Genomic DNA, 57,503 nt, shown 5'->3' with positions numbered 1-57,503 from the left:
AGGTCGCCACCACTCTCGCGCGCCTGCACCCGTTCGCCATCGATATGGCTGCCGCCGCCCAGCATCGCATGGCATAACCGTCCGGTCAGCGGATCGAGTATCCAGCCGGCCAGCGTCGTACCGCCATCGACCAGCGCCACCATTATGCCGAAAGGTGCCTTGCCCGCTGCAAAATTGCCGGTCCCGTCGATCGGGTCGATGATCCAGTTCAGGCCCTGACCGGCCCGGTCCAATATGGCGGGATCGGCGGCGCAGGCTTCCTCACCGATGACGCCGGCTTCGGGCAGGATCGCGGTCAGCCCGTCGGCCAGCCGCAATTCGCTTTCCTTGTCGGCGATGGTGACGAAATCGTTCGCCGCTTTCTCGCTGACTTCGTCGCTGGACAGGTTCTGGTAACGCGGCATGACGATGTCGCGCCCAACCTGCCGCATCAGCGCGACGACGGGTTCATGCAGTTCCAGCATCAGCTGCGATAATCCGCGTTGATGGAGATATAACCATGGGTCAGGTCGCAGGTCCAAACCTGCGCTCGCCCTTCGCCCAGGCCGATGTCGACGCCGATGACGATGTCCTGGCCCTTCAGGTGCGCGGCGACGGGCGCCTCGTCATAACCCTCGACCGCCAAGCCGCCGGTCGCCACCTGCGTCGCGCCGAAGCGGATCGACAGCTTGTCGCGGTCGGCCGGTTCGCCTGCCTTGCCCACGGCCATGACGACGCGGCCCCAATTGGCATCCTCGCCAGCGATCGCGGTCTTGACCAGCGGAGAGTTGGCGATCGACAAAGCGATGCGATGCGCGCTTTCGTCGCTCTCCGCGCCTTCGACGCTGATATCGATGAACTTGCTCGCGCCTTCGCCGTCGCGCACCACCAGATGCGCAAGCTGGCGACATAGGTCGCTCAGCGCCGCATGGAAGGCGTCGGCGCCGGCATCGTCCATGGATGCGAGCGGAACATTGCCTGCCTTGCCGGTGGCGAAGGCCAGCACGGTGTCGCTGGTCGACGTATCGCTATCGACCGTGATGCAGGAGAAGGTCTTGCGATTGGCGGCGGAGAGCATCTGTTGCAGGAGGGCCGGGTCGATCGAAGCGTCGGTGAAGATATAGCCCAGCATCGTCGCCATGTCCGGCGCGATCATGCCCGAGCCTTTGATGATGCCGACCAGTTCGATGCGCTGCTCGCCGATCATGGCGGACACATGGGCGCCCTTGGCGAAGGTGTCGGTCGTGCCGATCGTGGTCGCGGCCTCTTCCCAGCCACAGGGTGTGGCGGTGAAGGCCGCTTCCAGCCCGGCTTCCGCCTTGTCGATCGGCAACGGCACGCCGATCACGCCGGTCGAAGACACGAAAATATCCGATGGCAGGCAGCCAAGATGATTGGCGACCTTGGCCGCGATCGCTTCCACCGCCGCGCGGCCGCGATGGCCGGTGAAGGCATTGGCGTTGCCGGCATTGACCACCAGCGCACGGGCCGAGCCAAGCGGAATGGCGTCACGGCACCATTCGACTTCCGGAGAGGGGCATTTGCTCTGCGTCGTCACCCCGGCGACAGCGGTGCCGGCCTCCAGTTCCACATAGGTCAGGTCGCATCGTGTCCATGCCTTGTACCCGGCGCGCGCGCTGCGCAGCGTCACCCCATCGATGACAGGCAGGATCGGGAAGGCGGCGGGGGCGAGGGGGGAGCGATCGGTCATAGCGGGCGAAATGCGGCAAAATCGGGCGAGGGTCAATCATTGCGCGACAGGGAAAAGCGGCCGGTCCGAAGATAGAGCCGCCCCACACCATCGGGCATCGAAAGCATGCGATAGCCATGGCGACGGGCATAGGCGATCAGGCCGTCATCGGGGCGCATCGGCAATTTGCGGGTGCCGTGTTCGTAGCCGGTCAGGATGGCGGCGGGTGGATCGCGGTCCATGTCGCCCAGCGTCGCCGGGATCATCGCATGCACCTGCCGCGCCAGCACCGGTCCCATCGTCCAGCCGGTGCGGTAGGCGAAGGGACCGGCGGCAAAGCGCGGGTCCAGGTCAAGGCCGCTACCAAGGATCATGTGCGGAGAGAGGGTGGCAATATCACCACCGCCCATGGCGCGCACGCTCGCACCGGCCCAGCGCGCACCGGCATCGGCCTGCAAGACGGGCGAGCCTGCGCGCAGCATCGCCACGACATGGCGGGTTGCCGCCAGCATGCCGGGGATGGCGGCCAGGCAAAGCAGCCCCAGCAACGCCTGTCGCCGGGTGAAGGTCCAGCGCCGCGCATCGTCGAGCAGATAGCCCAGCGCCAGCGCCAACGGTGGCAGCAGCGGCATCACATATTGGACCTGCGACGGAGTCGGCAGCGCCGCGCCGATCAACGCGCCGCCCGTCATCCAGATCGCCAGTCGCCGGCCGGGCGATCGGATGCGGCCCCGCGTCGCGATCCAGTTGGCACAGAGCAGAAGGAGCGCAACGAGCGCCGGCCCTTTCCACAGATATTTGAGCAGGTCGGTCAGCTTTTCCAGCGTGCCGAGTTCGTCGAACGCCCCGTTGGCGGCGTACCAGGCATGGGGCGCAGTCGCCCCATAGGTCAGCACGCCATAGAAGAAGGCATCCGGTGCCGCCGCCCAGGCGACCAGCATCGGCGCCATGCCCGCGCAAGCCCCCAATGCCAGAAAACAGGCCGCCTTGAAGCCGCAGCGCCCCCCCGTCAGCAGCACGAATAGTCCGGTCATCAGGCCCAGCGGCGCGAAATTCAGCTTGGTGGCGATGGCAAGGCCGAACAGCGCACCCGCCGCAAACCAATATCGGCGCGTGCAATGGCGCAGCGCGAGCAAGCTGACCAGCAGCCCCATTGCGGACAGCAAGGTCGGCAGCATATCATTGCGCACCACAGCGCCGGTGAACTGAAAGGCGGCGGTGGTCGCCACCAGCAACGTTGCGATGGCCGCACCGTCGCGTGATACGCCCGCGATACGCTGCGCCGTCCAGAGAGCAGCCAGCGTAGAAATTGCCGTCACCGCTGTCGCCAGCCGCATCGCCAGCACCATATGATCGGGGAACAGCCAGGCCAGCGGCGCGAAGGCCCAACTGTGCAAAGGCGGCTGAAGATAGAGAAAGTCGCGGAAGATCAGCAGCCGACTGCTGAAATAGGCGCCGGCGACATATTGGCTTTCGTCATGGTCGAATGGAGTCGCGATCGCCGTGAGACCGAACCATAGAATCAGGGCCATCGCCACCAGGATAGCGACCGGCAGGGCACGACTGCGCGCCGGGACCAGGACGAACGAACGATACAATTTTGCGACCCTTGCTCTTGCCCTGCCGTTGTGGCGCAGCGTGCGCGACGTGCAAAGCCCCCCGCGCCCTGATGACGCCACCGCCCGACGAAAACCGCCTGCCGCACGATCATGACATCGATACGACAGGTCGGGTTCAGCCGCACTCTGATTGACTAAAGGATGTGCCGTGCCTAAATCGCGGCGCATATCTGCGTGCGTCTCTCGCAAGGAGGCGGAACGTCCCCCTATTGTCAGGAATTTGCATGTTCGGCGCACTCGCCAAGTCCATCTTCGGATCGTCCAACGAACGTTATGTGAAGTCGCTGGGCAAGATCGTCGACCAGATCGCCTCTTTCGAAGGCGCGGTGCAGGCGATGAATGATGAGGAACTGGTCGCCCAGACCAGCCGGTTCCGCGAACGGCTGGCCAATGGCGAGACGCTGGACGCGCTGCTGCCCGAAGCCTTCGCCACGGTCCGTGAAGCGGCCGTCCGCGTTCTGGGCATGCGCCATTTCGATGTGCAGATGGTCGGCGGTATCGTTCTGCATCGCGGCGAAATCGCCGAAATGCGCACGGGTGAAGGCAAGACGCTGGTCGCGACACTCGCCACCTATCTCAACGCGCTGGAGGGGAAGGGCGTTCACGTCGTCACCGTGAACGATTACCTCGCCAGCCGCGACTGCGAATGGATGGGCCAGGTCTATCGCTTCCTGGGACTGACCACCGGCGTCATCGTGCCCAACATCAGCGAAGATCAGCGGCGCGACGCCTATGCCGCCGACATCACCTATGCGACGAACAACGAACTCGGCTTCGACTATCTGCGCGACAATATGAAATATGACCGCGCGTCGATGGTCCAGCGCCCGTTCAACTATGCGATCGTCGACGAAGTCGACTCGATCCTGATCGACGAAGCGCGCACGCCGCTCATCATCTCCGGCCCGACCGACGACAAGTCGGAACTTTACGTCGCCGTGGACGCGATCGTGAAGCAGATCGTCGAGGCCGACTATGAGAAGGACGAAAAGCAGCGCACCGTCACGCTGACCGAAGACGGCACCGAGAAGATCGAGCGGCTGCTGGAGGATGCCGGCCTGTTGCAGGGCGCGAACCTCTATGATTTCGAAAATACCGCCGTCGTCCATCATGTGAACCAGGCGTTGCGCGCGGTCGTGATGTTCCGCCGCGACATCGACTATATCGTCAAGGACGGCAAGGTCGTCATCATCGACGAGTTCACAGGCCGCATGATGGATGGCCGCCGCTGGTCCGATGGCCTGCATCAGGCGGTGGAAGCCAAGGAAGGCGTCCAGATCGAGCCGGAAAACCAGACGCTCGCGTCGATCACTTTCCAGAATTATTTCCGCATGTATCCCAAGCTGGGCGGCATGACCGGTACGGCCGCGACCGAAGCGGCGGAATTCTTCGAAATCTACAAGATGAACGTCGTCACCATCCCGACCAACCGGGCAGTGCAGCGCATCGACGAAGAAGACAGCTTCTACAAAAACCTGGATGACAAGTTCCGTGGCATCGCCAAGACCATCAAGGTCCATGCGGAGCAGGGCCAGCCGGTTCTGGTCGGCACCGTGTCGATCGAAAAGTCGGAAATGCTGTCGGAATTCCTTACGCAGGAAGGCGTGCCGCACGCGGTGCTGAACGCCCGTTTCCATGACAGCGAAGCGCATATCGTTGCGCAGGCGGGCCGCAAGGGCGCGGTGACGATCGCCACCAACATGGCTGGTCGCGGCACCGACATCAAATTGGGCGGCAACCTGGAAATGCGCGTCGAAGACGAGCTGCGCGACGTGCCGGAAGGCCCGGAGCGCGACGCTGCAATCGCCCGGATCGAAGCCGAGATCGAGGTCGAGAAGCAGGAAGTGCTGGCCGCCGGCGGCTTGTTCGTGCTGGCCACCGAGCGGCATGAAAGCCGCCGCATCGACAACCAGCTGCGCGGTCGTTCGGGCCGTCAGGGCGACCCCGGCCTGTCGCGCTTCTACCTCAGCCTCGACGACGATCTGATGCGCATCTTCGGCCCGGACACGATGTTCGCCAAGATGATCCGGTCGAACCTGGAAGATGGCGAGGCATTGCCGCCTTCCAAATGGCTGAGCAAGGCGATCGAGACGGCGCAGCGCAAGGTCGAGGCCCGCAACTATGATATCCGCAAGCAGGTCGTCGAATATGATGACGTGATGAACGACCAGCGCAAGGTCATCTATGAACAGCGCAGCGACATCATGGACAGCGACACCGTCGATGACGTCGTGATCGACATGCGCCATGAGACGGTGAACGATCTGGTCGGCGCATCCTGCCCGCCGGGCACCTATCCCGAACAGTGGGATATGGAGCGCCTCAAAGTTCGTACCGCCGAAATTCTTGGGCTTGAGCCTGATTTCGACGCCTGGCTGGCCGAGGATTCGGTAGACCCCGAAATGATCGAGGAACGGCTGTCGGCGCTGGCCGACGAAGCCGTCGCGGAAAAGACCAAGGAGGTCGAGGCGTCCGACTGGCACATGATCGAAAAGTCGATCCTGCTTCAGAGCCTGGACCATCATTGGAAGGAGCATCTGTCGACGCTCGACGCCCTGCGTCAGGTCGTGCATCTGCGCGCTTATGCGCAAAAGACACCGATCAACGAATATAAGCAGGAAGCCTTCGCTTTGTTCGAGCGGATGCTGGAAAATATCCGCGAGGATGTGACCGGCTCCATCGCACGCGTGCAGTTCCGCATGGAACAGCCGCCGCTGGAAGATTATGGCCTGCCGGTTCTGCCGGACTTCATCACCACCCATATCGACCCCTTCTCGGGCGAAGATAATAGCGCGGATATCGACGCCGGCAGCTTCGGCGGCGTCACTACCACCATTCCGCGCGCGCCCGTGGGCAACGTTCCGGCCGGCGAATATGCCAATCTGGACATCAGCCGCAACGCGCCATGCCCATGCGGTTCGGGCCAGAAATACAAGCATTGCCACGGCGCTCTGGCGTGATCTGATAAGGGAGGGCCGGGCGTAATGTTCGGCCCTTTTCCGTTCAATCCGCTGTTAACCAAGCCCTTTCATTCTTCCGCAATCTTCTGGATCGACTTTGGTCTAATCCCGGGGGGCAACCGGGAGAGAGGTTATGGACAGCATGATCTATCGCGCGCGCGCCGAACGCCGCCGCGAAAGCCGCTACGACGCAGAGGTCGAGGCGACGTTGAACTGGGACGGCATCAGCCAGACCGTCACCATTCGCAATATTTCCATCTATGGCGCGCTGCTCACCGGCAACTGGCTGCCACCGATCGGCGAATGGGTGACGCTGATCACCGAAGGGCTGGAAGTGTGCGGCACCGTCATCTGGGATGGTCCGGATCGCTGCGGCCTGCTGCTCAGCCATCCGGTCGATCCGCTGGCGATCATCGCGGAAGCCAGCATTCACAAGATGGAACTGCCGCCCGTCATCCTGCATGGCACCGGCCCCAGCAGCTACGCCTGACGCCTTTCTCAAGAGAGGGGTGGCGGACAGGGTGGGATTCGAACCCACGGTGAGCGTAAACCCACGGCGGTTTTCAAGACCGCTGCCTTAAACCACTCGGCCACCTGTCCGTTGGGGGCTTCCTAGCGTGCCGTGCGCGGTTGCCAAGCGAAAATCGCAACGACCACGGTTCGTCGCCTTAACCGACCGGACTTCGCAATAAAGGATTCACCTGCCGCCCTGCCTGTGCAACAACAAGGGGATGAGGGATTCTTTGCGTTCGTCCGTCCTGTCCTTGTTGCTCGGTCTGACTGCCATTACCGGTGGCAGCGTCGCGATTGCCCCTGCGCAAGCCCAGGATAGTGCCGATTTCCGTGCCTATCTGGAGAGCCTGCGGCCCAAGGCGCGGGCCATGGGCATCCGCGATGCGACGCTGGACAGCGTCTTCCCCACGCTGACGATCAATCCGCGCGTCGTGCAACTGGACCAGAGTCAGCCGGGCGGCGGCGCCTATTCGCCCATCCCCAATTTCGAACCCTATCGCCGGCAGCATGTCGACGCCGCGCGCATCAGCCGGGGTCGGGTCGCCTATCAGGCGAACCGGTCGCGCCTTGCCCGGATCGAGGCGGAAACGGGCGTGCCGGAGGAGATCATGGTCGCCATCTACGGCCATGAAACCAATTATGGCAGCTATACCGGCGATTTCGATCTGATCCGGTCGCTCGCGACGCTGGCGCATGAAGGCCGCCGCCGTGCCTTGTTCGAGCCGGAATTGCTGGCGACGCTCAAGATGCTGGACAATGGCGTGCCGCGTAGTCGCCTGGTGGGTAGCTGGGCCGGCGCGACCGGTTATCCGCAATTCCTGCCGTCCGTCTATCTGCGCATCGCCAAGGATGGCGATGGCGACGGGAAGGCCGATATCTGGACCAGCGAAGCCGACGCGCTCGCCTCCATCGCCAATTATTTCGTGCAGTCGGGATGGCGCAAGGGTCAGCCATGGGGCGTGGCCGTCAGCGTGCCGGCCAGTTTCAACCGCGCGTCGGTGGCGGCCAAGACCGATCCGGCCCGTTGCCCGCGCGTGTTCAACCGGCATAGTCGCTGGCTGACGATGGCGGAGTGGCGCAAGCTGGGCCTCTTCCCCAATAGCGGCGTCTGGCCGGCCGATGGCGTCATGGCGACGCTGCTGGAACCCGATGGTCCTGGCAAGACCGCCTATCTGCTGACCAGCAATTATCGGGCGATCCTGGATTATAATTGCTCCAATTTCTATGCCTTGTCGGTGGGATTGCTGGCGGATGCTGTCAAACAATAAGGGGCTGTTCGTCCCGGCCATGATGCTGGCGCTGGCTGGCGGTGGCGCGATCGCCGCGCAGCCGCAAAGTTCTGGGGCGCCCACTTCCATGGCCAGCGACACGCCGGTGCCTTTGGGCGCGCCCTATGCGGTGGGCGGCGTCAGCTACACACCGGCCGATCCTGTTTCCTATGACGAGGTCGGCTATGCCGGCGAAAGCACGGATGGCAGCCAAAGTGGCGCGACCGCCAATGGCGAAGCGTTCATGCCCGCCGCCATCACGGCCGCGCACAAAACCTTGCCGCTCCCCAGCTATGTCGAGGTGACGGCACTGGATAGCGGGCGAACGATTTTGGTGCGGCTCAATGATCGCGGACCGATGCGGGGCGACCAGTTGATCGCGCTGTCGCCCGGCGCGGCATCGCAACTGGGCGTGAGCGGGCAGGCCATGGTTCCAGTGCGCGTGCGCCGGGTCAACCCGCCAGAGCAAGAGCGCGCGGCGCTACGCGGGCAGGGGCGGGCAGCCGAACGGCTGGAAACGCCGGCTGCGTTGTTGCGGGTGCTGCGGAACAAATTGCCGGCCGTTTCGCACGCCGCCGCCACGCCGGCGCGAGCAGCAGCAGCGACGAAGGCCAAGCCTGCGCCAGCCGCCACCCGGCCGGTTGCGGCGCCAAGGCCCGGCGCCGATTTCGATCAGGCGCCACCGCCGCCGCGTATCGCGACTCAACAGGCAAAACCAGCGCCCAAGCCGGTTCAGGCTACAGCGCCCGCAGCGCCGACGCGCACCGGTGGCTATATCGTTCAGGTCGGCGCCTTCTCGTCCCAGGCGCGCGCCGAAACCGTGGCGAAGAGCATCGGCGCCCGTGCCGAAGCAGGCGCCGGCCTGTGGCGCGTGCGCCTTGGCCCCTATCCCACGCAACAGGCTGCGCAGGCTGCTGTGCGCTCCGCCGCAGCCAAAGGCTTTGAGAATGCCCGCATCATGGCTAATGACGCACGATAGAGATCGCGCCCGTACAGCGATTCCATCATAATCGAAGGCAGTTTTCCGATGAAGAAAAGCGTTGCAGTCCTCCTTGCCGCCGGGCTGCTGGCCCAGCCGCTGATCGCGGCCGCGCCGCCCTATACCAGCGAAGCGCCGATCGCTTATATGAAGGATCTGTCGTCGGGCGCCGTGCTGTACGACAAGGGCGGCGAAACCCGCATGCCGCCGGCTTCGCTGGCAAAGATGATGACGGCGCATGTCGCCTTCCGCCTGATCCAGAAGGGTGAGTTGAAGCTCGATACGAAATTCACGGTCCGCCCGGAAACCTGGAAGCAGTGGCATGGCCCGCAGGCCGGATCGACTATGTTTCTGTCGGTCGGCGAGCAGGTGTCGGTCGAAAATCTGCTGCATGGCATCGTCACCCTGTCGGGCAATGACGCCTGCGTCGTTCTGGCGGAGGGGATTGCCGGCACGGAACAGGCGTTCGTCGCTGCGATGAACGAGGAAGCCAAGCGGCTTGGCCTGAAGAACAGCCATTTCGGCACCAGCAACGGCTGGCCGGACGAGGGCGTGACCTATGTGACTGCCGAGGATCTGGCCAAGCTGGCCGAGGCCACGATCGTCGAGACGCCCGACCTCTACAAGCGTTTCTACGCCACCCGCTCCTTCACATGGGGCAAGACGATGGGCGGATCGGACATCGCACAGGCGAACCGCAACCCCATTTTGGGCAAGATCGCCGGTGCCGACGGCCTGAAGACCGGCCATACCGAGGAAGCAGGCTTTGGCTTCACCGGGTCGGCCGAGCAGGATGGTCGCCGTCTGGTGATCGTTACCGCCGGCTCCACCAGCTTCAACGGCCGCGCTACCGAAGCCGTGCGCTTCATGGACTGGGGCTTCAAGGCGTGGAAGGCGCAGCCCTTGTTCAAGAAGGGCCAAACGGTCGAAACGGCCGCGGTCCAGATGGGCAGCGCGACGAGCGTGGCGCTGGTCGCGCCGCAAAATTTGGCCGTCACCCTGCCGCGCACGGCGTCCGCCAATGTGCAGGTGAAGGTGGTCTATACCGGCCCGATCAAGGCGCCGATCGCCAAGGGCCAGCAGATCGCCCAACTGATCGTCCAGACGCCCGACACGCCGCCGCAGATCATGCCGCTGGTCGCGGGTGAAGATGTTGCCGAAGCGGGCATTTTCGGCCGTCTGTGGAATGGCCTGAAGTCGCTGTTCGCTTGACCGCAGGGCGTTTCATATCGCTGGAGGGCGGTGAAGGGGCGGGCAAGTCCACGCAACTTCGCGCTCTGGCGGCGGCACTGCGCGTGCGCGGGCTGGAGGTTGTCGAGACGCGCGAACCGGGCGGGAGCGAGGGGGCGGAGGCGATCCGCGCCCTGCTGCTGACCGGTGGCGCCGATCGGTGGAGCCCGCGCGCCGAGGCGTTGCTGTTTGCGGCAGCGCGGGCGGATCATATCGAAAAGACGATCCGGCCGGCGCTGGAACGTGGGGCCTGGGTGCTATCCGACCGTTTCCTCGATTCCAGCCGCGCCTATCAGGGGCAGGGCGACCTGACCGACGCCGACATTTTGGTGCTGCATAGGATCGGCAGCGCGGGCTTCCTGCCGGATCGCACCCTTTTGTTGACGCTGCCCGAAGCGGAAGCGAGCGGCCGAGCACGGGCGCGCGATGGCGATACGACCGACCGGATCGGCGGGCGGGCAAGCGACTTCCATTTGGCGGTTGCCGATGCCTTCACCCGCTTCGCACAGGAAGAAAGCGACCGCGTCCATGGCGTCGATGCCTCCGGCCCGGCCGAGGTCGTGACAGTGCGCTTGCTGGACGCGATCGAAGACCTGCTGCCATGACCATATTGCTGGGGCATGAGGCCCAGACGCGCACGTTGACCATGGCTGCGCGCAGCGGGCGGATGCACCATGGCTGGATCCTCGCTGGCCCCAAGGGCATTGGCAAGGCTAGCTTTGCGCGCGCCCTGGCAATGCGATTGCTGGCCGATGCCGCCGGCCCGCCGATCGAGGAAGAGGGGCTGTTCGTTCCCCAAAGCCATCCGATCCGCCGCCTGATCGAGGCCAGCGCCCATCCCGACTATGCCGAACTCGCGCCATTGGAGAAGGAAACCGGCACCGCCCGCAATATCAGCGTGGATCAGATACGCGGTCTTGCGCGGCTGACCCAATCGGCCCCATCGCTGTCGCAGCGCCGCGTGGTGGTCGTCGATAGCGCCGACGATCTGGAGCGGGGCGCGGCCAATGCGCTGCTCAAGACGCTGGAGGAGCCGCCGACGGACATGATCTTCCTGCTGGTCAGCCATGCGCCGGGGCGGTTGTTGCCGACGATCCGGTCGCGGTGTCGCACGCTGCGCTTCGATCCGCTGGATGCTGCGCCGATGCGCGCGGTGCTGAAGGCGACGGACGAGACGCTGTCACCTCAGGAAATCGATGCGCTGGTACGCGCGGGCGATGGATCGCCAGGGCAAGCACTGCGCTATGCAGGCCTCAACCTGTCGGAGATCGAACAGGCGCTGAGCAGCCTGGCGACGCAGGGCGATCCGGGGAATCGTCAACGATTGGCGTTGGCCAGGGCGCTGGCGCTCAAGGCGGCCAAGCCGCGCTATGAGGCGTTTCTGGAGCGCGCGCCCGCCTTCATCGCGCAGGCGGCGCGGACGAAACAGGGGCCTGCACTGGGCCAGGCGCTCGATCATTGGGAAAAGGCGCGGCATCTGGCCGGTGGCGCGGTGATCCTGTCGCTCGATCCGGCGGCGGTCGTGTTCGAACTGGCCGGCCATGTCGCGGCGCTGGCGCCTTCGCACGCATAAAGCGACTTTGCGCCGCCCATAACAGCCGCTAGGGATGGCGCCATGTCCAAGCCCTTCACCATCACCACCGCCATTTCCTATCCCAACGGCCGTCCGCATATCGGCCACGCCTATGAGGTGATCGCCACCGACGCGGTCGCCCGGTTCCAGCGGATGATGGGCCGCGACGTCTTTTTCCAGACCGGCACCGACGAACATGGGCTGAAAATGGCCCAGACCGCGCGCAACCGGGGGATCGAGCCGCGCGAACTGGCCGATGAGATGGCCGGCTATTTCAAGCAGATGAACGAGAGGCTGAATATCAGCCATGATCGTTTCATCCGCACCAGCGAGCCCGATCATCATACCGCCAGCCAGGCGATCTGGCAGGCAATGGAAACCAATGGCGACCTGTATCTGGGCCGCTACGAAGGTTGGTATTCGGTCCGCGACGAAGCCTTTTACGACGAAAAGGAAATCGTCGAGGGGGAAGGGGGCGCGAAGCTCTCTCCTCAGGGTACGCCGGTCGAATGGACGGTCGAGGAAAGCTGGTTCTTCCGCCTGTCGGCCTATCAGGACCGGTTGCTGGCGCTCTATGAAAGCCAGCCGGACTTCATCCAGCCCGATAGCCGCCGCAATGAAATCATGCGGTTCGTCGAAGGCGGCCTCTCCGACCTCAGCGTCTCGCGCACCAGCTTCGACTGGGGCGTGAAGGTGCCGGGTAGTGAAGGCCATGTCATGTATGTGTGGGTCGATGCGCTCACCAATTATCTGACCGGCTGCGGCTATCCCGACGATGCAGAGCGGATGGCGCGTTACTGGGCCGAGGGTGGCGATATCACGCACATCATCGGCAAGGATATCGTACGTTTTCATACGGTGTACTGGCCGGCCTTCCTGATGAGCGCGAAGCTGCCCTTGCCCAAGCAGGTCTTCGGTCACGGCTTCCTGCTGAACCGGGGCGAGAAGATGTCGAAGTCGGTCGGCAATGTCGCCGATCCGATGGAATTGGCCGATCGCTTCGGCGTCGATCAACTGCGTTATTTCCTGCTTTCCGAGGTCACGTTCGGCAATGACGGCAGCTATAGCGCGGAGGCGATCGTCGCCCGGTCGAACAGCGATCTGGCCAACAGTTTCGGCAATCTGGCGCAGCGGACATTGAGCTTCATCGCCAAGAATCTGGAAGGGCGGTTGCCCGAACCGGCGCCGCAGGATGTCGACAGCGAATTGCTCAAGAGCATCGCGGACGCCGCGCAGACCTTTCAGACTGCCATGACTGATCTGGCGCCTTCGGTCGCGATCGAGGCGTGGATGCGCGCCGTCTTCGCCTGTAACGCCTATATCGACGCGCAGGCGCCATGGGCATTGCGGAAGACCGATCTGGCGCGGATGGAGGCGGTTCTGGCCACGCTCTATGAAGCGATCGCCAGCCTGGCCATCATGATCCAGCCGGTCATTCCAGCCAGCGCCGCCGCGCTGTTGGACCAGATGGGCATTGATGGAGAGAAGCGCGGCTATGACGTTATCAGCAGCAAATTCTACGCCGATCTGCGCGCGTCGGGCTTCATCCTCGGCGCGCCCAAGCCACTCTTCCCGCGCCTGGAACTGACCGAGGCGGAAGGCTGATCCCATGCTGATCGACAGCCATTGCCACTTGAATTACAAAGGTTTGATCGAGAATCAGGCCAATGTGCTGGAACGGTCGCGGGCAGCGGGCGTAGACCTGATGCTCAACATCGCCACGCGCGAAAGCGAGTGGGATGCGGTGCTGGATACCGCCGTGCGCGAACCGGATGTCTGGGCGACGGTCGGAATCCATCCGCATGAGGCGGACGAGCATCCCCATGTCGATACCGCCAAACTGGTCGAGCGCGCCGCGCATCCGCGTGTCGTGGGCATCGGCGAAACCGGCCTCGACTATTATTACGAACATAGCGACCGCGAACGGCAGCAGAAAAGCTTCCGGTCCCATATCGCCGCTTGCCGCGAAACCGGCCTGCCGATGATCGTCCATACCCGCGATGCGGAGGAGGATACGCTCCGCATCATGCGGGAGGAGATGGAGACGGGGCCTTATGGCGGCGTCATCCATTGCTTCACCGCCAGCGGCGCCTTTGCCGATGCCGCGATGGATCTGGGCTTCTACATCAGCATTTCGGGCATCGTGACCTTCAAGAGCGCGAAGGATTTGCAGGAAACGGCGGCGCGGCTGCCGCTTGATCGGCTGCTGGTGGAAACGGACTCGCCCTTCCTGGCGCCGGTCCCGCATCGCGGCAAGTCGTGCGAGCCGGCCTATGTCGCGGACACCGCCAAATTCCTGGCCAATCTGCGCGGCGAGAGTATCGAGCAACTGGCGGCGGCGACCTCGGCCAATTTCCGCACCCTCTTCTCGAAGGTCGCATGAGCCTGAAGCTGACGATCCTGGGCAGCGGCACCTCTTCGGGTGTGCCCCGGATCGGCAATGACTGGGGCGATTGCGACCCCAAAGAGCCGAAAAACCGGCGGACGCGGGTATCGATTTTGGTCGAAAGCCCCACGACCCGTATCCTGGTCGATACGTCGCCGGACATGCGCGCGCAATTGCTGGCGGCGGACGTGATCCAGATCGACGCGATCTTGTGGACGCACGACCATGCCGACCATAGCCATGGCATCGACGACGTTCGTCAGCTTTTCCATCATCGCCGCACCCCCGTGCCCGGCTATGCGCGGGCGCAGACGATGAAGTTGCTGGGCCAGCGCTTCGCTTATGCGTTCGAGGGGCGCAATGGCTATCATCCCACGATCGACGCCCATGTCCTGCCCGACGGGTTGCGCATCGGCGACATCGACATCGCCTGCGTCGATCAGCCCCATGGCGAGATCTACTCCACCGGCTTCCGCTTCACGCATGGTGGCCGATCGATCGGCTATGCCACGGATTTCCACGCGCTGACGCCGGATATGCTGGCGCTCTATGATGGGCTGGACGTGTGGGTGGTGGACGCATTGCGGGAAAAGCCGCACCCGACCCATCCGCATCTGGCGCTGACACTGGACGGCATCGCCGCGACCCGGCCCGATCGCGCCATCCTGACCCATATGGACCAGAGCATGGATTATGCCACACTGCGTCGTACCCTCCCCAAGGGCGTGGAGCCGGGATATGACGGACTGGTGATCGCGTTGGACACGAAAGAGCAGGGGGCCTGAATGGACGGCACGGATCAGGCGGCATCGACCATCTGGTATGTGCTGGCGATCATATTGGTCGGGTCTGCGTTGATCGGGAGGCAGATGGCCTGGGGCAGCCTGCTGCGCATGGCGTTGCTGTGGGTCGCGATCTTTGCCGGTCTGCTGGGCCTGTTCAAATTCGGGCAGAGCCAGGGTTTTCTGACCGGGCGCTGGGCGGAGGAGGGGAGTGCCGTCACCCCGGACGAGGCGCCCGCCGCTTTGCCGCGCGCGCAGGCCGAAGGGCAGGCATTGCGCATCCCCGTCGCGCCGGACGGCCATTATTGGGTGGAGGCGACGATCAACGGCACCCCCGCGCGCTTCCTGATCGACAGCGGCGCTACCATCACCGCCCTGTCCGAAAATACCGCGCGGGCCGCCGGCCTCAACTATGATGTCGGCGAACCCAATGTCATCATGACTACCGCCAATGGAAAGGTGGAGGCGAAGCGATCCAGCATCGCCACCCTGGCCATCGGTCCCATTTCGGCGAGCGACCTGCCCGTCGTCGTCTCACCCGCTTTCGGAGAGGTCAACGTCATCGGCATGAACATGCTTTCGCGGCTGAAAAGCTGGGGTGTCCAGGATGGCGCCATGGTGCTTAAACCATGAGCGCGGCGACGGAGCAGGGGGCGCCGACCCAGGCGCAGCGGCTGAAGGCCATTATCGGCGGGTCCACCGGCAATCTGGTGGAATGGTATGACTGGTACGCCTATGCCGCCTTCACCCTCTATTTCGCGCCGCATTTCTTCCCGAGCGAGGATCGCACCGCGCAATTGCTGAGCGCGGCGGGCATCTTCGCCGTCGGTTTCCTGATGCGGCCGATCGGGGCGTGGCTGATGGGCGTCTATGCTGATCGCCATGGGCGCAAGAGCGGGCTGACGCTGTCGGTGGCGCTGATGTGCGCGGGGTCGCTGCTGATCGCGGTGACGCCGGGCTATGAAACGATCGGGGTTGCGGCGCCGCTGCTGCTGGTGCTGGCGCGGCTGATGCAGGGGCTGTCGATCGGTGGCGAATATGGCGCGAGCGCGACCTATCTGTCCGAAATGGCGGGCAAGAACCGGCGCGGTTTCTTCTCCAGCTTTCAATATGTGACTTTGATCGCCGGGCAGTTGGTGGCGATCTGCGTCCTGCTGCTGTTGCAGGCGACGCTGAGCGAGGCGCAACTGGACGCCTGGGGATGGCGGATACCCTTCTTCATCGGCGGGTTGCTGGCGGTCATCGTCTTCTGGCTGCGGCGCGGGCTGGCGGAGACACAGAGCTTTGCAGTAGCCAAGGCGCAGGGTGCGCCGAAATCGGGCTTTGTCGAGTTGATCACCAACCATCCGCGCGAGACGCTGACGGTGATGCTGCTGACGGCCGGCGGCACAATCGCTTTCTATGCCTACAGCATCTACATGCAGAAATTCCTGGTGAACACCAGCGGGCTGAGCCGTGAGGTCGCGTCGCAGATCAATGCGGCGACGCTGTTTCTGTTCATGCTGCTCCAGCCGGTCGCGGGTGCGCTGTCCGACCGGATCGGGCGCAAGCCGTTGATGATCGGCTTCGGCGTGATGGGTGTGCTTTGCACCTATCCGATCTTCACGACTTTGGCCGTGACTAAAGACCCGATCGTTGCCGGGCTGCTGGTGATGGCCGGACTGGTCATCGTGACAGGTTACACGTCGATCAATGCCGTGGTGAAGGCGGAGTTGTTTCCCGCGCATATCCGTGCGCTGGGCGTGGCGCTGCCTTATGCGCTGGCCAATACATTGTTCGGCGGAACGGCAGAGTTCGTGGCTTTGTGGTTCAAGCAGGCCGGCATTGAACAGGCTTTCTACATCTATGTCACGGTGATGATCGCCATATCGCTGACCGTCTATGTGCGGATGCGCGACACCGAGAAACATAGCCAGATCCAGGAGGATTGATCGCCTGACGGGATGGCATGAGACAGCGAGTTGGACAGCGGTAATGCTGTGGAGATGTGGTGGCGTTTAACATAATCCTTATTATCGAACTTTCATAAGGTCGGGCCTGACTTCCATATCGAAGTCGCTCGCTTGTTATGGGCTGGCCACTGCGCCATGCCCGCCTTATCGCCAACCGGCCAATTTCAACAAAGATCGGGTTCCCATGTCCAAAGCCAGTCCCGCCGATATCATGCCGCTCGCCGACGTCATGGCGCGGTTGCGCGATCCCGATACCGGCTGCCAATGGGATATCGAACAGGATTTCGCGTCGATCGTGCCTTATACGATAGAGGAAGCCTATGAGGTCGCCGATGCGGTCGAGCGGCAGGATATGGACGCGCTGCGCGACGAATTGGGCGACCTGTTGCTTCAGGTCGCCTTTCACAGCCGCATGGCAGAACAGGCCGGCCATTTTGCGTTGCAGGATGTGATCGACGCCATCACGCAGAAGATGATCCGGCGGCACCCCCATGTCTTTGGCGACGGCGCAAGGCGCGAGGACGGCCATGCCCAGTGGGAAACCATAAAGGCGGCAGAGCGTGCCGAAAAAGATCCCGATCCCAGCGCTCTGGCGGGTGTGGCGATCGCCCTGCCCGCATTGCTGCGCGCCGAAAAATTGCAGAAACGTGCTGCGCGTACCGGCTTCGATTGGCCTGAAACGGACCGCGTGATCGACAAGGTTGTCGAAGAACTGGAAGAGGTGCGTGATGCGACCACGCCGGACGAACGCGAAGAGGAAGTCGGTGACCTGCTATTTGCCGTGGTTAACCTCGCACGCCATCTGAAGATCGATCCGGAAACCGCTCTTCGCAAGGCGAATGGGAAATTCGATCGGCGCTTTCGATCGATGGAGGATATGGCTGGCGATGCCTTCGCCGGCCTGTCGCTCGATGAGCAGGAAGCGCTGTGGCAGCGGGCGAAGCGGCAGGAAAAAGCAGCTGCCGTTAAAGAGTGACCGGGTATAGCGGCTTGCCCGTCGCTGCAAATGTCGTGATATTTGCTATTGTCGTGTCGGCTATGGCCGTGAGCGCGTCACTTGTGAAAAAGGCTTGGTGGCCGGTGATGAGCACATTGGGAAAGGTAAGCAGGCGGGCGAATTGATCGTCCTGGATGGGTTTATCCGACAGGTCGGCGAAGAACAGCCCTTCCTCCTCTTCATAGACATCCAGCCCGACATAGCCGAGCCGCCCATGTTTCAGCCCAACGATCAGCGCATGGGTATCCACCACAGCACCCCGGCTGGTGTTGATTAACATCGCACCCGGCTTCATCCGCCCGATGGCGTCCACACCGACCAAATGATGCGTTTCGGGCGTGAGCGGGCAGTGGAGCGAAATTATATCCGACCGTTCGAGCAGTTCGGACCAAGAGACATAGGTTCCGCCAATGGATCTCAGCGCCGCTACATCGGGAAAGGGATCGTGCGCGATCACCGTGCAATCGAAACCGCGCATGATGCGGGCGACATTCAGGCCAATCTTCCCGGTCCCGACGATGCCGACTGTGCGACCGCGCAGATCGAAGCCCAGCAGGCCATCAAGCGCGAAATTGCCCTCACGCACGCGCGCATAGGCCTTATGGATCTTGCGGTTGAGCGTCAAAATCATCGCCACGGTATGTTCGGCGATGGCGTCGGGCGAATAGGCCGGGACGCGTCCGACCGCCAAGCCAAGGTCCGCCGCCGCGCGTAGATCGACATGGTTGAACCCCGCGCTGCGCAGCGCCAACAGACGTACGCCATCCTCAGCCAGTATCTCCAGCGTGGAGCGATCGAGCCGGTCGTTCACGAAGACGCAGACGGCTTCATGCCCGGCCGCGAGTGGCGCGGACCGGACATCCAGTTGCGGCTCCAAATAGAGGAAGTCATGGGCGTGTCCGGCCGCTGCATTGGCCTGATCGAAGAAGCGGCGATCGAAAGGATGCGTACTGAAAACAGCAACTTTCATGGCACGTCTCCCAGTTCAGGAGAGCAGGCTAACAACGATCAGGGAATAAGAGAAGCCGTACTTATCCTAGACGCCGCTTCGCTTCGAATAACGGGCGAAGGCGGCGTCGGACAGGCGTACGTCGACCCGGCTTTCTTCACCTTCGACGCTGCTCGACAGCACTTCGCCATGTTCGTGCAGCCAGGCCACGGTCGCGCCATCCGATACGGGGATGCGCAGGCCATAGACTTTCGCGCCGCGCGTCATGCGGTCGCTGATCGCGCGCTGGAGGTCATCCACCCCTTCCCCGGTCAGCGCCGAGAGAATGACGACATCGTCGCGGCGGGCGGCGGTTTCCCGCGTTAGGGCAGCATCCTCTTCGCTCAGCAGGTCTAGCTTGTTCCATGCCTCCAGGATCGGCGGCGGTTCCGGCTCCCCCTCCCCGCGATCCAGCGCCGCTTCACCAGCGACGCCCAGTTCGCCGAGGACATCCAACACATCGTCGCGCTGCGCCTCGCTATCGGGGTGGGCGACATCCCGGACATGGACGATGAGGTCGGCCGACAGCACTTCCTCCAGCGTCGCGCGGAAAGCGGCGATCAACTGGGTCGGCAGGTCGGACACGAAACCGACCGTGTCGGACAGGATCGCCTTGTCCAGCCCCGGCAACGCAATTTGGCGCATGGTGGGGTCCAGCGTAGCGAAAAGCAGGTCTTCCGCCATGACCGTGGCGCCGGTCATGCGGTTGAAAAGTGTGGATTTGCCGGCATTGGTGTAGCCGACCAGTGCAATCACCGGCCAGGGCGCGCGTTGGCGTCGGGCACGGTGAAGGCCACGGGTGCGCGTGACCTGATCCAGTTCGCGGCGGATCTTTGCCATGCGGTCACGGATCATGCGCCTGTCCGCCTCGATCTGGGTTTCGCCCGGACCACCGAGGAAGCCGAAGCCCCCGCGTTGCCGCTCAAGATGGGTCCAACTGCGCACCAGACGCCCCGCCTGATAATCGAGATGGGCGAGTTCGACCTGCAAGCGGCCTTCATTGGTGGCCGCACGCTCGCCGAAAATTTCGAGGATCAGGCCGGTCCGGTCGATGACCTTGGCCTCACACGCCTTTTCCAAATTGCTTTGCTGTACCGGCGACAGGCTGTTGTCGACGATGATGAGTTCAGCCTCTTCCTGCCGCGCCAGGGTGGCGATCTGGTCCACCTGCCCGCTGCCAAACAGGGTCGCCGGCTTGCGGTCGCGGACGCGGAAGGCCTGCGCCGCGCGCACGTCGATGCCGATGGCCAGGGCCAGACCGCGTGCTTCCTCCAGCCGGGCATCGCTGTCCCGGCGGTCTGCATTATGGGTTTCGGCATGAACGACGACGGCGCGCGCGCCGCGCGCCACTTCGTCATCGGAGTCGCGGTTGAATATAGCCATGCAGGTTTAGAGCATCTTGCAGCGGCCCGGTCCACCGCTGGGCGGACCGGGCGCCGGATAGACGATCAGTCGTCCTGTTCATTCTCGCCAGTGAGGTCGAGCGCATGGAGCGGCTGGACCGTCGAAATGGCGTGCTTGTAAACGAGCTGCACCATGCCGTCACGTTCCAGCAGCATGCAGAACAAGTCGAAGGCGGCGATTTCGCCCTGAAGCATGACGCCGTTCACCAGGAACATCGTCACCGGGCTGCCCGACTTGCGGACGGCCGACAGGAAGATTTCCTGAAGCAGCTTGGACTTGCCATTGCCATCGCTGGCCTTGCGCAGGTCCGTCAGGTCCATCGACGCCGCCGGCATGACGGTGGAAATGGCATGCTTGTAGACCAGCTGCGATTGGCCATCGCGGCGCAGCAGCACGGAGAAATTGTCGAACCAGGTGATGATGCCCTGCAGCTTCACGCCCTTGACCAGGAACATGGTCACCGGTGTCTTGCTCTTGCGCAGGCTGTTGAGGAAAATATCCTGAAGGTTGTTTACCTTGTCGGCCATGGTCGTCGCCAGTCCTTTTCTTGGCGGGACGTTACCCGCTCTCGCATCCTAAGCAGGATGTCTTGCTTGCCCCCGCCTGTCGGGAGCGCGTGCGATCCTATCGCAATTGCGAAGGGGCGTCCATGGCCGAGATGCGCTTTGGCAAAAGTTCGGCAATCGTTTGGATACCCCTTCCCGGATTCGCTCAATCCTTGCCTTCGGTAATGCCCAGCAGCTTGAGTTTGCGATGCAGCGCGGAACGCTCCATGCCGATGAAGGTCGCGGTGCGCGAGATATTGCCGGAAAATCGGCGAATCTGGATACGCAGATATTCGCGCTCGAAACTTTCGCGCGCTTCCCGCAGGGGCGCGCCCATGATGGCGGACTGGCCCATCCCCTCCCCACCGCCGCCGCTGGTGAGTTCGGCGGGCAGCATGTCCAGTTCGATCCGGCCGATCCGGTCGCCCGGCGCCAGGATCATCGTGCGTTCGATCACGTTGCGGAGCTGACGCACATTGCCCGGCCACTCATTGGCCTGCAATGCCGCCATGGCGTCACTGGCGATTTCGGGCGGCGGCACCCGCCGTTCGGCAGCGAAGCGGGCGAGATAATGTTCGACCAGCGGCGGAATATCGTCGCGCCGTTCCGACAGCGGCGGAATGGCCAGCGGCACGACGTTGAGGCGATAGAAGAGATCTTCGCGGAAACGGCGCTCCTCAATCTCGCTCGCCAGATTGAGCGCGGTCGAGGAGATGACGCGGACGTCCACCTTCACCTGCCGCTGGCCGCCGACGCGGGTGAAGCTCTGGTCGGTCAGGACGCGAAGGATCTTGCCCTGCGTCGTGATCGGCATGTCGGCGATTTCATCGAGATAGAGCGTGCCGCCATGCGACTGCTCCAGAAAGCCGGGGCGCACGAGGCCGCTGGGGTCTTCGACGCCGAACAGTTCCTCTTCGACCCGGTCCGGGTCCATGCGCGCGGCGGCGACGATGATGAAGGGCGAATCAGCGCGGCCGCTCCAGCTGTGGAGCATCCGCGCGGCGACTTCCTTGCCGACGCCGGCGGGGCCGGAGATGAGGACCCGGCTGCCGGTGCCGGCGACCTTCTTGATCGTGGCACGCACGCCGTTGATCGACGCCGATGTGCCGGTCAGTTCGTCATCCTGGCCGAAGCGCGCGCGCAGCACCTGATTTTCGCGCCGCAGCCGCTCCGTCTCCGTCGCGCGGGCGACAAGGTGGAGCAGGCGATCGGCCTCGAACGGCTTTTCGATGAAGTCGGCCGCGCCCTTGCGGATCGCGGCGACGGCAGTGTCGATATTGCCATGGCCTGAAATCATCAGGACAGGGACGGTGGGATCGCGGCGCTTGATCTCATCAAGCAGTTCCAGGCCGTCCATGCGGGAGCCCTGCAACCAGACGTCGAGCAGGACCAGCGACGGGCGCCGGTTGTCCAGCGCCTCGATCGCGCTGTCGCTGTTGGCCGCGGTCCGCGTCGTGAACCCTTCATCTTCCAGTACGCCCGCGACCAGATCGCGAATGTCCTCTTCATCGTCGACAATCAGAATATCAAGTGCCATTGGCCGTCACTTTTCCTTTTGGCAGGGCTATAATTTGCCCTTCTTCCATTTTTTCGAGCGCCCCTGCGGCGAAGCGCAATGTCACGCATGCGCCTCCCCCCTGTGCATCGTCGAAGCGGATCTCGCCCAGATGCTCTTCGACAATCTTCTTGACGATGGCGAGGCCAAGGCCGGTGCCCTTGGTCCGCGTCGTCATATAAGGTTCCAATATCCGGTCGCGTTCGGGCGGCAGCCCGATCCCGTCGTCCCGGACCGTGATAATGATGTCGTCGCCCGATTGACCAAGCGCCATGCGCACATGTCCATGCGGGCCGCCATCTTCAGAAACTGGTTTTTGTTCAATCGATTCCACGGCATTCTTGACGATGTTCGTCAAGGCCTGGCCCAACTGACGTCGGTCGCATACCAAGTCCAGATCGGGCAGGTCCGCCTCATATTCGAAGCGGATATCGGGATGCGCGACCTCATGCAGGAACAGGGCGTGGCGCGCGATGTCGCCGACCGCTTCGCGCCGGAACACCGGCTTGGGCATGCGGGCGAAGGAGGAGAATTCATCCACGATGCGGCGCAGATCGCCCACCTGCCGCACGATCGTGCCGGTCAGGCGCGTGAAGGTCGCTTTGTCGCTCGTCACCTCTTCGGCATAGCGACGTTGCAGACGCTCGGCGGCCAGTTGGATCGGGGTCAGCGGGTTCTTGATCTCATGCGCGATGCGGCGGGCGACGTCGGACCAGGCGGCACGGCGCTGATCCGACAGTTGCTGCGTGATATCGTCGAAGGTCAGGATATGGCGCGAGGCGTCCTGCGAGCGCTTCACCGCCAGCGTGCGCAGGTCGCCATGGGCGCGCACCTGCACGATGCCGGCACTTTCCTCCAACGCGATGAATTCGGCCAGTTCGGCCGACACCTTGAGCAGCGGGCGGCCGACCGGATCGTCGCCCTCCTCCACCAGGATCGCGGCGGCCGAGCTGTTGAGCAGCTGCACCACGCCGTCGAAATCGACGGACAGCACGCCGGCGCTGACGCCAGACAGGATCGCCTCGATAAAGGCGCGGCGTTCGTCCAGCTGGCTGTTGGCGGCGACCAAGGCGCCGGTCTGCGCCTCCAGCCTTTGCGTCATGCGGTTGAAGGCAGCGGCCAGCGTGCCGATTTCGTCACGCGATTTGGGACCGGTGACGCGCGCCGACAGATCACCCGCCGTGATCCGCCGCGCGGCCGTCACCAGTTCGTTGACCGGCCGCACCATCCAGTCCGCCACCGCCAGCGCGATATAGACGGCGATGCCGACCAGCAGCAGCGACCCCACGAACAGAGCGATGTTGAACCTCAGTTGGAGCGCGCGGGATTGCGCGGCGAACAGGTCGTAATCCGACAAAACCTTCTGCGCGCGCGCGACGTTGGAGAAGGAGGAACTGTCAGCGTTGCGGGATGCGTAGAGATAGACCTTCGAACCGGGATAGAGCAGGGTCACCGCGTCGATCTGATTATTGCGGGTCTGGACGACGATCGTCTCCCCCTGCCCCAGTCGCTTGACCACTTCGGGCGTCAGCTTGTCGGCGGCGGGGCGGTTTTCCGGATCGACCGTGGCCGCCGTTCGCGCGATACCGTCCTTGCCCAGCTCGATGATCGCCGCGCGGCTCAGCTTGCGGCCGACCACCTGATAGAGAAGATATTCGGCGAAGCGCGGGCTGTTCACCTGCGAATCCGTCAATTCCTTGCGCAGGTCGCTCGACATGGTGACCGTCTCGTCGCCCACTTCGCGCAAATTTTGTTCATAATAGCCGCGCGCCAGGTCGCTGGCATTTTGCAGCATGCTGCGCGCGCTGTCCGAAAACCAGAATTGCACGCCATATTGGAACAGCAAAGACGCGAAGATCACCACCAGCAGCATCGGCACGCTGGCCACGATCGAGAAGATGGCGACCAAGCGGACGTGCAACTGACCGTCGCTGCCGATGGCGGATTGCGCCGCGCGCCGCTTGGCCACGCGCCGCCCCAGCAGCATCAGCAGCGCGATCGCCGGCACCAGATTGGCCACCAGCAGCAAGGCGACGATGGGCGGGGTGAGCAGCGTATAGGATTGGCCGCTGCCCGACAGGATATAATAGGTCAGGCCCGCCATGCCCAGGAACAGGGCCAGGGCCAGGGTGAAGCCCTCCACCAAAGAGGCCAGACGCCCGTGGCGCAGGAAGGCCGGCAATTGCCTCCGCCATGCCGATGCCCGCTTGGGCAATGTCGTCGCGCCACTCATCGTGGCTTTGTTACAACAAGGACCGTGCCCGTTCAAACACAGTATTTGATTAAAACCCTGTCGCTGGTCGAGGAAGACCGTCGGTTCGTCCCGGCAAAGGATTGAGAGCGGGCTTCAATCCGATCAATCGTTGAGGCGCAGCTGCATGGGATCCAGCCCATAGTCGGTCAGCTTCTTGCGCAAGGTGTTGCGATTGATGCCCAGCAAGCCCGCCGCGCGGATCTGGTTGCCATCGACGCTCGCCAGCGCTTCCTGAAGCAGGATCGGTTCGACCACGGCCAGCAGATCGTCATGCAGGGCACGGTTGGGCTGGGCAAGGCCAATGCCGAGCTGGCGCCTCGCCCATTCGCGCACGGCATGGGCCAGTTGATCGGCGGGCGCGGCATAGTCCGCCGGCACCGCGTCGAGCGGCAGCATATGCCGCAAAATCTCGGCCGTGATGACGTTTTCGCGGCTCAGCACCGACAGCCGCTGCATCAGATTTTGGAGTTCTCGCACATTGCCGGGCCAGTGATAGGCCATCAGCAATTGGGCGGCATCGTCGGCCAGCGTCTTGCGCGGCAAGCCCTCCAACGCGGCGCGCTCCATGAAATGGCGAGCGAGCAGAATGACATCCTCGCGCCGCTCGCGCAGGGCCGGAAGCGCGATGGGCACGACATTCAGGCGATAATAAAGATCCTGCCGGAAGCGCCCATCCTCGATCAACAGGGGCAGATCCTTGTTGGTCGCGGCGATGATGCGGACATTGACCCGCACCGGCTTCGACCCGCCCACCGTCGTGACCTCGCCCGATTGCAGTACGCGCAGCAGACGCGTCTGCGCTTCCATCGGCATGTCGCCGATTTCGTCGAGAAACAGCGTTCCGCCCTGCGCCTGCTCGAATTTGCCGGCGGTGCGGGCATGGGCGCCGGTAAAGGCGCCCTTTTCATAGCCGAACAGCTCCGCTTCGATCAGTTCGCGCGGAATCGCCGCCATGTTGATCGCGATGAAGGGCTTGGTGCGGCGCTGGCCCAGGCTGTGGATCGCTTCGGCCACCAGTTCCTTGCCCGTCCCCGATTCGCCCAAGACCAGAATGGACAGGTCGTTGGACAGGACGCGGGCGATGGTGCGATAGACTTCCTGCATCGCCGGCGATCGACCGACGAGCGGCAGGCCGTCATGCGGCAGGCCCGGCTCACCCTCCGGTTCCTCCGAGCCTTGGCGCGTACCGAGCGCGTCGGACACGGCGCGCGTCAGTTCGTTGAGGTCGAAGGGCTTGGGCAGATATTCGAACGCGCCCTTCTCGGTCGCGCGGATCGCGGTGTTGAGCGTGTTCTGCGCCGACAGGATGATGACGTTGAGGTCGGGGCGGTCCGCGATGATATCCGCCACGCCGTCCAGGCCGTCGCCATCAGGCAGCATCACGTCGGTGATGAGGATGTCGGGCACAAAACTGTCCATCAGCGCGCTGCGTTCGCGGATGGACGCAGCGGTCTTCACCTTATGCCCCTGCCGCCGCAGCGCTTCGCCCACAACTACGCAAATGGCGGGATCGTCGTCGACGACCAATATGGTGCCGGTCGCCGCCATCAGCCCATGCTCATCGGCAGGAGGATGCGGAAGGTGGATTCGCCCGCTTCGGTATCGCGCGAATATTGCACGAAGCCGCTCATATCGCGGACCAGCTTGTCCACCAGAGCGAGGCCCAACCCCTGCCCGTCCCGCTTGCCGGTGATGAAGGGATTGAAGAGATGGTCAAGAATATGTTCGGGCACGCCAGGTCCATTGTCGATGACGAGGATTTCGATCGGCAGCACGGCGCTGCCCTTGCCACCCCCAACCACGACGGACACGCCGTGGCGGAAAGCGGTTTCCACCCTGATTCGGGGATTATCCGTATATTCCAACGCTTCCGCTGCATTCTTCAGCAGGTTTATCATCACCTGCACCAATGCATCATCGTTGATGTTGGCAAATGGCAAGGATGGATCATAATGTTTTATGATCTTTATATTTTTTGCAAACCCCGCTGCAGCGATCCCGGCCGCGCGGTCGATCAGCGGATAGATGTTCCCGCCATGACATTCCAGGGTCCGGTCGGTCGTGAAATCCTGCATCCGGTCGATCAGGGCGGCGATCCGGTCCACCTCGTTACAGATCAGCTGCGTCAGAGCGGCGTCGCGCCCGCCATGACTGGATTCCAGAAGTTGCGCGGCGCCACGAATGCCCGACAGCGGGTTCTTGATCTCATGCGCCAGGATCGCTGCCGCGCCCATGGCGGAGCGCGCGCCGCCCGCCGATCCGCGATGGCCGATCTTGCGAGCCTGGCTCTGGGCATGGAGCGACACGACCCGCCAGCCATCATGATCGACGATCGGGGAGATCATCAGGTCCACCTCCATTTCGGCGGTGCGGCCGGCATGGACCTTTATGTCATAGGCGGCGATCGGCTTGTTGCTGTGCCAGATATCGAAGCGGGCGCCAGCCTCCGCGATGCGGATGGTGCGCGCCACGTCGCTACCGATGATGGCCGATCGCGCCATGTTCAGCAGGGTTTCGGCCCGCACATTGGCTTCGGATATGCCGTTGTCCGGCCGGACGAGCAGGGTCGCGACCGGCAAAGCCGTCATCTGTTCGGTCAGCGAAGGTCCGTCCTGCGCCATGCGGAGTGGCGGGACGGACGTCAGCAGGTTGGTCATGCAGCCTTGCGCAAAGCAGCGGCACGCAGCGCTTGCGCATCGAGGCCGCTGGCGATCAGCGGTTCGTAGAAACGGGCCAGCATGTCGAGCACCACATCGGCATCGGGTTGCTGGTTCACGGCGTTGCGGAACTCGGCGGAACCGGTCAGCCCCTTGGTGTACCAGCCGATATGCTTGCGCGCCATATTGACACCGGTGTAGGTGTCATAATGTTCGAGCATTGCGTGATAATGCCCGATGATAGCGTGATATTGTTCTTCGAGCGATGGATCGGGAAGGCGGGTGCCGTCAGCCAGCCAGGCCATGACCTGACCGATCAGCCAAGGCCGGCCATAAGCGCCGCGACCGATCATCACGCCATCCGCGCCGCTCTGCTCCAGGGCGGTGTCGGCATCCTCGATCGAACAGATGTCACCATTGACGATCACAGGCAGTTTCACCGCATCCTTGACCGAACGAACGAAGGCCCAGTCGGCCGACCCCTTGTACATCTGGTTACGGGTGCGGCCATGGACGGTGATGAGCTTGGCGCCCAGATCCTCGGCGATATGGGCGAGTTCCGGGGCGTTGAGGCTGCTATGGTCCCAGCCCATGCGCATTTTCACGGTGACGGGCACATCGACCGCCTCCACCGTCGCCTTGATCAGCGAGGCGGCGAGCGGCAGGTCGCGCATCAGCGCGCTGCCCGCGTCGCCATTGACGACCTTCTTCACCGGGCAACCCATATTGATGTCGATGATCGCCGCGCCGCGATCCGCGTTCAGCTTGGCAGCCTCGGCCATTTCCCTGGGCGAGCAGCCGGCCAGTTGCATCGACACCGGCTCTTCCAAGGGGTGCCAGGCGGCCTTTTGCAAGGATTGCCGCGTTTCGCGGATCATCGCGGCGGACGCGATCATTTCCGTCACGTTGAGGCCGCAGCCATAGCGGCGCACCAGCGTGCGGAAGGGCATGTCGGTGACGCCGGTCATCGGCGCCAGCACGACGGGCATGTCGATGGACACAGGGCCGATGGAAATAGGAGCGAGTTTGCGCATGATCTGTTTCGAAATACTGCCTAAAAAACAGGCAGCCCTTAGCGGAAAATGGGTCGGGCGGCAAGCGACTCCCCCTTTCGGCCGGTTCCCCTTTCGATCCGTCCCGCGACCCGCTATGCGCCGTGGGATGACATCACAACGCAAGATCGTCGCGCTGATCGTCGCAGCCGGCCAGGGCAGCCGGGCGGGCGGCGACATTCCCAAACAGTTTCGCATGGTGGCCGGCAAGGCCGTGCTGGCCCATGCCTATGATGCGCTGGCGACGCATGGCGGCGGCGATGCGGTCCATATCATGCTGGGCGATGGGCAGGAGGATCAGGCGCGCGCGCTGCTGGGTGATCGGGCCGCGACGTTCGTCACCGGAGCGGACAGCCGCCGCGGGTCGGTGCGCGCGGGGCTGGAAGCGATCGCGGGGGCGGGTGGCGCGGATATCGTCCTGATCCATGATGCCGCCCGACCCTTCCTGCCTGGCGCGGTCATCGATCGACTGCTTGCCGCGCTAGACGATGCGACGGGCGCCATCCCCGCTTTGCCCGTTGCCGATACGCTGGTGCGTGGCGACGGCGCGATCATGGGCGATACGGTGGACCGCGCCGCTCTGCACCGCGTGCAGACGCCGCAGGCTTTCCATTTCGACGCCATCTTGGCGGCGCATCGCGCATGGGATGACGCGCGCGAGGCGACCGATGACGCGCAGATATTGAGGGCCTGGGGCCATGACGTCATTTTGGTGCAAGGCGACGAAAGGCTTGAAAAATTGACCTATCCGCAAGACTTCGCCCGCGCCGAGGCGGCCCATGCCACGCCGCGCCATACCCGCGTCGGCATGGGCTATGACGTCCACCGACTCGCCCCCAACGAAGAATTGTGGCTCGGCGGCATTTTGGTCCCGCATGATCGGGGGCTGGCTGGGCATAGCGATGCCGACGTCGCGCTCCATGCTATCGTCGATGCGATGCTCGGCGCGCTGGCGGAGGGCGATATCGGCAGCCATTTCCCGCCGTCAGACCCGCAATGGAGCGGCGCCGCGTCCGACCGTTTCTTGGCCTATGCGCGGGATCGGGTTGCGGTGCGCGACGGCATCATCGGCCATATCGACCTGACCATTATCTGCGAGGCGCCCAAGATCGGCCCGCATCGCGACGCCATGCGCGCGCGGATCGCAGAGATATTGGAAGTGCCGATCGACCGGGTCAGCGTGAAGGCGACGACGACCGAGCGGCTGGGCTTTGCCGGCCGGCGCGAAGGCATCGCCGCGCAAGCGGTTGCCACCCTGTCCCTTCCCGCGCTATCCTGACCCCATGCCAGATACGATCCTGCCGGCCCAGTTGGTCGAACTCGCCGAAAAGGTCATCATCGCCAACCGTCGCGCCGGGCGCACGATCGCGGTTGCGGAAAGCTGCACCGGGGGCCTGGTGTCCGCCGCGCTCACCGAAATCGCGGGATCATCCGACGTGTTCGACGCCGGTTTCATCACCTATTCCAACGACATGAAGGCGGAACTTCTGAAAGTTTCGCATGATGTGCTGGACACGTTCGGCGCCGTTTCCATCGCCACCGCATGGGCCATGGCGCAGGGCGCACTCAAGAAAAGCCACGCCCATGTCGCGGTCGCCATCACCGGCATCGCCGGGCCGGGCGGCGGCACCGAACAAAAGCCGGTCGGCACCGTCGTCTTCGCCCGCGCAGAACGCGGTGCCAGCCCCGACAAGGTCGTGGCCGACATGCATCATTTCGAAAATAATGGCCGGGGCGGCGTCCGCCTTCAGGCAGCGCTGTGCGCGCTGGAACTGCTGTTACCCGACTCGCCTGCGTAAAGCTGCGCGGCGCGGGTTTCGAACGCGCCGATCATCTTGCGCAATGCCTTGTCGAAAAACTGGCCGGCCAGCATTTCGAACAGCCGGTTCTTGAATTCGAACTCGACCTCGAAATCGACCAGCACTCCGCCCTGCCCGTCGTCGCGGAACGCCCACTCATTGTGCAGATGCTTGAGCGGACCGTCGAGATAATCCACCCGGACATGATCCGGACGATGCTTGTGGACGCGAGAGGTGAAGCTTTCCTTCACCCCTTTGAAGCCCACGATCATGTCCGCAACCATTTCCGTCTCGCTGTCGGATCGGACGCGGATCGCGCTGATCCAGGGCAGGAATTCCGGATAGGCCTCTACATTCGACACCAAGTCGAACATCTGCGTCGGCGTATAGGGAAGGTGGCGCGTTTCCTGATGCTTGGGCATGGAATGATCAGGCCTTGGCCAGTGCCGCCTTGGCGAGCTTCGCTTCGCGCGCGGCCTTCATTTCGGCGAAATCCTTGCCGGCATGATAGCTGGAACGCGTGAGCGGACTGGACGCCACCTGAAGGAAGCCCTTGGCCCGCGCGATCGCCGCATAGGCATTGAACGCTGCGGGGGTGACGAATTCCATCACCTTGGCATGTTTGGGCGTGGGCTGAAGATATTGCCCCATGGTCAGGAAATCGATATCGGCCGAGCGCATATCGTCCATCACCTGATGCACTTCCAGACGCTCTTCGCCCAGGCCCAGCATGATGCCAGATTTGGTGAAGATGGACGGATCAAGCCGCTTGACCGACTCCAGCAGGCGCAGCGACGCATAATAGCGCGCGCCGGGGCGGATGGTCGGGTAGAGGCGCGGCACCGTCTCCAGATTATGGTTGTAGACGTCCGGGCGGGCGGTGACGATCATTTCGACCGCGCGCTCATGCTTGTTGCGGAAGTCGGGCGTCAGGATCTCGATCGTCGTGTTCGGCGTCGTGCGGCGCAACGCCTCGATCACCTTCACGAATTGCGAGGCACCGCCGTCGGGCAGGTCGTCGCGATCGACCGAGGTGATGACGATATGTTCCAGGCCCATTTCGGCGCAGGCATCGGCCAAATTCTGCGGCTCATTGGGATCGACCTTGCGCGGCATGCCGGTCTTCACGTTGCAGAAGGCGCAGGCGCGCGTGCAGACATCGCCCAGGATCATCACCGTGGCGTGCTTCTTCGTCCAGCATTCGCCGATATTGGGACAGGCCGCTTCCTCGCACACCGTCGCGAGCTTCTTGTCGCGCATCAACTGGCGGGTTTCGTTATAGCCTTTGCTGGTCGGCGCCTTGACGCGGATCCAGTCGGGCTTGCGAACGCGCTCAGGATTATTAGCAGACTGAGCGGACACGGGGATCGGGCTGATGTCGTTCATGTGCCCCAGATAGCGATGCCGGGCCGCTCTTGCCAGTCCTGTCTTTGTGCGGCACATCTGCGCCCATGACCGACTTTGCTGACATGATCACCGGCTATCGCCGCTTCCGCACCACCGGCTGGAGCCAGCAGCGCGAACGATGGGACGAACTGAGCGAAGGGCAAAGCCCCAAGGTGATGGTGATCGCCTGTTCGGACAGCCGAGTCGATCCGGCGCAGATTTTCGATACCAGCCCCGGCGAGATTTTCGTCGTGCGCAACGTGGCCGCTCTGGTGCCGCCGTTTGAAACCAATCCCGGCTGGCATGGCGTGTCGGCGGCACTGGAATTTGCGGTGCAGGTGCTGAAAGTCGGCGAAATCGTCGTCATGGGCCACGGCAAATGCGGTGGTTGCAAGGCGGCGCTCAGCCAGGATCTGAAGGATGCGCCTCCGGGCGAGGGCGGCTTCATCCATAACTGGATCGAATTGCTGGACGACGCTCGCGACGTGGTGGTGGAGCAATATGGCGAGCAGCGCGACCGCAACGTGGAACGCGCCATGGAGCAGGAAGGCGTGAAGGTCAGCCTGAAGAATCTGCGCAGCTTCCCCTGTGTCCGCGCCAAGGAGAAGAGCGGCGAATTGAAGCTGGTCGGCAGCTTCTTCGCCATATCCGACGGCCAACTGCATATATTGAACGAAGAAAGCGGCGCCTTCGCGCCCGCCTGAAAGGATAGCATAGCATGGCCACAGGGCAGGAAGGCCGCGGCAATATCGCCCTGCTGATCGACGCGGATAATGCGTCGGCGGCACATTTCGATTCGGTCATGACCGTGCTGGCGGAACTGGGCACGGTGAATATCCGCCGCGCCTATGGCAATTGGAGCAAGGCGACGCTCAAGACATGGGCGGCTCTGTCGGTCGCCCATGCGATCGAACCGCAGCAGCAGTTCGACCTGACCAAGGGCAAGAACGCCACCGACATGAAGATGACGATCGACGCCATGGACCTGATGGCGTCGGGCCGGGTCGATGGTTTCGGCCTGATGTCCAGCGATAGCGACTTTACGCCGCTGGCGACTCGCATCCGCCAGCAGGGCATCCCCGTCTATGGCTTCGGATCGGCCAACACGCCCGAAGGTTTCCGCCGGGCCTGTACCCGCTTCCTCAATGTCGCAGCGCTCAAGCCTGCCGAAATACCGGTGGCCGCCAAGGCGCCGGTCAGGAAAGCGACACCCGCCAGCGTCGCACCGGCCAAGGCAGCGCCGGCAAAGGCTGCCGCCGCGCCGGTCGCGCCCCCACCGGCTCCTGCGCCGCCCCCTGCCAAGGCGGTCGACGCCGAGGTCGTTCGCTTGCTGATCGACGCCTATGACGAAGCGAAGCGGGACGAGCGCGGCTTCGTGGCATTGGGTCCGGTGGGACAGCGCGTGGGCAACCGCTCCAGCTTCGACGTGCGCAACTATGGTTTCAAGCGGCTGTCCGACTTGGTCGGCGCGATCCCCAACTTCATCACCGAAGTGCGCGAGGGCGGCCAGACCTGGATCAAGCGGGTCAAGTGACGCCATGATCGCCCGGCATCTGATGATCCATGGCCGGGTGCAGGGCGTCTGGTATCGGGCCTGGACCGTGGAAACGGCTCGCGGCCTGGGGCTGACGGGATGGGTCCGCAACCGGACGGACGGCAGCGTCGAAGCCGTGATCGAAGGTGAAGACGCTTCGGTCGCGCAATTTATGGCGCTGGCCCAAGACGGCCCGCCGGCGGCAGACGTGGCGCGGATCGAAGCGACCGACATGGCGGTGACGCCCTTCGCGGCATTCGAGAAACGCCCGACCGCCTGAGCGCGATAGCTTTTCCCCAGCCCCTTCCACCCGCGCTTTACGCCGCCCTGCGGATCGTGCAGCCTCCTGCGTCTTGCATGGGTGAAGGGGACAGGCCTTGCGGGCAGGGATGGCGGCGATCGTCGGTATAACATGGTTGTTGGCAACCGGCGTAGTGGCCGGTCAGCCGGCATGGCGCTGGCCGCACCTGCCCGCCGGCATCGCCGCACCGACTGTCCCGGTCGATAACGGCATGAGCGCGGCCAAGGTCGCGCTGGGCCGTCGCCTTTTCTACGATCGGGCTTTGTCGCGGGACGGCAGCATGGCCTGTGCCGATTGCCACCAGCAATCGCACGGCTTCAGCGATGGCCAGCCGACCCATGTCGGCGTAACCGGCGACATGGGCGTGCGCAATGTACCCGGCCTGGCCAACCTCGCCTGGCGCAGCGGCTTTACCTGGACAGAAGCAGGCATCACGTCGCTGGAGGCGCAGGCGATGGTGCCCATGACCGGCACCAAGCCGGTCGAAATGGGCATGGCGGGACATGAAGCGCAACTGACCCAGCGATTGAATGCAGATCCCTGTTATCGCCTGCTATTCCTGCGGGCCTTTCCCAAGGCGCCGGATGGCGCGAATTATGCCAGGGTTACGCAAGCGCTGGGCGCTTTTCAGCGCACGATGATTTCGTTCGGCAGTCCGCATGACCGGGGCATGCTGACGCCTCTTGCGCAGAAGGGTGCGGCGCAGTTTGCAGTGGCAGGATGCGCAACCTGCCATAGCGGCCCGGACTTGACCGACGGGCAGGTTCATTATGTCGGCACGGCCGCCTTGGGTGAAGCGGACGGCAGCCTGTATGGCGGCAAGCCGCTGCCGCCCGGTTTCGAGCCGCCACCAGAACAGTTTCGTACGCCATCGCTCCGCAATGTCGCGATGACAGGCCCCTGGCTCCATGATGGCCAAAGCCCGAGCATGGACGCTGCGATCCGCCGTCATGCCGCCGCCCAACTGGCTGGCGTCGACATGAGCGCCCTACTGGCCTTCCTCGATTCGCTGACCGATCCTGACTTTCTGACCAACAAGGATCTTGGTCCGCCACCGGCCGGCTGCCCGGTGAACGTCGGATAAAAAAAAAGGGCCGATCCGTGCGGACCAGCCCTGAAAGTTTTTAGGAGAGGATGCCTGAAAGGCCCGCTCTCTATGAAATGTTAGCGCCACCATCGCAATTGCGAAAAATTCAGGTGCGATTGCAAAAACTGCAATCGCACCTGCGGCGACGGATTAACGGGTGAGCTTCTTGTAGGCCAGCGCGGTCGGGCGATCGGCCGCATCGCCCAGGCGACGGCGCTTATCTTCCTCATAGGCTTCGAAATTGCCTTCGAACCATTCGACATGGCTGTTGCCTTCGAACGCCAGAATGTGGGTGGCAAGGCGATCGAGGAAGAAGCGGTCATGGCTGATGACCACGGCGCAGCCAGCGAAATTTTCGATGGCTTCTTCCAGCGCGCCCAGCGTTTCGACGTCGAGATCGTTGGTCGGTTCGTCGAGCAGCAACACGTTGCCACCCTTTTTCAGCATCTTGGCGATGTGGACGCGGTTGCGCTCACCACCCGACAGCTTGCCGACATTCTTCTGCTGGTCCTGCCCCTTGAAGTTGAAGGCGCCGACATAGGCACGGGTCGACATGTCGTGGCCGTTGACCTTCACATAATCCAGGCCGTCCGACACTTCTTCCCAGACATTCTTGGTGTCGTCCAGATGGTCGCGGCTCTGATCGACGAAGCCCAGTCGCACGGTGGTGCCCATGTCGATCTCGCCCGAATCGGGCGTTTCCTGACCGGTGATCAGCTTGAACAGGGTCGATTTACCCGCACCGTTCGGCCCGATGACACCCACGATGCCACCCGGCGGCAACAGGAAGGACAGATCCTCGAACAGCAGCTTGTCGCCGAATGCCTTGGTGATGTTCTTGAATTCGATCACCTTGCCGCCCAGGCGCTCAGGCACCTGAATGACGATCTGGGCCTTGCCGGGCGAACGGTTGTTCTGCCCTGCGACCAGTTCCTCGAACTTCTTGATACGCGCCTTGGACTTGGTCTGGCGGCCCTTGGTGCCGGCCCGGATCCATTCCAGCTCGTCGTTGATCGCCTTCTGGCGGCCGGTCGCTTCGCGATCTTCCTGTTCCAGACGCTTGGCCTTCTTCTCCAGATAGGTGGAGTAGTTGCCTTCATAGGGGAAATATTTTCCGCGATCGAGTTCCAGGATCCAGCCCACGACATTGTCGAGGAAGTAGCGATCATGGGTGATCATCAGGACCGACCCGGCATATTCCTTCAGGTGATTTTCCAGCCAAGTGACGCTTTCGGCATCCAGATGGTTGGTCGGTTCGTCGAGCAGCAGGATGTCGGGCTTCTGGATCAGCAGGCGCGTGAGCGCGATACGGCGCTTTTCACCGCCCGACAGGCTTTCCACCGACCAGTCGGACGGCGGGCAGCGCAATGCTTCCATCGCGATTTCCAACTGGTTGTCGAGCGTCCAGCCATCGACCGCGTCGATCTGTTCCTGGAGCGTGCCCATTTCCTCCATCAGCGCGTCGAAATCGACGTCTTCCGGCGGATCGGCCATGATCATGCTGATCTCGTTGAAACGGTCCATCTTGTCCGCGATCTCGCGGGCGCCGTCCTTCACATTTTCCAGCACCGACTTGTTGGGATCGAGCTGCGGCTCCTGCGGCAGATAGCCGACCGTGATATTCTCGCCCGGCCAGGCTTCACCGCTGAAATCGGTGTCGATGCCGGCCATGATCTTGATCAGGGTCGACTTACCCGCACCGTTCGGGCCGACGATACCGATCTTGGACCCGCGGTAGAATTGCAGGTTGATATTGCTCAACACCGGCTTGGCCGCGCCGGGGAAGGTCTTCGTCATGCTCTTCATGACATAGGCATATTGCGAGGATGCGGACATAGGTGCGCGCTGCTCCGAAATCAGGACGGGAAAGTCGGTTTGAAAATCTGCGCCGAGTTAGCGGACGCGGAACATATTGGCAAATGAGGGATGCCCCGTTACGCCTTCACCCATGCAGAAAATCCGATCGGGCCCGCTCGCCGCCCTCCTCCTTGGCAGCATCTTCACCCCGGTTCTGGCCCATGCGGCCGATGGCAGCGCGATTCGCGAAGCGGCGCTCAAGGACGATGTCGCCTGGGACATTACCGAAGGGCTGACCACGGAAGTCGGCCCCCGCCCCGCCGGCACCGCGCAAGAAGCGCTCGCCCGCGACTGGTCTGTGGCCAAGCTCAAGGCACTGGGCTTTTCCAATGTCCGCGCCGAATCCTATAAGATGCCGGTGTGGCAGCGCGTGCGCGACGAAGCGCATATCGTCAGCCCCTTCCCGCAAAATCTGGTCGTGGCAGCGCTGGGCAATAGCGGTTCCACCCCCGAAGCGGGAATCGAAGGCGAGATCGTCTATTTCCCGACCATCGCCGACCTGCTGGCGGCGCCCGACGGCAGCCTGAAGGGCAAGATCGCCTTTGTCAGTCATGAGATGAAGGCGGCGCAGGACGGTTCGGGCTATGGCTATTTTGGTGCGGCCCGCCGCCAGGGACCGAGTGTGGCGGCCAAGAAGGGCGCGATCGCCATTCTCGTCAAGTCGATCGGCACCGACCATCACCGCATCGCCCATACCGGCGTGCAGATGTGGGCCGAAGGCGTGACGCCGATCCCTGCCGTGGCGCTGAGCGTGCCCGATGCCGAGCAGCTGGCCCGTATCGCCGCGCGCGGCAAGCCGGTGCGCCTGCATCTGACCGCCGTGTCGAAGCGATTGAAGGACCAGCCTTCGGGCAATGTCATCGCCGAAATCCCCGGCACCGATCCCAAGGCCGGACTGGTCGTCGCCGCCTGCCACCTCGACAGTTGGGATCAGGGCACCGGCGCGATCGACGACGCATCGGGCTGCGGCATCATCGCCGCTGCCGCGTTGCAGGTGGCGAAGGCGGGCCAGCCGCGCCGCACCATCCGCGTTCTGTTTGCCGGTGCCGAAGAAGTGGGCGGCGATGGTGGCCGCGCTTATTTCGCCGCTCATGGCAAGGAGCCGCATGCGCTGGTGGCGGAATCGGATTTCGGCGCGGACAAGGTGTGGCGGGTCGATTTCACCCTGCCGACCGGCCATGACGCCCTCACCGCGCGCATTGCGCAGGGCTTGGCCCCGCTTGGCATCGTGCCGAGCAAGGACAAGGCCCATGGCGGATCGGACATCGAACCGCTGGTCACGGCCGGCGTCCCGGTGATCGACCTGCAACAGGACGGCACCCGCTATTTCGACATTCACCACACGCCGGACGATACGCTGGACAAGGTGGATCCCGCGCAGTTGCGTCAGAATGTCGCGGCATGGGCCGTCACGCTCGATAGCGTCGCCAACGCGCCAGAATCCATGGGCGTTAACTGAACTTTTATAGTAGAGAACGCCCTGCCGCGTGATTCCATCGTCTCACCGGCGCAGAAAAGCATTGATTTGTGCAACGCACACGTTAATGCGGGTCGCTCGCGTAGGGTCACATTTGTAACGTGCCAGACGCGGCATAATGCTATGGGAGCCGTACACAATGAAGAAGATCGCTGTTGTTTTCGCTTCGGCCAGCCTGATGGCCCTCGCTGCTTGCGGTGAGAAGCCGGCCAACGAAACCGCGAACGCTTCGAACGCCGTTGTTGAAAACGTTGTCGAAAACGCCGCTAACGCTGCCGACAACGCTGCGAACGCCGCCAATGTTGCTGCGAACGCCGCCAACGTTGCTGAGAACGCCGCGAACGCTGCGCACTAATCTTCGCGTTAGCGAGATTTCCGAAGGGCGGGCCTTTATGGCCCGCCCTTTTTGTTTGTGCGCGCAGCATGGATCGCCGACCAGCCGCCGCATAGGCATCGCCCGACAGTGAGCGGGCGTCGCGTACCAAGCCGGTGGCGCGGGCCGCTACGATGGTATCAAGAGAATGGATCGGGATGACATGCCCTTCCACCGCCCGACAAGCGCCGCATAAGCGGGCGCTTCAGGACAGGCCAGATCGGTGGAAAAGGATGAGTGGTCGGGGAGACAGGATTCGAACCTGCGACATCCTGCTCCCAAAGCAGGCGCGCTACCAGACTGCGCTACTCCCCGACGAGGGGCGGCCTTGCCGGGAAAATTGCGCTTCGTCAATCGCGATTGGGCAATCAGTGAAAGAAAAGCCACAAAAGCAGAATGATTGGAATGGGCACGCCCAGCAACCACAACAATATGCCCTTGCCCATGTCAGTCTCTCCTTACTGTATAAGGATCAAACCCTTGAATGGGCAGGGATGTTCCGCCGCGTAGACAGCGGCCATGAAGGTGCCTGCGTCCCTGACCCGGTGAGGTCCGCAGATCGGGATATATCCTGTTTGCGCATGGCGCCCGTCACCGCAAGCGGTCGGCTTGGCCAAGTTGCGGATCTATCCGTTCAGGATGCAAATCGGGGCGGGAAGCTGCCCATGCCCCCTCGCTCCAAAATGCACGGTCGATGCGGACATCCTCACAGCGGCGCGCACCGCAACGGGTAAGCCACTCATCTGCCTGTCATGCGCTGGATAGACGCCGGGCGTCACTCCGCCGCAATCACGCCCTCATGTTCCGCCTCGAACAAGGCGCTCAGTACGCGGCGGGCCTGGTTGACCGCACCATCGCTGGCTATGCCGACAAAGGCGCGCTCCGGCTCGTCATCAATCCGCGCCTGCTGCGCTTGCAACGTTTCCTCATCCTCCGTGATCGTGTCGAAAAACTGGTCGAACAACACGTCCGGCACACCGCTTTCCTTGGGCGCGGTGGTGCAGATGGTCCACAGATAGTGGCTCGTCGTCTCGGTTTCCGGGGTGATGAAATGATTGTTCGCCAGCATGAAGCCATGGTCGCGCTTGCCCTCATAGGCGCCCGTACCCGCATCGCAGCCACCGGCGTTGACGCGGCAGGTCATGCCGATACCGGGGTTGAAGCGCACTTCCTGCCAGCGATCTACCCGCCCCTTGAAGCCGCCCGCATCGACATAGGATTTGGGCGGGATGCTGTTGGGCATCTTGCGCAGCAGCGTAACCTTGCGCCCGTCAAACTCGACCTTGGTATCCGCGCCATAATGCTGCTCGGGATTGCCGCCGATCGTGCGCGCATGGATATAGGGGACATGGGTCAGGTCCATGATATTGTCGATGATCAGCTGCCAATTGGCCTTCACCGGGAAATTATAGGGCCGCCACGTCCATTTGGGATCGTCATGCTCGGGATTGTCGACGATGATCGACGGATCGGCCAGCGCGGGTTCGCCCATCCAGATCCAGATCAGATGATCCTTCTCGACCACCGGATAATAGCGCACATTGGCGGCCGGCGGGATGCGGGTCTGGTTGGGAATGCGGGTGCAGGCGCCCCGCTTGTCGAACTCGACACCATGATAGCAGCAGCGGATGATTTCGCCTTCGACATGACCGGCAGACAGCGGCATGGCGCGGTGGCTGCACCGATCCTCCAGCGCGGCGACCTCACCGGTTTCGGTGCGGAACAGGACGACGGGTTTGTTCAGATATTTGCGGCCCAGCGTCTTGCCGGGGGCAATGTCGGCGGCGAAGGCGGCCACATACCAGGCGTTATAAATGAACATCCGACTCTCCTTACCCTGGCCGATAGCGTTGCCGGCCTCATTTGCTGTTGTGCCGTAAATATGCCGCGCGCACCGGCCCAGCCAATCGCTATGCGATAATGCCATAAGATTAGCGGGATGAGCGATAAGATTAGCGGACCGATCACCCGCTTTCCCAATGTCAGCGCAGGTACAACCCGCCATTCATGTCCAGCGTCGCGCCCACGAAAAAGCCACCCCGGTCCGATGCCAGCAGCGCCGCCGCCGCCGCAATCTCGCTGACCGCCATGAAGCGGCCGACCGGCACCTCGCCCTCCACCCGTGCAATCTGTTCGGCGGACAGACGCGCCTTGGCGGTGTCGATCGGGCCGGGCGCGATGGCGTTCACGGTGACACCGGTCCCGGCCAGATAGCGGGCGAAATATTTGGTCAGCATGATCGCCCCCGCCTTGGACGCGGCATAATGGGGCGAGGCGACCGTCCCGCCATTCTGCCCGGCCAGCGATGTGATGTTGACGATGCGGCCATAGCCATGGTCGCGCATATGTTCGGAAAAAATCTGGCAGCTCAGGAACACGCTGCGCATGTTGATCTGGACGATCGCGTCGAATTCTTCGGGGGTGATATCCTGCGTCGGGGTGCGTTTGGCGAACCCGGCATTGTTGACGACGATATCGACCTTGCCCCATTCCGCCACGATCCGGTCGCGCGCGGCAAGAAACTGCGCTTTCTCCCGCACGTCGAGCGGCAGGGCGATGGCGCTCGCGCCGCTTGGGTCCAGCGAATCCGCCACCTGCTGCGCCACGGCCAGATCGACGTCGCTGACCGCCACCTTGCCGCCGCCGGCATGGATTTCCCGCGCGATCGCCTCCCCCACGCCTCGCCCGCCGCCGGTGATGAGCGCCGTCCGCCCAGCGAAGGAGAAGCTGCCGTTAGCAGGCAAATCGAAATGTTCGGCCATGATCCGTCCTGATACTGAAAAGAAAAAGGGGGAGGCTGCACCCTCCCCCCGTAACGCCTTTGGGCTTACGGCCTGATGGAGAGGGTCAGGCCATAGGTGCGCGGCGTGTTGGTGAAGATCTTCCAATAGGTGGTGCCGTTACCCGGCACCGCCAGGAAGGCGGTGATGTCGTCGGCATTGACGATCTGATAGTTGTTGGTGAGGTTCTTGCCCCAGACGCCCAATGTCCAGCGGCCATCGGCGGACTCATAATTGAGTCGCGCATTCAGCGTCCGCCCCTTGGTATCGTTGTGCAGATTTTCGTACAGGCGCAGCGTGTTGGCATCGTCCGTCGAAATACGGCTGGAATAGTTGAAGTCGGCCTGCGGTATCAGCTTGGCGCCATTGCCCATCGCCAGGTCGTAGCTGGCGCCGAGCGTGAAGCTGTCGCGCGGCGCGAATTTGGCCGGATTGCCCGAATAGTCGAGATTGACCAGCGGATCGCGCAGATCGGTATAGGTACCGATCAGATGCGTGTAGTTGCCGGTCAGGCGCAGCCCGTCGATCGGCCGGACCACGGATTCGACCTCCCACCCCTTCATTTCCAGCGTGCCGTTGTAGGTATGGGCGATCCCGCCCGCGCCCGAGAAGTTCTGGAGATTCTTGGTCTTCTGCTTGAACAGCGCGACGTTGAAATCGAGCATGTTGTTGAACAGCCGCGTCTTGGCCCCGATTTCGTAATTCTGCGCCTTTTCCGGCTCCAACGGAATGGTCGGGTTGCGATAGGCATTGTCGACGAACCCGCCGGACTTGAAGCCCTTCGCCCAGGTCGCATAGAGATTCACATTGTCGATCGGCTCATATTTCAGCGTCACGCGCGGGGTGAAGGCGTTCCAGGTCTTGCCGCCCGACGCCAGCACTTCGCCGGGAAAGCCGAAGCCGGGGATCGTCCCCGCATCGGTGGTCGAGAAGGCATGATAGTCGATCTTCTTGCGGTCCGATGTGTAGCGACCGCCGGCCACCAGCGAGAGCCGATCGGTGACCTCGAACGTGCCTTCGCCGAACACCGCAAAACTGCGGACATTGCCGTCCTGAACGCGGGTGATGTTGGTGATGTTGGGGTTCCGGCGGACGGATGCCGGCACGGCCGATCCGGGCAACGGGCTGTAATTGAAGATGTTGGTGGTCGATACGTCGGCCGACAGATAATAGGCGCCCACCACATAGGAGAAGCGACCCGGCGCGGAGGCGAAACGCACTTCCTGCGTGAAGCTCCTGTTCTTCACCACCTGCCGGCGGTCGAACACCGGCACCTGCGTGGCGACCGGCACGTCGTCGTTGGTCGCGTGGCTGTCATTCAGGCGATAGCCGGTGATCGCGGTCAGCGTGCCGCCCAGCACGTCCAGATCGCCGCGCAGATAACCGCCGCGCAACCGCTGGCGATAGGGCGAGCGGGAGAAATCATTGTTCGTCCATTTGCCATCGTCAAAGTCGCCGAAGGTCGCCGGAATGCGCTGCACCCCGCCAATGCCCAGGCCGATCGCACCGCCATTGCCTTCGGTATAGCTATAGTCGCCCGACAGGACGATCTTGAGCGTGTCGGTCGGCTGGTACAGCAGCTTGCCGCGCATGGCGACGCCGTCGGTCTTGCCATAGCTGCCCTTCTGGTTGGGCGTGTCGATCAGGCCGTTGGACGTTTCCGTGCTGAACGATGCGCGAAACGCCAGCTTGTCGTCCACCAGCATGCCATTCACCATGCCTTCGGTGCGGACATAGGCGCCATTGCCCGCCGTCACCTGGCCGTACCAGTCTTCCTTCATTTCGGGATTGTTGGTGATGACCGCGATCGCGCCACCCACCACGTTGCGGCCGAACAATGTGCCCTGCGGCCCGCGCAGCACTTCCACGCGCTGAATGTCGTAGAAGTTGGCGTTCAGGTCGTTGTTGAACACATAATAGACGTCGTCCATGAAATAGGCGACCGGCGTGTCCAGCGTGGCCGTGCGGAACGTCGACACATTGCCGCGGATCGCGACGATCGACAACGACTTGTCGGACGTGTTGACGGTGATGCCCGGCATCTGCTGCGTCAGGGCGGTGGGGCTGAATACCTGAGTCTTGCGCAAATCTTCGCCGCCAAAGGCCGCGATCGAGAAAGGCACTTCCCGCACCGTCGATTCGCGACGCTGCGCCGTTACGATAATGTCCCCGCTGACCGATTGCTGCGGCGCACCTTCCTGCGGCGCGGTGGCATCCGCCTGCGCCATGGCCGGCGCGCTGACGCCGATCATCAGGGCGCCCAGAACGGCGCCGATGGCGGTGGAGGTGTGGATTTTGAACGGCATGAAAAGCGTCTCCCCTGGGATGTGAGCGGCTTGCCTGCCGCCTTGGTAGAGGGGTGAAGCAGCAAATTTCTTCGCCGCACAATAGCTTCGTCCCGATTTTTGAATGGTACGACCATATTCCGATTGGGGTCGTCGTTCGCCAACGTCTAGCGAGGAGATAGCAGATGCAACGAACGGCGGCGGCATTGGCGGGTTTCCCGCGAAGGACCGACCGTCCAACAGGGTAGTGTAGGAAGAGCCTGAACCATGCAGTCCAGTGATAGCGCAGACCTGACCAAAGTTGGTCCCGGAACCGTGATGGGCAATTTCATGCGGCAATATTGGTTGCCCGCTTGCCTGTCTTCCGAAGTGCAGAGCGATGGCGATCCGGTCCGCCTGATGATCCTGTGCGAAAAGCTGATCGCCTTCCGCGACAGTTCGGGTCGCGTCGGCATCATGGACCATCGCTGCCCGCATCGCTGCGCGTCGCTCTTCATCGGCCGCAACGAGCAGAACGGCATCCGCTGCGTCTATCATGGCTGGAAGTTCGACGTGGACGGCAAATGCGTCGACATGCCCTCCGTCCCCGCCCGCATGGATTTCAAGGAAAAGGTCCATGCCAAGGCGTACAAGACCCATGAGGCCAACGGCCTGATCTGGGTCTATATGGGGCAGGATCAGGCAAACCCGCCGCCGCTGCCGGAAATCGAAGCGACGATGCACCCGGACGCCGAAATCTGGTGCCTGCAACGCGATTGCAACTGGCTTCAGGCGCTGGAAGGCGACATCGATACCAGCCATGTCGGCTTCCTGCATGTCGGCGGGATCGAAGCGGACGATCTGGAACCCGATCATCCGATGCGTCCGACCGTGCTGGACCGCGCGCCGGAATATGAAGTGGCCCAGTCCGACTGGGGCGTCATGTATGGCGGCTATCGCCCCAATGACGATGGCCAGATGAGCTGGCGCGTCGCCCATTATATGTTCCCGATGTGGACGCAGACGCCGAACAACCGTTTCGCCACCCGCGCCATCGCTCGCGCCTGGGTGCCGATGGACGACGAACATTCGATGCTGTTCGACATCACCTGCGGCGTGGATGCCGGCAACCCGGCCTATAATTCGACGCTAAAGGACGGCACGCCGCTGTTCGACCAGATCAGCTATGCGCCCAACACGACCGACTGGTTCGGCCGCTGGCGCTCGACCGACAGCGAAGCGAACGACTGGGCGATCGACCGGGAATCGCAGCGCAACGGCCATCAGTTCACCGGCATCCCCAACATCACGATGCAGGATCAGGCCGTGACCGAAAGCATGGGGCCGGTCACCGACCACAGCTTCGAAAACCTGGCGCCGACCGACCAGATGATCGCCCGCGTCCGCCGCCGCGTGCTGCTGGCCGCCCGTGCCTTCGCCAACAAGGGCGTCGTGCCGCCGGGTATCGAAAATCCCGGCGTCTTCTACCGCGCCCGCGCCGGCTCCTTCCTGCACGATCCCAGCGATAGCCTGCAAAATGCCTATGAAACGGCCTTGGCAAAAGCGGTGCGCTGGCCCGAGAAGGTGGAAGCGGCAGAGTGAGCCGAACCGGCGGCCGGCACGATCCATGTGCCAGGCCGCCCCGAATGAGAGGACATAAGGTGACGAGACGCATTGCGATCCGCACCGGGCGCCTATCCATTGCGCACCGGCCGGATCAAGAGACGCATCGCGCCAAGGAGAGTGTGTGATGCAGGTACGTATTCGGACCATCCGTTGGGAAGCGGACGGGATCAACAGCTATATTCTGGAACCGGTCGGCGGTGGCATGATGCCCGCGTTCGAACCCGGCGCCCATGTCGACCTCCAGCTGGAAAAAGGGCTGGCGCGCAGCTATTCGCTGGTCAACGATCCCGCCATTCGCGGCTATTATGAAATCGCCGTCCATCACGCGATCGACGGTCGCGGCGGATCGCGCCACATCCATGAACAATGGCGCGTCGGCCAGATCGTGGAAATGTCGGAGCCGAAGAACAACTTCCCCATGGTCGAGGACGCCAGCCACACGGTGCTGGTCGCCGGCGGCATCGGCATCACGCCCATGCTGCCCATGATCGCGCGGCTGGAAAAGCTCGGCCGCAGCTGGGAATTGCATTATGTCGCCGCCAGCCCGGATCGCGCCGCCTATGTCGATCGGGTCGAGGACTATGACCGGGTCGAAATCGCCTATGATGGCGTGCCGGGCGGTCAGCGGCTGGACCTGAAGGCCATTTGCGGCCGCGCCCCGGCCGACGCGCACCTCTATTGCTGTGGCCCGACCGGCATGCTGGACGCGTTCGTCGCGACCAATGCCGACCGGCCCAAGGGCCACGCCCATATCGAATATTTCTCCGCCGAAACCGAACTGGCGACCGATGGCGGCTACACGCTGGAACTCGTCAAGAGCGGCAAGACCATCGCGGTCGAGGAAGGCGAAACGATGTTGGACGCGCTGCTGATGGCGGGCGTCGATATCGGCTTCGCCTGTTCGGAAGGGATTTGCGGCACCTGCCAGGTGAAGGTGCTGGACGGCGTGCCCGACCATCGCGACCATTTCCTGACCGATGAGGAAAAGGCGGCGAACAAGCTGATCATGGTCTGCTGCTCGGGCGCAAAGACCGCCAATCTGGTTCTGGACATATAAGGGTAAGTGCGCGGCCCAAGGGTAAGGGCCGCGATGACGGATAACAGGGCAAAAGCCCATTGAGGAGAAGCCTTTTGGCAGGGATCGCGTTGGAGCCGGAAGGCAAGGGCATGCTGGACGCATTGCCCCTGTCCTCCTTTCAGGTCTGGGCTGTGCTGATGATCGCCGCTACCGTCGTGCTGGACGGTCTGGACAATCAGATGCTGGGCCTTGCCGCCCCGTCCCTGCTGAAGGAATGGAATATCAGCCGCGACGCGCTGGGTTTCGTCTTCGCGCTGGGTTTTGTCGGCATGGCCATCGGCACGCTGACATCCGGCTTCATCGGTGATCGCTTCGGCCGGCGCGGGGCTTTGCTGATCGGCGTCGCCATCTTTGGCGTGGCCACGCTCGCCACCGGCTTTTCGGTCGAACTGTGGCATGTCGCCCTACTCAAGACGCTGGCCGGCATCGGTCTGGGCGGCGTGCCCGGCACGGCTAGCGCGATGATCGCGGAATTCACCCCCGCCCGCTGGCGCAGCGTCGCCGTCACTTTCGGCGTGGTGTGCGTGTCGATCGGCGGCATATTGGGCGGCGTCGCGGCCGCCGCGATCCTGCCGGTGCTGGGCTGGCGCTGGCTCTTCTATCTGGGCGGCCTGCTGACCATGGCCTTTGTCGCCCTGCTCTGGTTCATCCTGCCGGAATCGCCTCGCTATCTGGCCGAACGGCCCGATCGTCGCGCGGAACTGGACGCGATCCTGCGCCGCATCGCCCATCCCGATCCGGCATCCGTCCGACCGGCGGAGAAGGTGGACGGGAAAGCCCCCTACACCCCGTTCAGCGCCTTGCTGAAAGGCACCATGTTGCGCGACAGCCTGGCCCTCAGCCTCGCCATGTTCTCGGGCATGTTCATGATCTATCTCATGTTCAACTGGGCGCCGACCATGCTCTTCAGCGCCGGCTTCGGGCTTCAAACCGCCAGCCTTGGCCTGACCAGCTTCAACCTGGGCGGCACGATCGGCGCGATGTTCGCCAGCCTCGCGATCATCCGTTTCGGATCGCGCCCCACGCTGATCCTGATGGCGATCACCGGCGCAGGCGTCTGTGCATTGCTGGCGCTGCTCCCTATCGACGGCGGGCGTAACGAGCCGGCGGTGCTGGCCGCGCTCGGCGCGCTCGGCCTGTTTGCCAGCGCCGCGCAATCGGCCATGTTCGCGGTCGGCGCCCACGCCTTCCCGACCGCCGTGCGCGCCCGTGGCCTTGGCCTGATGGGGGCCGCCGGTCGCGCTGGCGCGATCGTCAGTGCCGTGTCCGGCGCCACCTTGATCGGCGGCGGGAATATGGGCTTTTTCGGCGTCTTGGCCGCGCTGATGCTGGTCAACGCCCTTGGTTTCATCGCCGTGCGGGGCCATGTCCCCCGCCTCGGCCGGCAGGATGCACGCGCATGAGCGACTATGACTATATCGTGATCGGTTCCGGTTCGGCGGGCAGCCTGATGGCCAATCGCCTGTCCGCCGACCCGGCCAACCGCGTCGCCCTGATCGAAGCCGGCCCTTCCGACCGCAATTGGCCGGTCAATATCAAGACCGCCATGCCAGTCGGCAACATCTTCCTGCTGCCGCACGAAAAATATAATTGGAAACAGTCGCTGGCCGGCAACGACGCCGTCAATAATCGCCAGATCAACTTTCCGCGCGGCAAATTGTTCGGCGGATGCAGCGCCATCAATGGTGGCGTCTATATTCGCGGGCAAAAGGCGGATTATGATGGATGGGCCGATGCCGGCAATGCCGGCTGGTCCCATGACGACGTTCTGCCCGCGTTCAAGGCCGTCGAAAATTACCATGGCCCCGACCAGCCCTGGCACGGCAAGGGCGGCGAACTGGACGTGGAAAAGCCCAAAAGCTGGAACCCCATCGCCACCGCCATCGTGGACGCCGCCGCGCAGGCCGGCCATCATCGCAACGCAGATTTTGCAGGGGAACGGCAGGACGGCTTTGGCCGCTACGACCTCAACCAGCGCAACGGCACCCGCCTGTCCAGCGCCCGCGCCTTCCTCCATCCCGCGCTGCGGCGCGAGAATCTGACAGTTCTCGACGAGACCATGGTGCGCCGCATCCTCTTCGATCGTGGCCGCGCCAGCGGCATCGAGGTCGAGAAGAATGGCGCTCGCCGCATCCTCACCGCGCGGCGCGAAATCATCCTGTGCGCCGGCGCGACCAACTCGCCGCAACTGCTGATGCTCTCGGGCATCGGGCCGCAGGATCATCTGCGCGACATGGGCATCGTCCTGGTCCATCACCTGCCCGGTGTCGGCCAGCATTTGCAGGACCATCCGACCGTCCATGTCGCGATGGAAAATCCTTCTGCGCAAGCCTACGCTATCTCGCCCAAGGCGCTGCCCCGCATCCTCGCCAGCCCGTTCCGCTACCTCTTCAACCGCACCGGCATGCTCGCCTCCAACGTCGCCGAATGCGGCGGCTTCCTCTGCACCGACGGCAGCGGCCGGCCGGATATCCAGATCACCTTCCTGGTCGGATTGAAGATCGACGCCCGCTCGGTCCCGCGCCGCCATGGCTATATGGCGCTGATCCAGCTGCTCCGTCCCAAAAGCGCCGGATCGGTCCGTCTCGCCAGCAACCGGCCAGAGGACAAGCCGATCATCAGCCCCAATTTCTTCGCCGACCCCTACGACATGAAGACGTTGATCGCCGGCTTCCGCGAAGCCCGCCGCATCTTCGCCCAGCCGGCACTGGCCGCCATGACCGGTGACGAAATAGAACCCGGCGCCCAGCATCAGAGCGATGCCGAAATCGACGCGGCCCTGCGCCGGATCGTCAATACCGCCTACCACCCGACCGGCACAGCCAAGATGGGGCCGGACAGCGACCCCATGGCCGTGGTCGACAATCGCCTGCGCGTGCGCGGCGTCGCCGGCCTGCGCGTCGTAGACGCCTCGGTCATGCCGGAAATCATCAGCGGCAACACCAGCGCGCCCACGATGATGATCGCCGAACGCGCCGCCCGCTTCATCCTCGAAGACGCCCTTCGATCCAATATCGCCGCCTGACCGGCCCGGAGAGACTTATGACCATCACCACCATTCCGCCCCGTCCTGCCCTGCTCGACCGGCCCGAACAGGATATGCTGATCGGCGGCCAGCGCGTGCCCGCCTTGTCTGGCAAGCGGTTGGAAACCCGCAACCCCGCAACCGGCGAATTGCTGGCACTGGTGGCGCAGGGCGGCGCGGAAGATGTCGATCGCGCGGTCAAGGCCGCCCGCGCCGCGCTCACCGGTCCATGGAGCCGCATGAAGGGCGCGGAACGGCAACGCATCATGCTGCGTCTCGCCGATCTGGTGGAGGCCCATTATGAAGAACTGGCGATGCTCGACACGCTGGACCTGGGCGCTCCCTATAGCCGCACCATCCTTGGCAAAGTGCGTGCGGGCAGCCTGCTACGCTATTATGCGGGGCAAGCGACGCTGATCGCCGGCGAAACGCTGGACAATAGCGCGCCCGGTGATGTCCTGTCCCATACGCTGAAGGAACCGATCGGCGTTGTCGCAGCGATCAACCCGTGGAACGGTCCGATCGGCATGTCCGTGTGGAAGGCCGGCCCGGTCCTGGCCAGCGGATGCGCACTCGTCATGAAGCCGGCCGAACAGACGCCGCTGTCCGCCCTGCGCTTTGGCGAACTGTGCCTGGAGGCCGGCGTGCCCGAAGGCGTCATCAACATCCTGACCGGCATGGGCGACGCCGGTGCGGCGCTCTCCAGCCATCCCGGCGTGGACAAGATCGCCTTCACCGGATCAACGGGCGTGGGCGAAAAGATCCTGCACGCCGCCGCCGCCTCCATGAAGCGGGTCACGGTCGAGCTGGGCGGCAAGTCCCCCAATATCGTCTTTGCCGACGCGGATCTGGACAAGGCGGTGCCCGCCGCCGCCATGGCCGTCTTCGCCAATTCGGGCCAGATCTGTTCGGCCGGCACTCGCCTCTTCGTCCAGTCCTCGATCCGGGCCGAGTTCATGGAACGGCTCGCCGCTTTCACGAAAACGATCAAGGTCGGCGATCCGCTGAACCCGGAAACCCAGATCGGCCCGGTCGTCTCCGCGCTTCAGATGGACAAGATATTGGGCTTCATGGACAGCGCCGTGGCGGAGGGCGCCAGTGCGCTGGCCGGTGGCGGCCGCCTGTCGGGCGCCGGCTATGACGACGGCTATTTCCTTGCGCCCACCATCTTCGACAATGTCACCGACGACATGACGATCGCACGGGAGGAGATTTTCGGCCCGGTCCTGTCCGCCTTCTCTTTCGACACGATTGAGGAAGTGCTGGAACGTGCCAACGCTACCCCCTTTGGCCTGGGCAGCGGCGTGTGGACCCGTGACCTCGCCACCGCGCACCGCATGGCGCGCGGCATCAGGGCCGGGTCGGTCTGGGTCAATTGCTACCAGATGCTCGACCCCGGCGTCCCCTTCGGCGGCTATGGCATGAGCGGTTTCGGCCGGGAGTCCGGACCGCACCATATCGAGGATTATCTGGAAACCAAGGCGGTGTGGATCAAGCTGGACTGAAGAAGAGCGGGCGCATTTTTGAAACGGCGGCGGTGGAGTTGCTCCGGCCCGCGCCGTTTCAAATCTGGGCGCCCCTTTTTGAGAAGGGCAAAATCCTTATTCGGCCATTCCCGATTTCGTCTCTAGGGCAAACTCCAGCGCGATGGCAGCGTCGAGTGTGTTGAGTGCCCCCACTCTTGACGCCACTTTCTCAGCCAGAACCGCTTCGACCGCCCACGCCTTGGCCGCCGCCAGCGCGATTTTCCTGCGGTTTTCCAAAGGTTCGCTCAGGGCCTTCCCCCTGTGCAGCGCTTCCTGCTCGCGACAATGCGTCACTGAAATTCTCATGTGCCTTGCTCCTTCCCTACCGCTTCATATGTTCCAGTCCCGGCACGACGCCGCCCTTTTCCGATGGCTTGGATGCGTTGCTCTTGGGCTTTTCCGCCTTGGGCTTGCGAATTTCGCGGTTCGATTTTTTCTGTGACTTGGCCATGCTATTGTCCTTTCAGGACCGGATGAGGGGAAAGCGAAGGGCAGATCTTCAGGCGGCCACGACTTCCCGCACGGCAGTATGAAGCGGGATCGGCGGAGCATAAGCTTTCGCCCGATAGATATTCGCCGCGGGGGATCGCAGATGATTTTCCAGCAAAGTCAGAATGTCCGGATCTTCCTCGGCATCGAATTTCCGCGCGAAAAGATCGCCGCTGCGTTGCAACTGATCCAGATCGGCCCCTTCATAATTGCGCGGGCGCAACTTGATGTCGCCATCGGGCACCCAGTCGATCATGCGCAAATCGTCGTTCATGACGCTGCTCTGATCGCAACTGTTCATCATGACCGTCTGGAAAAAGGCTTCGTCGGCGATGAAGCTGTTACGATAGAATGCCTTGAACCGATCGGCCTGCGGATCATGACAGACAAATTCGCAAAAGCTGCGGGTCACGGCTTTCCATTGCGTGCCGATAAACGGCGTATCGCCCGGCAGATAGGGCCGCGCCACACCCGTCGCCGTCATCACGCCATCCTCCTCCGTGAAGATATGGCTGATCCTGTTCAGCGTGTCGGGGCGTTCCTTGCGCTGGTCCAGCGCGCGAATAAATTGCTTGTCAGGATGAGCGGCAAAAAACTGGCGGATATAATTCTGACTCTTGAGCGGAAAATCCTGCCCCGACAGATTGATATAATGAGTCCAGGACGCATCCATGGAAAGAAGCCGGGCCATGCCGCGCAGTTCGGCGTCAACCAGGCTATATCCACCCCATAGCGCGTTTTTCGGCTCCAGAAGTTCCACCCCCTGGAACGGTTCCAGAAAAGTCGCAATGTCCTTTTCCAGATCTTCGCCCGAACTTTTGTCCACATGGACGACATATTGATTGCCAGGAAGGTAGATCGCCTTGAACAAGCGCTTAAACTGTTCTGGGTAACGATGGACGAGAAGAAAATATGCGATCATTGGGCACGCCTCATCGACTGCGCCATTCGCCGGCTGCCATATGCCCGGAGATGACGACAACTGCCTCCTGCCTCAGGAAAGCCAATCAAATGAATTTCTGATCGTGAAGAGGCAACGCCAGACAGAATTGCGTTTTTTTTAAAAGCAAAGGCGCTTCATATATATGGCGACGCCGCATCGAAATTACAAGAATATCCCCTGGGTGGATATTATGATTTCCATGGTCCGGTTTCGGAAGGGTATTTGCAGATTAATGCGGGTATATCAGGGGTTACGAAATATTTTCTGATATTTTTCTATCTGCCATTTTTGAAATATTAATCGAATTGCCAAGACGCGCAAACCGTCACGGCCCTAGACCCATCCTTCGCCGCGCAACCCAACGACTGCCGCTTCTTCCACGCGCCGCGTAGCCGCGTCCTTCACAAGGTCCAGAAATCGCCGCTGGATCGCGGTCGGGCGCCAGCTACGGCGTGTGGTGATGCCCACCAGGCGGCGACTGGTTTCCAGCGGCGGACCGATTTGGGTCAGCAATCCGCTGCGGATCTGCAACGCCACCTGATCGGGCGACAACAGGGTCAGGAAATGCCCCTCGGTCAACAGCCGACCGATGATCATCACCGACCCGCACTCAATCGGGGTCGCGGGCTGCGGCTGGTCGGCGAACAATTGCTGCCATTGTTCGCGCAGCGGCGAATTGGCCGGCGCGACGATCCAGGGATAGGCAGCCAGTTGCGCCATGGTCGGCGTTGCAACCTGCGCCAGTGGATGGCCGCTACCCGCCGCAATCACCAGCCGGTCCTCCACCAGCGGCATCTGGTAAAGATCGGCAATCTCATAGGGGCGGAGCGCTCCGACGATCATGTCGATCACCCCGTCGCGCAGCGGCTCGACCAGTTCGCGCCAACTACCCTCCAGTACCTTGAACGCCGCGCGCGGTTCCTCCCGCGTCAACCGGCCCATGGCAGCCGGTACCAGATAGGGCCGTGACAGCGGCAGCGCACCAAAGGCGATCAACTCACTGCCGCTGCCGCTATCCAGACCCAGATCGGCGATCGCTGCCGATATTTCCGCCACCGCCAGCCGCGTACCGCGCGCCAGCCGCTTGCCCGCCGGGTTCAGCCACACCACCCGCCCGCGCCGCTCGACCAGCTTGCCGCCGATCATCTGCTCCAGATCGCCGACCGCGCGATGCACCGCCGTCTGCGACAGGCCGGTGCCCTGCGCGGCAGACGCGAAGCTGCCTGCCTCCGCCAACGCCAGGAAGGCACGCAGTTGCGTCATCGTCATCAACCGCTCGGGATGCAGGAACACCGCAGACAGGCCCTTGGCCCCGACCGATAGATGCTCCAGCGCCGCCTGCGCGCGATCGATCACGATTTCGCCCATCGGCGTCGCAATCATGCCGCCCGATCGTCGCTCGAACAGCGTATAGCCAAACTGTCGCTCCAGCTTCGCCAGACCCTGCGTCAGTGCAGGCTGCGACAGGCTGACCGCATCGGCGGCGGCCGTGATGCCGCCATGCTCCCGGATCGCGAGGAGCGCACGCAGGTGCCGCAGGTTGAGATCGAACGGGTCGGTAGACATGGTGGCTGCATCCTAATCCCTCCCACCGGGAACGCCAGCCGGATCGAAATTTTAAATGGACTGACCATTTATCAAATGGTAGGACCATTATAGGCAATACAGCAATTCAGTTGTCCAACTCGTTGTCTCATTCATAAAGGAGGGGAAGCCCCGTGGATTTCGAACTGCCAGACGATATCAAGGAATTTTGCGACGTGACGCGCACCATCGTGCGCGACCTGTTGCCCCATGAAGTCGCATTTCAGGAAACAGGCGTCATCCCGCCGATCGTGCGCCAGACGCTCGTCGATAACGGCTATTTCGGCATGGCCCTGCCCGAAGCCTATGGCGGGCTTGGCCTCGGCGCCTTGGCACAGGCGGCGGTACAGATCGAACTCGCCCGCTTGCCTCCCCAATTCTGGACCGAACTGCGTCCGCTGATGGGACCGGGCGCGAAGAACATCATCTATCATGCCAGTGAGGAACAGCGCGCTGCCCTCCTCCCCGGCATGGCCACGGGTGAAATTCCGATCGCCTTTGCGCTGACCGAACCCAATAGCGGTTCCGATCCGGGTTCGATGCGCACCACCGCTGTCCGCAATGCCGACGGCTGGCGCATCAATGGCAGCAAGACCTTCATTTCCAACGGGAAGAAGGCCAAATATGTCATCGTCTACGCCTATACGGACAAGGCAGCCGGCGCCCGCAACGGCATCTCCGCCTTCCTGATGCCGGCCGATACGCCCGGCTTCTCCGTCACCGGAACGATCGAACTGATGGGCACCGCCTCGCCCGGCGTCTATGAACTCAGCTTCGACGAATGCCAGGTACCGGCCGACGCGCTGCTGGGCGAAGAGGGCCAGGGTTTCCGCTACGCCCTCGAAGGGCTGAATGAAGGCCGGATCAATGTCGGCGCAACGGCGGTCGGCATGGGCGAATATGCGCTGGAACTGGCGATCGAGGAATCGAAGGTGCGTCCGGCCTTTGGCGGCGTCATCTCCGAATTTCAGGCGATCCGCCACTATCTCGCCAATATGGCGACCGACATGCGCGCCGCTCGGCTGATGCTGCTCGACGCCGCCTGGCGCTATGATCAGGGTGACAAGAGCCGCGAACGCGCTTCCATGGCCAAGCTGTTCGCGACCGAAGCGGGCAGCCGCACCGTCGATACCGCCGTCCAGATTTTCGGCGGCAACGGCTACTGCCGCGGCTTTGCGGTGGAGCGCCTCTATCGCGACATCCGCATCACCCGGATCTACGAAGGCTCGTCGGAAATCCAGCGCAACACCATCGCACGCGAATTGCTGCGCTAAACATTGTGGGAGGGGGAGCAATTCCCCTCCCACAATCATCAGATCACTTGCCCGGCCGTCCGCAAGTCCGCGACCGCCTCCTCGGACAATCCCAGCTCTTCCCGCAGCAACGATGCGCCATGTTCGCCCAGCTGCGCCACCAGATCGCGCGGCTGCGCCCGCGAACCGCTCATGCGGAACGGCGGATTGGGCACGGCAAAGGGACCGGCGCCATCATGGATCGTCGTCCAAGCCTCCCGCGCGGCCAGTTGCGGATCGTCCAGCACCGCCGCCATGTCCCGATAGCATGCACATGGCACGCCATGCCGTGACAGGATCGCCTCCGCCTCGGCCGATGTCCGCTCGATCGTCCATTGCTCGGTCAGGCCCAGCAGCGTCGCCCAATTGGCATTGCGATCGGCGTTGGTGCGAAAACGCGGATCATCGCGCCATTCCGGATGCCCCACCGCATCGCTCAACTGCTCGAAATTGCGGGGGCTGGTCGGCGCCACCATGATGAAGCCGTCGCTCGTGCGCAGGGGCGAGTAGAGCGGCCGCCGCGCGCCACCGGGAAATTGCGCTTCCTGCGCCTCGAACACCAGCATGCCGACCATCGCCTCCAGCATCGACAGGTCGATATGCTGCCCCTGACCGGTCTTTTCCCGCTGATAGAGCGCCGCCTGGATCGCGCCGAAGGCATGGGTGCCACCCAGCACATCGGCAACGAAAACGCCACCGGTAGCCGGGCGATCGGCACCATCCTGATAATGGAGATTGACCATGTCGAAACCGCTGGCCGCGTGGATCACCGGCGCATAGGCCGGATGATGCGCTTTCGGCCCCTCCTGCCCATAGCCGGAGATCGAACAATAGATGAGGCGCGGATTGATCGCCGATAGCGTCGCATAATCCAGCCCGAAACGCTGCATCACGCCAGGTCGGAAATTTTCCACAACCACGTCGAACCGCTTGACCAGATCCAGGATGAGCGCGCGAACCTCCGGGGATTTGAGGTTGCAGGCGATCGAGCGCTTGCCCGCGTTCAGATGACCGAAATAGGCACTATGCCCATCGCGCACCGGTGGTCGCGCCCGCACCTGATCGCCTTCCAGCGATTCGATCTTCACCACATCCGCGCCCAGATCGGCCAGCATCCGCGTTGCGAACGGGCCAGCCATCACGCTGGTAAAATCCAGCACGCGCACGTCGGCCAGCGCATCGCCCCTGGTCGCTGCCTGTTCTTCAGCCATGCCTCATCCCCGATAGAACCAAAATGTTGAATGGTCCTACCTATTGCATGACAGTGATGAGCGGTCAATCTAGGCGGGTGCCTTGCCCCGCGCCTTCGCTGCCTTGGCCGGCATGTTTTGCGCCTTGAGCGTCTTGCGGACATGGCGATGCACCCGTTCCAGATGCTTGCGCATCTCCGCTGCGGCGGCATCGGCATCGCGCGCCCGCAAATGGCGAACCAGCTTGAAGCGGGATTCGATCAACGTCTCCTGCAACGTTTCATAATCCGGCCCTTGCACGAATTCATGCAGGATGGCGGACAGCGAATCCACGAAGATGCCGAACATCCGATTCTTCGTCGCGCGCGCCAGCACACGATAATAGGCCGCCGCACATTCGTAGCGCGCCTCTACGTCGCTTTCCTGCCGCGTCCGCTCGGCAATCGCCTCCAGTTCGGCCAGATCGGCGTCGCTCGCCCGCTCGCAGGCCAGCCGGACGATGATATCCTGCGTCGCCAACCGCGCCTCGGTCAGTTCGTCCAGCGATATATTGCCCAGATGCACATAGTCCTGCATCGCCTGCACGATCCGGTCGGGTTCGGCCGACTGGATGAAAGACCCGCCCTTCACGCCCTTCACGTTACGGATGATCCCCGCGACCTCCAGACTGCGCAACGCTTCCCGCAGGGCGCTGCGACTTACCTGAAACTCCGCCGCCAATTCGCGCTCCGCCGGCAGTTTGTCGCCGGTCTTCAATGTGCCCGCCGCCAATTGCGCACGGATCTGCTCGCATATGACCTCGAAGGCGCGTTGCGTCCTGATCGGCGCGAAGTTGGGGATGGCGGACGGCGTTTTCATGTCGGGCGAACCTATAAAGCGAAAATGCACGCTAACCTGCTGCATCGCATCGGGCAATGGTTCGACCAGCATGCTTGACACAGGCACATAAAATTATAATGGTCCGACCATTAAAGGAGGATGTTGAGATGAAGATCCTTGTGCCCGTGAAGCGGGTTATCGATTATAATGTGAAGCCGCGGGTTAAGGCGGATGGTACGGGCGTCGATCTGGCGAACGTGAAGATGAGCATGAACCCGTTCGACGAGATCGCGGTCGAAGAAGCCATCCGCCTGAAGGAAAAGGGCGTGGCGACCGAGGTCGTGGCGGTGTCGATCGGCGTCGCCAAGGCGCAGGATACGCTGCGCACGGCGCTCGCCATGGGCGCGGACCGGGCGATCCTGATCCAGACGGATGACGAGGTCGAGCCGCTGGGCGTCGCCAAGCTGCTCGCCAAGGTGCAGGAAGAAGAAGGCGCTGGCCTCATCATCCTGGGCAAGCAGGCGATCGACGATGACAGCAACCAGACCGGCCAGATGCTGGCCGCGCTGCTGAACCTGCCGCAGGGTACGTTCGCCAGCAAGGTCGAGGTTGTCGATGGCAGCGTCAACGTGACCCGTGAAGTCGATGGCGGACTGGAAACGGTGAAGCTGAACACCCCGGCGATCATCA

At 63.0% G+C, this 57,503-nt stretch carries 51 protein-coding genes and 2 tRNA genes (1 of these 53 running past the window's edge); 28 read left to right on the top strand and 25 right to left on the bottom strand.

All coding sequences use genetic code 11. The features are described 5' to 3' along the window. The 3 genes in view from F4U94_RS04970 to F4U94_RS04960 are tightly spaced (at most 32 nt apart) and all read right to left on the bottom strand, a layout consistent with a single transcriptional unit that may run on beyond the window. Positions 1-464, bottom strand: the 5' portion of a protein-coding gene (locus F4U94_RS04970) for an inositol monophosphatase family protein (protein WP_427772082.1). The gene continues 331 nt to the left of window position 1, outside the view; the window shows 464 of its 795 coding nt (coding positions 1-464); the start codon lies at positions 462-464; its stop codon lies beyond the left edge, outside the window. Continuing rightward, positions 464-1,690 (bottom strand): bifunctional glutamate N-acetyltransferase/amino-acid acetyltransferase ArgJ, encoded by a 1,227-nt coding sequence (gene argJ / locus F4U94_RS04965; protein ID WP_150411854.1) that lies wholly within the window; start codon positions 1,688-1,690, stop codon positions 464-466. The genes F4U94_RS04970 and argJ overlap by 1 nt, the downstream gene beginning before the upstream one ends. A gap of 32 nt (positions 1,691-1,722) precedes the next feature. Then, positions 1,723-3,267 carry an ArnT family glycosyltransferase gene (locus tag F4U94_RS04960; RefSeq protein WP_249042030.1) on the bottom strand — a complete coding sequence of 515 codons (1,545 nt, stop codon included), beginning with the start codon at positions 3,265-3,267 and terminating at the stop codon, positions 1,723-1,725. 245 nt (positions 3,268-3,512) lie between these two features. On the opposite strand from F4U94_RS04960, the gene secA reads away from it, so the two are divergent. Together secA and F4U94_RS04950 are read left to right on the top strand one after the other, a co-directional pair. Then, the gene (gene secA / locus F4U94_RS04955) at positions 3,513-6,248 is read left to right on the top strand and encodes a preprotein translocase subunit SecA (RefSeq protein ID WP_120250134.1); all 2,736 of its coding nucleotides are present in this window, start codon (positions 3,513-3,515) and stop codon (positions 6,246-6,248) included. Positions 6,249-6,381: 133 nt separating this feature from the next. Beyond that, positions 6,382-6,738: a PilZ domain-containing protein gene (locus tag F4U94_RS04950; RefSeq protein WP_120250135.1), complete on the top strand. Its 357-nt coding sequence runs from the start codon at positions 6,382-6,384 to the stop codon at positions 6,736-6,738. A gap of 20 nt (positions 6,739-6,758) precedes the next feature. On the opposite strand, the gene F4U94_RS04945 is transcribed toward F4U94_RS04950, so the two are convergent. Then, a tRNA-Ser gene (locus F4U94_RS04945) sits at positions 6,759-6,848 on the bottom strand. A 143-nt stretch (positions 6,849-6,991) separates the two neighbouring features. Here F4U94_RS04945 and F4U94_RS04940 point away from each other — a divergent pair. From F4U94_RS04940 to mazG, 11 genes are all read left to right on the top strand, one after another. Continuing rightward, positions 6,992-8,029: a lytic murein transglycosylase gene (locus F4U94_RS04940; RefSeq protein WP_425505059.1), complete on the top strand. Its 1,038-nt coding sequence runs from the start codon at positions 6,992-6,994 to the stop codon at positions 8,027-8,029. Then, positions 8,013-9,008, top strand: a complete 996-nt coding sequence (locus tag F4U94_RS04935) for a septal ring lytic transglycosylase RlpA family protein (protein WP_120250137.1) — start codon at positions 8,013-8,015, stop codon at positions 9,006-9,008. The genes F4U94_RS04940 and F4U94_RS04935 overlap by 17 nt, the downstream gene beginning before the upstream one ends. A 48-nt stretch (positions 9,009-9,056) precedes the next feature. Then, positions 9,057-10,220: a D-alanyl-D-alanine carboxypeptidase family protein gene (locus tag F4U94_RS04930; RefSeq protein ID WP_150411853.1), complete on the top strand. Its 1,164-nt coding sequence runs from the start codon at positions 9,057-9,059 to the stop codon at positions 10,218-10,220. After that, positions 10,217-10,843, top strand: coding sequence for a dTMP kinase (tmk, locus tag F4U94_RS04925; protein WP_120250139.1), 627 nt, complete (start codon positions 10,217-10,219; stop codon positions 10,841-10,843). The genes F4U94_RS04930 and tmk overlap by 4 nt, the downstream gene beginning before the upstream one ends. Next, positions 10,840-11,811 (top strand): AAA family ATPase, encoded by a 972-nt coding sequence (locus F4U94_RS04920; RefSeq protein WP_120250140.1) that lies wholly within the window; start codon positions 10,840-10,842, stop codon positions 11,809-11,811. Before tmk ends, F4U94_RS04920 begins: the two co-directional genes overlap by 4 nt. 42 nt (positions 11,812-11,853) lie before the next feature. After that, on the top strand, positions 11,854-13,416 hold the full coding sequence (gene metG / locus F4U94_RS04915) for a methionine--tRNA ligase (protein WP_120250141.1): 1,563 nt from the start codon (positions 11,854-11,856) through the stop codon (positions 13,414-13,416). Positions 13,417-13,420: 4 nt separating this feature from the next. Then, positions 13,421-14,194: a TatD family hydrolase gene (locus tag F4U94_RS04910; RefSeq protein ID WP_120250142.1), complete on the top strand. Its 774-nt coding sequence runs from the start codon at positions 13,421-13,423 to the stop codon at positions 14,192-14,194. Continuing rightward, positions 14,191-14,982 (top strand): MBL fold metallo-hydrolase, encoded by a 792-nt coding sequence (locus tag F4U94_RS04905; protein ID WP_120250143.1) that lies wholly within the window; start codon positions 14,191-14,193, stop codon positions 14,980-14,982. The genes F4U94_RS04910 and F4U94_RS04905 overlap by 4 nt, the downstream gene beginning before the upstream one ends. Beyond that, positions 14,983-15,612 (top strand): retropepsin-like aspartic protease family protein, encoded by a 630-nt coding sequence (locus F4U94_RS04900; protein ID WP_120250144.1) that lies wholly within the window; start codon positions 14,983-14,985, stop codon positions 15,610-15,612. After that, positions 15,609-16,910 carry an MFS transporter gene (locus F4U94_RS04895; protein WP_120250145.1) on the top strand — a complete coding sequence of 434 codons (1,302 nt, stop codon included), beginning with the start codon at positions 15,609-15,611 and terminating at the stop codon, positions 16,908-16,910. The genes F4U94_RS04900 and F4U94_RS04895 overlap by 4 nt, the downstream gene beginning before the upstream one ends. A gap of 205 nt (positions 16,911-17,115) precedes the next feature. Continuing rightward, positions 17,116-17,907: a nucleoside triphosphate pyrophosphohydrolase gene (gene mazG, locus F4U94_RS04890; protein ID WP_120250146.1), complete on the top strand. Its 792-nt coding sequence runs from the start codon at positions 17,116-17,118 to the stop codon at positions 17,905-17,907. On the opposite strand, the gene F4U94_RS04885 is transcribed toward mazG, so the two are convergent. The 8 genes from F4U94_RS04885 to dusB form a co-directional block, all read right to left on the bottom strand. Then, positions 17,897-18,898 (bottom strand): 2-hydroxyacid dehydrogenase, encoded by a 1,002-nt coding sequence (locus tag F4U94_RS04885; RefSeq protein ID WP_120250147.1) that lies wholly within the window; start codon positions 18,896-18,898, stop codon positions 17,897-17,899. The genes mazG and F4U94_RS04885 overlap by 11 nt on opposite strands. Before the next feature lie 66 nt (positions 18,899-18,964). Continuing rightward, positions 18,965-20,299 carry a GTPase HflX gene (gene hflX, locus F4U94_RS04880; RefSeq protein WP_120250148.1) on the bottom strand — a complete coding sequence of 445 codons (1,335 nt, stop codon included), beginning with the start codon at positions 20,297-20,299 and terminating at the stop codon, positions 18,965-18,967. A gap of 65 nt (positions 20,300-20,364) precedes the next feature. After that, entirely contained in the window at positions 20,365-20,859 is a 495-nt protein-coding gene (gene hfq / locus F4U94_RS04875) for an RNA chaperone Hfq (protein WP_120250149.1), read from the bottom strand. 172 nt (positions 20,860-21,031) lie between these two features. Continuing rightward, positions 21,032-22,402 carry a nitrogen assimilation response regulator NtrX gene (ntrX, locus tag F4U94_RS04870; RefSeq protein WP_120250150.1) on the bottom strand — a complete coding sequence of 457 codons (1,371 nt, stop codon included), beginning with the start codon at positions 22,400-22,402 and terminating at the stop codon, positions 21,032-21,034. Further along, positions 22,392-24,653 (bottom strand): sensor histidine kinase, encoded by a 2,262-nt coding sequence (locus F4U94_RS04865; RefSeq protein ID WP_150411852.1) that lies wholly within the window; start codon positions 24,651-24,653, stop codon positions 22,392-22,394. The genes ntrX and F4U94_RS04865 overlap by 11 nt, the downstream gene beginning before the upstream one ends. Positions 24,654-24,776: 123 nt before the next feature. Further along, the gene (gene ntrC, locus F4U94_RS04860) at positions 24,777-26,222 is read right to left on the bottom strand and encodes a nitrogen regulation protein NR(I) (protein WP_120250152.1); all 1,446 of its coding nucleotides are present in this window, start codon (positions 26,220-26,222) and stop codon (positions 24,777-24,779) included. Continuing rightward, positions 26,222-27,331 (bottom strand): two-component system sensor histidine kinase NtrB, encoded by a 1,110-nt coding sequence (locus F4U94_RS04855; protein WP_120250153.1) that lies wholly within the window; start codon positions 27,329-27,331, stop codon positions 26,222-26,224. Before F4U94_RS04855 ends, ntrC begins: the two co-directional genes overlap by 1 nt. Beyond that, positions 27,328-28,365 (bottom strand): tRNA dihydrouridine synthase DusB, encoded by a 1,038-nt coding sequence (dusB, locus tag F4U94_RS04850; protein WP_120250154.1) that lies wholly within the window; start codon positions 28,363-28,365, stop codon positions 27,328-27,330. Before dusB ends, F4U94_RS04855 begins: the two co-directional genes overlap by 4 nt. Before the next feature lie 115 nt (positions 28,366-28,480). Here dusB and F4U94_RS04845 point away from each other — a divergent pair, with 115 nt between their 5' ends. Then, a complete protein-coding gene (locus tag F4U94_RS04845) occupies positions 28,481-29,662 on the top strand; it encodes a bifunctional 2-C-methyl-D-erythritol 4-phosphate cytidylyltransferase/2-C-methyl-D-erythritol 2,4-cyclodiphosphate synthase (RefSeq protein WP_120250155.1) in 1,182 nt (393 codons plus the stop codon). 4 nt (positions 29,663-29,666) lie between these two features. Further along, a complete protein-coding gene (locus F4U94_RS04840; RefSeq protein WP_120250156.1) occupies positions 29,667-30,182 on the top strand; it encodes a CinA family protein in 516 nt (171 codons plus the stop codon). Here F4U94_RS04840 and F4U94_RS04835 read toward each other — a convergent pair. Both F4U94_RS04835 and lipA read right to left on the bottom strand, forming a co-directional pair. After that, positions 30,131-30,604 carry a type II toxin-antitoxin system RatA family toxin gene (locus F4U94_RS04835; RefSeq protein ID WP_120250157.1) on the bottom strand — a complete coding sequence of 158 codons (474 nt, stop codon included), beginning with the start codon at positions 30,602-30,604 and terminating at the stop codon, positions 30,131-30,133. The two genes, F4U94_RS04840 and F4U94_RS04835, sit on opposite strands and share 52 nt — an antisense overlap. A 7-nt stretch (positions 30,605-30,611) precedes the next feature. Further along, the gene (gene lipA / locus F4U94_RS04830) at positions 30,612-31,625 is read right to left on the bottom strand and encodes a lipoyl synthase (RefSeq protein WP_120250158.1); all 1,014 of its coding nucleotides are present in this window, start codon (positions 31,623-31,625) and stop codon (positions 30,612-30,614) included. 8 nt (positions 31,626-31,633) lie between these two features. Here lipA and F4U94_RS04825 point away from each other — a divergent pair, with 8 nt between their 5' ends. From F4U94_RS04825 to F4U94_RS04810, 4 genes are all read left to right on the top strand, one after another. Further along, complete coding sequence (locus F4U94_RS04825) at positions 31,634-32,272, top strand: carbonic anhydrase (protein ID WP_120250159.1); 639 nt, start codon at positions 31,634-31,636, stop codon at positions 32,270-32,272. Between the two features lie 14 nt (positions 32,273-32,286). After that, entirely contained in the window at positions 32,287-33,102 is an 816-nt protein-coding gene (locus F4U94_RS04820; RefSeq protein ID WP_120250160.1) for an NYN domain-containing protein, read from the top strand. A 4-nt stretch (positions 33,103-33,106) separates the two neighbouring features. Continuing rightward, positions 33,107-33,382, top strand: a complete 276-nt coding sequence (locus F4U94_RS04815) for an acylphosphatase (protein ID WP_120250161.1) — start codon at positions 33,107-33,109, stop codon at positions 33,380-33,382. A 109-nt stretch (positions 33,383-33,491) separates the two neighbouring features. Beyond that, positions 33,492-34,487, top strand: a complete 996-nt coding sequence (locus tag F4U94_RS04810; protein ID WP_249042029.1) for a cytochrome-c peroxidase — start codon at positions 33,492-33,494, stop codon at positions 34,485-34,487. 153 nt (positions 34,488-34,640) lie between these two features. Here F4U94_RS04810 and ettA read toward each other — a convergent pair whose 3' ends face one another. Further along, positions 34,641-36,326 (bottom strand): energy-dependent translational throttle protein EttA, encoded by a 1,686-nt coding sequence (gene ettA, locus F4U94_RS04805; RefSeq protein WP_120250163.1) that lies wholly within the window; start codon positions 36,324-36,326, stop codon positions 34,641-34,643. A gap of 112 nt (positions 36,327-36,438) precedes the next feature. Here ettA and F4U94_RS04800 point away from each other — a divergent pair, with 112 nt between their 5' ends. Next, positions 36,439-37,806, top strand: a complete 1,368-nt coding sequence (locus F4U94_RS04800) for a M20/M25/M40 family metallo-hydrolase (protein WP_120250164.1) — start codon at positions 36,439-36,441, stop codon at positions 37,804-37,806. A gap of 157 nt (positions 37,807-37,963) precedes the next feature. After that, positions 37,964-38,179, top strand: coding sequence for a hypothetical protein (locus F4U94_RS04795; RefSeq protein ID WP_056684845.1), 216 nt, complete (start codon positions 37,964-37,966; stop codon positions 38,177-38,179). Positions 38,180-38,435: 256 nt separating this feature from the next. Here F4U94_RS04795 and F4U94_RS04790 read toward each other — a convergent pair. The 4 genes from F4U94_RS04790 to F4U94_RS04775 all read right to left on the bottom strand — a co-directional run bounded on the left by F4U94_RS04790 (position 38,436) and on the right by F4U94_RS04775 (position 43,283). Beyond that, positions 38,436-38,512, bottom strand: a tRNA-Pro gene (locus F4U94_RS04790). Between the two features lie 460 nt (positions 38,513-38,972). Next, positions 38,973-40,019 carry an aromatic ring-hydroxylating oxygenase subunit alpha gene (locus F4U94_RS04785; protein WP_120250165.1) on the bottom strand — a complete coding sequence of 349 codons (1,047 nt, stop codon included), beginning with the start codon at positions 40,017-40,019 and terminating at the stop codon, positions 38,973-38,975. A 160-nt stretch (positions 40,020-40,179) separates the two neighbouring features. Further along, complete coding sequence (locus F4U94_RS04780) at positions 40,180-40,959, bottom strand: SDR family NAD(P)-dependent oxidoreductase (RefSeq protein WP_120250166.1); 780 nt, start codon at positions 40,957-40,959, stop codon at positions 40,180-40,182. Between the two features lie 65 nt (positions 40,960-41,024). After that, complete coding sequence (locus F4U94_RS04775) at positions 41,025-43,283, bottom strand: TonB-dependent receptor (RefSeq protein WP_120250167.1); 2,259 nt, start codon at positions 43,281-43,283, stop codon at positions 41,025-41,027. Between the two features lie 246 nt (positions 43,284-43,529). Here F4U94_RS04775 and F4U94_RS04770 point away from each other — a divergent pair, with 246 nt between their 5' ends. The 5 genes from F4U94_RS04770 (at position 43,530) to F4U94_RS04750 (ending at position 50,475) form a co-directional block, all read left to right on the top strand. Further along, on the top strand, positions 43,530-44,843 hold the full coding sequence (locus F4U94_RS04770; protein WP_232015954.1) for a Rieske 2Fe-2S domain-containing protein: 1,314 nt from the start codon (positions 43,530-43,532) through the stop codon (positions 44,841-44,843). Positions 44,844-44,991: 148 nt separating this feature from the next. Further along, positions 44,992-45,924: a PDR/VanB family oxidoreductase gene (locus F4U94_RS04765; RefSeq protein ID WP_120250169.1), complete on the top strand. Its 933-nt coding sequence runs from the start codon at positions 44,992-44,994 to the stop codon at positions 45,922-45,924. A 74-nt stretch (positions 45,925-45,998) separates the two neighbouring features. Continuing rightward, positions 45,999-47,348 carry an MFS transporter gene (locus F4U94_RS04760; RefSeq protein WP_232015956.1) on the top strand — a complete coding sequence of 450 codons (1,350 nt, stop codon included), beginning with the start codon at positions 45,999-46,001 and terminating at the stop codon, positions 47,346-47,348. Then, on the top strand, positions 47,345-48,970 hold the full coding sequence (locus F4U94_RS04755; RefSeq protein ID WP_120250170.1) for a GMC family oxidoreductase: 1,626 nt from the start codon (positions 47,345-47,347) through the stop codon (positions 48,968-48,970). The genes F4U94_RS04760 and F4U94_RS04755 overlap by 4 nt, the downstream gene beginning before the upstream one ends. A gap of 17 nt (positions 48,971-48,987) precedes the next feature. Continuing rightward, entirely contained in the window at positions 48,988-50,475 is a 1,488-nt protein-coding gene (locus tag F4U94_RS04750) for an aldehyde dehydrogenase family protein (protein ID WP_120250171.1), read from the top strand. A gap of 96 nt (positions 50,476-50,571) precedes the next feature. On the opposite strand, the gene F4U94_RS04745 is transcribed toward F4U94_RS04750, so the two are convergent. The 4 genes from F4U94_RS04745 to F4U94_RS04735 form a co-directional block, all read right to left on the bottom strand. Beyond that, entirely contained in the window at positions 50,572-50,802 is a 231-nt protein-coding gene (locus F4U94_RS04745) for a hypothetical protein (protein ID WP_120250172.1), read from the bottom strand. Positions 50,803-50,818: 16 nt separating this feature from the next. Then, positions 50,819-50,947, bottom strand: a complete 129-nt coding sequence (locus F4U94_RS25325; RefSeq protein WP_269462532.1) for a hypothetical protein — start codon at positions 50,945-50,947, stop codon at positions 50,819-50,821. Between the two features lie 48 nt (positions 50,948-50,995). Further along, positions 50,996-51,907, bottom strand: a complete 912-nt coding sequence (locus F4U94_RS04740; protein ID WP_120250173.1) for a beta-1,6-N-acetylglucosaminyltransferase — start codon at positions 51,905-51,907, stop codon at positions 50,996-50,998. Positions 51,908-52,261: 354 nt separating this feature from the next. Then, positions 52,262-53,494 (bottom strand): LysR family transcriptional regulator, encoded by a 1,233-nt coding sequence (locus F4U94_RS04735; protein ID WP_120250174.1) that lies wholly within the window; start codon positions 53,492-53,494, stop codon positions 52,262-52,264. A 152-nt stretch (positions 53,495-53,646) separates the two neighbouring features. Here F4U94_RS04735 and F4U94_RS04730 point away from each other — a divergent pair, with 152 nt between their 5' ends. Next, a complete protein-coding gene (locus F4U94_RS04730; protein ID WP_120250175.1) occupies positions 53,647-54,786 on the top strand; it encodes an acyl-CoA dehydrogenase family protein in 1,140 nt (379 codons plus the stop codon). A gap of 38 nt (positions 54,787-54,824) precedes the next feature. Here the strand turns inward: F4U94_RS04730 and F4U94_RS04725 are convergent, their stop codons facing one another. Together F4U94_RS04725 and F4U94_RS04720 are read right to left on the bottom strand one after the other, a co-directional pair. After that, positions 54,825-56,015 (bottom strand): CaiB/BaiF CoA transferase family protein, encoded by a 1,191-nt coding sequence (locus F4U94_RS04725; RefSeq protein ID WP_120250176.1) that lies wholly within the window; start codon positions 56,013-56,015, stop codon positions 54,825-54,827. 69 nt (positions 56,016-56,084) lie between these two features. Then, positions 56,085-56,924 carry a FadR/GntR family transcriptional regulator gene (locus F4U94_RS04720; RefSeq protein WP_249042028.1) on the bottom strand — a complete coding sequence of 280 codons (840 nt, stop codon included), beginning with the start codon at positions 56,922-56,924 and terminating at the stop codon, positions 56,085-56,087. A 56-nt stretch (positions 56,925-56,980) separates the two neighbouring features. On the opposite strand from F4U94_RS04720, the gene F4U94_RS04715 reads away from it, so the two are divergent. Next, on the top strand, positions 56,981-57,503 hold a 523-nt coding region (locus tag F4U94_RS04715), incomplete at its 3' end, for an electron transfer flavoprotein subunit beta/FixA family protein (protein WP_150411851.1).

Source organism: Sphingobium limneticum, from assembly GCF_008710155.1.
Taxonomy (GTDB): Bacteria; Pseudomonadota; Alphaproteobacteria; order Sphingomonadales; family Sphingomonadaceae; genus Sphingobium; species Sphingobium limneticum.
This window is presented reverse-complemented; position numbering and strand designations above follow the sequence as displayed.

Bases quoted from the DNA above. Each gene is read 5' to 3' on its own strand.
- argJ (WP_150411854.1), bottom strand. From the start codon at position 1,690: ATGACCGATCGCTCCCCCCTCGCCCCCGCCGCCTTCCCGATCCTGCCT.
- secA (WP_120250134.1), top strand. From the start codon at position 3,513: ATGTTCGGCGCACTCGCCAAGTCCATCTTCGGATCGTCCAACGAACGT.
- F4U94_RS04950 (WP_120250135.1), top strand. From the start codon at position 6,382: ATGGACAGCATGATCTATCGCGCGCGCGCCGAACGCCGCCGCGAAAGC.
- F4U94_RS04935 (WP_120250137.1), top strand. From the start codon at position 8,013: ATGCTGTCAAACAATAAGGGGCTGTTCGTCCCGGCCATGATGCTGGCG.
- F4U94_RS04930 (WP_150411853.1), top strand. From the start codon at position 9,057: ATGAAGAAAAGCGTTGCAGTCCTCCTTGCCGCCGGGCTGCTGGCCCAG.
- F4U94_RS04920 (WP_120250140.1), top strand. From the start codon at position 10,840: ATGACCATATTGCTGGGGCATGAGGCCCAGACGCGCACGTTGACCATG.
- metG (WP_120250141.1), top strand. From the start codon at position 11,854: ATGTCCAAGCCCTTCACCATCACCACCGCCATTTCCTATCCCAACGGC.
- F4U94_RS04910 (WP_120250142.1), top strand. From the start codon at position 13,421: ATGCTGATCGACAGCCATTGCCACTTGAATTACAAAGGTTTGATCGAG.
- F4U94_RS04905 (WP_120250143.1), top strand. From the start codon at position 14,191: ATGAGCCTGAAGCTGACGATCCTGGGCAGCGGCACCTCTTCGGGTGTG.
- F4U94_RS04900 (WP_120250144.1), top strand. From the start codon at position 14,983: ATGGACGGCACGGATCAGGCGGCATCGACCATCTGGTATGTGCTGGCG.
- F4U94_RS04895 (WP_120250145.1), top strand. From the start codon at position 15,609: ATGAGCGCGGCGACGGAGCAGGGGGCGCCGACCCAGGCGCAGCGGCTG.
- mazG (WP_120250146.1), top strand. From the start codon at position 17,116: ATGTCCAAAGCCAGTCCCGCCGATATCATGCCGCTCGCCGACGTCATG.
- F4U94_RS04885 (WP_120250147.1), bottom strand. From the start codon at position 18,898: ATGAAAGTTGCTGTTTTCAGTACGCATCCTTTCGATCGCCGCTTCTTC.
- hflX (WP_120250148.1), bottom strand. From the start codon at position 20,299: ATGGCTATATTCAACCGCGACTCCGATGACGAAGTGGCGCGCGGCGCG.
- ntrX (WP_120250150.1), bottom strand. From the start codon at position 22,402: ATGGCACTTGATATTCTGATTGTCGACGATGAAGAGGACATTCGCGAT.
- F4U94_RS04865 (WP_150411852.1), bottom strand. From the start codon at position 24,653: ATGAGTGGCGCGACGACATTGCCCAAGCGGGCATCGGCATGGCGGAGG.
- ntrC (WP_120250152.1), bottom strand. From the start codon at position 26,222: ATGGCGGCGACCGGCACCATATTGGTCGTCGACGACGATCCCGCCATT.
- F4U94_RS04855 (WP_120250153.1), bottom strand. From the start codon at position 27,331: ATGACCAACCTGCTGACGTCCGTCCCGCCACTCCGCATGGCGCAGGAC.
- dusB (WP_120250154.1), bottom strand. From the start codon at position 28,365: ATGCGCAAACTCGCTCCTATTTCCATCGGCCCTGTGTCCATCGACATG.
- F4U94_RS04845 (WP_120250155.1), top strand. From the start codon at position 28,481: ATGCGCCGTGGGATGACATCACAACGCAAGATCGTCGCGCTGATCGTC.
- F4U94_RS04840 (WP_120250156.1), top strand. From the start codon at position 29,667: ATGCCAGATACGATCCTGCCGGCCCAGTTGGTCGAACTCGCCGAAAAG.
- F4U94_RS04835 (WP_120250157.1), bottom strand. From the start codon at position 30,604: ATGCCCAAGCATCAGGAAACGCGCCACCTTCCCTATACGCCGACGCAG.
- lipA (WP_120250158.1), bottom strand. From the start codon at position 31,625: ATGTGCCGCACAAAGACAGGACTGGCAAGAGCGGCCCGGCATCGCTAT.
- F4U94_RS04825 (WP_120250159.1), top strand. From the start codon at position 31,634: ATGACCGACTTTGCTGACATGATCACCGGCTATCGCCGCTTCCGCACC.
- F4U94_RS04820 (WP_120250160.1), top strand. From the start codon at position 32,287: ATGGCCACAGGGCAGGAAGGCCGCGGCAATATCGCCCTGCTGATCGAC.
- F4U94_RS04815 (WP_120250161.1), top strand. From the start codon at position 33,107: ATGATCGCCCGGCATCTGATGATCCATGGCCGGGTGCAGGGCGTCTGG.
- F4U94_RS04810 (WP_249042029.1), top strand. From the start codon at position 33,492: ATGGCGGCGATCGTCGGTATAACATGGTTGTTGGCAACCGGCGTAGTG.
- ettA (WP_120250163.1), bottom strand. From the start codon at position 36,326: ATGTCCGCATCCTCGCAATATGCCTATGTCATGAAGAGCATGACGAAG.
- F4U94_RS04800 (WP_120250164.1), top strand. From the start codon at position 36,439: ATGCAGAAAATCCGATCGGGCCCGCTCGCCGCCCTCCTCCTTGGCAGC.
- F4U94_RS04795 (WP_056684845.1), top strand. From the start codon at position 37,964: ATGAAGAAGATCGCTGTTGTTTTCGCTTCGGCCAGCCTGATGGCCCTC.
- F4U94_RS04785 (WP_120250165.1), bottom strand. From the start codon at position 40,019: ATGTTCATTTATAACGCCTGGTATGTGGCCGCCTTCGCCGCCGACATT.
- F4U94_RS04780 (WP_120250166.1), bottom strand. From the start codon at position 40,959: ATGGCCGAACATTTCGATTTGCCTGCTAACGGCAGCTTCTCCTTCGCT.
- F4U94_RS04775 (WP_120250167.1), bottom strand. From the start codon at position 43,283: ATGCCGTTCAAAATCCACACCTCCACCGCCATCGGCGCCGTTCTGGGC.
- F4U94_RS04770 (WP_232015954.1), top strand. From the start codon at position 43,530: ATGCAGTCCAGTGATAGCGCAGACCTGACCAAAGTTGGTCCCGGAACC.
- F4U94_RS04765 (WP_120250169.1), top strand. From the start codon at position 44,992: ATGCAGGTACGTATTCGGACCATCCGTTGGGAAGCGGACGGGATCAAC.
- F4U94_RS04755 (WP_120250170.1), top strand. From the start codon at position 47,345: ATGAGCGACTATGACTATATCGTGATCGGTTCCGGTTCGGCGGGCAGC.
- F4U94_RS04750 (WP_120250171.1), top strand. From the start codon at position 48,988: ATGACCATCACCACCATTCCGCCCCGTCCTGCCCTGCTCGACCGGCCC.
- F4U94_RS04745 (WP_120250172.1), bottom strand. From the start codon at position 50,802: ATGAGAATTTCAGTGACGCATTGTCGCGAGCAGGAAGCGCTGCACAGG.
- F4U94_RS25325 (WP_269462532.1), bottom strand. From the start codon at position 50,947: ATGGCCAAGTCACAGAAAAAATCGAACCGCGAAATTCGCAAGCCCAAG.
- F4U94_RS04740 (WP_120250173.1), bottom strand. From the start codon at position 51,907: ATGATCGCATATTTTCTTCTCGTCCATCGTTACCCAGAACAGTTTAAG.
- F4U94_RS04735 (WP_120250174.1), bottom strand. From the start codon at position 53,494: ATGTCTACCGACCCGTTCGATCTCAACCTGCGGCACCTGCGTGCGCTC.
- F4U94_RS04725 (WP_120250176.1), bottom strand. From the start codon at position 56,015: ATGGCTGAAGAACAGGCAGCGACCAGGGGCGATGCGCTGGCCGACGTG.
- F4U94_RS04720 (WP_249042028.1), bottom strand. From the start codon at position 56,924: ATGCTGGTCGAACCATTGCCCGATGCGATGCAGCAGGTTAGCGTGCAT.